The 50,223-nt window shown below is 41.3% G+C and carries 61 protein-coding genes and 1 pseudogene; 34 read left to right on the top strand and 28 right to left on the bottom strand.

Going from position 1 to position 50,223, the window contains the following annotated elements:
- Nucleotides 1-159: 159 nt before the first annotated feature.
- Complete coding sequence (locus tag HWQ38_RS00845) at nucleotides 160-699, bottom strand: hypothetical protein (protein ID WP_292789218.1); 540 nt, start codon at nucleotides 697-699, stop codon at nucleotides 160-162.
- Nucleotides 644-820, bottom strand: a complete 177-nt coding sequence (locus HWQ38_RS00840; protein ID WP_292789215.1) for a hypothetical protein — start codon at nucleotides 818-820, stop codon at nucleotides 644-646. Before HWQ38_RS00840 ends, HWQ38_RS00845 begins: the two co-directional genes overlap by 56 nt.
- A gap of 8 nt (nucleotides 821-828) precedes the next feature.
- Between HWQ38_RS00840 and HWQ38_RS00835 the strand changes: the two genes are divergently transcribed.
- The 3 genes from HWQ38_RS00835 to HWQ38_RS00825 are packed head-to-tail and all read left to right on the top strand — an operon-like array spanning nucleotide 829 to nucleotide 2,466.
- Entirely contained in the window at nucleotides 829-957 is a 129-nt protein-coding gene (locus HWQ38_RS00835) for a hypothetical protein (protein ID WP_292789212.1), read from the top strand.
- Entirely contained in the window at nucleotides 953-1,297 is a 345-nt protein-coding gene (locus HWQ38_RS00830) for a glycerophosphodiester phosphodiesterase family protein (RefSeq protein ID WP_366933201.1), read from the top strand. The genes HWQ38_RS00835 and HWQ38_RS00830 overlap by 5 nt, the downstream gene beginning before the upstream one ends.
- 35 nt (nucleotides 1,298-1,332) lie before the next feature.
- Entirely contained in the window at nucleotides 1,333-2,466 is a 1,134-nt protein-coding gene (locus HWQ38_RS00825; protein ID WP_292789206.1) for a DUF3466 family protein, read from the top strand.
- 74 nt (nucleotides 2,467-2,540) lie between these two features.
- Here the strand turns inward: HWQ38_RS00825 and HWQ38_RS00820 are convergent.
- The 3 genes and pseudogenes from HWQ38_RS00820 to HWQ38_RS00810 form a co-directional block, all read right to left on the bottom strand.
- Nucleotides 2,541-2,705, bottom strand: a pseudogene (locus tag HWQ38_RS00820) (transposase); the annotation flags it as partial.
- A 328-nt stretch (nucleotides 2,706-3,033) separates the two neighbouring features.
- Nucleotides 3,034-3,219, bottom strand: a complete 186-nt coding sequence (locus HWQ38_RS00815) for a hypothetical protein (protein ID WP_292789201.1) — start codon at nucleotides 3,217-3,219, stop codon at nucleotides 3,034-3,036.
- A gap of 72 nt (nucleotides 3,220-3,291) precedes the next feature.
- Nucleotides 3,292-3,675: a hypothetical protein gene (locus HWQ38_RS00810; RefSeq protein WP_292789198.1), complete on the bottom strand. Its 384-nt coding sequence runs from the start codon at nucleotides 3,673-3,675 to the stop codon at nucleotides 3,292-3,294.
- Between the two features lie 406 nt (nucleotides 3,676-4,081).
- On the opposite strand from HWQ38_RS00810, the gene HWQ38_RS00805 reads away from it, so the two are divergent.
- Both HWQ38_RS00805 and HWQ38_RS00800 read left to right on the top strand, forming a co-directional pair.
- Nucleotides 4,082-4,231, top strand: coding sequence for a hypothetical protein (locus tag HWQ38_RS00805; protein WP_292789195.1), 150 nt, complete (start codon nucleotides 4,082-4,084; stop codon nucleotides 4,229-4,231).
- A 147-nt stretch (nucleotides 4,232-4,378) separates the two neighbouring features.
- Nucleotides 4,379-4,639 (top strand): hypothetical protein, encoded by a 261-nt coding sequence (locus tag HWQ38_RS00800; protein WP_292789194.1) that lies wholly within the window; start codon nucleotides 4,379-4,381, stop codon nucleotides 4,637-4,639.
- 515 nt (nucleotides 4,640-5,154) lie between these two features.
- On the opposite strand, the gene HWQ38_RS00795 is transcribed toward HWQ38_RS00800, so the two are convergent.
- The 3 genes from HWQ38_RS00795 to HWQ38_RS00785 all read right to left on the bottom strand — a co-directional run bounded on the left by HWQ38_RS00795 (nucleotide 5,155) and on the right by HWQ38_RS00785 (nucleotide 10,692).
- Nucleotides 5,155-8,775, bottom strand: a complete 3,621-nt coding sequence (locus HWQ38_RS00795) for a plasmid replication protein, CyRepA1 family (RefSeq protein ID WP_292789193.1) — start codon at nucleotides 8,773-8,775, stop codon at nucleotides 5,155-5,157.
- Entirely contained in the window at nucleotides 8,772-9,077 is a 306-nt protein-coding gene (locus tag HWQ38_RS00790; RefSeq protein ID WP_292789191.1) for a hypothetical protein, read from the bottom strand. Before HWQ38_RS00790 ends, HWQ38_RS00795 begins: the two co-directional genes overlap by 4 nt.
- Before the next feature lie 1,336 nt (nucleotides 9,078-10,413).
- Nucleotides 10,414-10,692: a hypothetical protein gene (locus HWQ38_RS00785; RefSeq protein ID WP_292789188.1), complete on the bottom strand. Its 279-nt coding sequence runs from the start codon at nucleotides 10,690-10,692 to the stop codon at nucleotides 10,414-10,416.
- Between the two features lie 439 nt (nucleotides 10,693-11,131).
- Here HWQ38_RS00785 and HWQ38_RS00780 point away from each other — a divergent pair, with 439 nt between their 5' ends.
- From HWQ38_RS00780 to HWQ38_RS00735, 10 genes are all read left to right on the top strand, one after another.
- Complete coding sequence (locus HWQ38_RS00780; protein ID WP_292789186.1) at nucleotides 11,132-11,500, top strand: hypothetical protein; 369 nt, start codon at nucleotides 11,132-11,134, stop codon at nucleotides 11,498-11,500.
- A 3-nt stretch (nucleotides 11,501-11,503) separates the two neighbouring features.
- The gene (locus HWQ38_RS00775) at nucleotides 11,504-12,181 is read left to right on the top strand and encodes a hypothetical protein (protein WP_292789184.1); all 678 of its coding nucleotides are present in this window, start codon (nucleotides 11,504-11,506) and stop codon (nucleotides 12,179-12,181) included.
- A gap of 67 nt (nucleotides 12,182-12,248) precedes the next feature.
- Nucleotides 12,249-12,479, top strand: coding sequence for a hypothetical protein (locus tag HWQ38_RS00770; protein WP_292789182.1), 231 nt, complete (start codon nucleotides 12,249-12,251; stop codon nucleotides 12,477-12,479).
- A gap of 31 nt (nucleotides 12,480-12,510) precedes the next feature.
- Complete coding sequence (locus HWQ38_RS00765) at nucleotides 12,511-12,678, top strand: hypothetical protein (RefSeq protein WP_292789179.1); 168 nt, start codon at nucleotides 12,511-12,513, stop codon at nucleotides 12,676-12,678.
- Between the two features lie 11 nt (nucleotides 12,679-12,689).
- A complete protein-coding gene (locus HWQ38_RS00760) occupies nucleotides 12,690-12,935 on the top strand; it encodes a hypothetical protein (RefSeq protein WP_292789177.1) in 246 nt (81 codons plus the stop codon).
- On the top strand, nucleotides 12,928-13,602 hold the full coding sequence (locus tag HWQ38_RS00755; protein WP_292789175.1) for a hypothetical protein: 675 nt from the start codon (nucleotides 12,928-12,930) through the stop codon (nucleotides 13,600-13,602). The genes HWQ38_RS00760 and HWQ38_RS00755 overlap by 8 nt, the downstream gene beginning before the upstream one ends.
- On the top strand, nucleotides 13,599-15,698 hold the full coding sequence (locus HWQ38_RS00750) for a hypothetical protein (RefSeq protein ID WP_292789172.1): 2,100 nt from the start codon (nucleotides 13,599-13,601) through the stop codon (nucleotides 15,696-15,698). Before HWQ38_RS00755 ends, HWQ38_RS00750 begins: the two co-directional genes overlap by 4 nt.
- A 65-nt stretch (nucleotides 15,699-15,763) precedes the next feature.
- Entirely contained in the window at nucleotides 15,764-16,585 is an 822-nt protein-coding gene (locus tag HWQ38_RS00745) for a hypothetical protein (RefSeq protein ID WP_292789171.1), read from the top strand.
- Nucleotides 16,585-16,896 (top strand): hypothetical protein, encoded by a 312-nt coding sequence (locus tag HWQ38_RS00740; RefSeq protein WP_292789169.1) that lies wholly within the window; start codon nucleotides 16,585-16,587, stop codon nucleotides 16,894-16,896. Before HWQ38_RS00745 ends, HWQ38_RS00740 begins: the two co-directional genes overlap by 1 nt.
- Nucleotides 16,897-17,020: 124 nt before the next feature.
- Nucleotides 17,021-17,857, top strand: coding sequence for a hypothetical protein (locus tag HWQ38_RS00735; RefSeq protein WP_292789167.1), 837 nt, complete (start codon nucleotides 17,021-17,023; stop codon nucleotides 17,855-17,857).
- A 160-nt stretch (nucleotides 17,858-18,017) separates the two neighbouring features.
- Here the strand turns inward: HWQ38_RS00735 and HWQ38_RS00730 are convergent, their stop codons facing one another.
- Together HWQ38_RS00730 and HWQ38_RS00725 are read right to left on the bottom strand one after the other, a co-directional pair.
- A complete protein-coding gene (locus tag HWQ38_RS00730) occupies nucleotides 18,018-18,296 on the bottom strand; it encodes a hypothetical protein (RefSeq protein WP_292789164.1) in 279 nt (92 codons plus the stop codon).
- A gap of 330 nt (nucleotides 18,297-18,626) precedes the next feature.
- Nucleotides 18,627-18,782 (bottom strand): hypothetical protein, encoded by a 156-nt coding sequence (locus tag HWQ38_RS00725; RefSeq protein ID WP_292789161.1) that lies wholly within the window; start codon nucleotides 18,780-18,782, stop codon nucleotides 18,627-18,629.
- 336 nt (nucleotides 18,783-19,118) lie between these two features.
- Here HWQ38_RS00725 and HWQ38_RS00720 point away from each other — a divergent pair, with 336 nt between their 5' ends.
- Both HWQ38_RS00720 and HWQ38_RS00715 read left to right on the top strand, forming a co-directional pair.
- Entirely contained in the window at nucleotides 19,119-19,445 is a 327-nt protein-coding gene (locus HWQ38_RS00720) for a hypothetical protein (protein WP_292789159.1), read from the top strand.
- A 14-nt stretch (nucleotides 19,446-19,459) separates the two neighbouring features.
- Nucleotides 19,460-19,705, top strand: coding sequence for a hypothetical protein (locus HWQ38_RS00715; RefSeq protein WP_292789158.1), 246 nt, complete (start codon nucleotides 19,460-19,462; stop codon nucleotides 19,703-19,705).
- Between the two features lie 139 nt (nucleotides 19,706-19,844).
- On the opposite strand, the gene HWQ38_RS00710 is transcribed toward HWQ38_RS00715, so the two are convergent.
- The gene (locus HWQ38_RS00710; protein WP_292789156.1) at nucleotides 19,845-20,594 is read right to left on the bottom strand and encodes an SDR family NAD(P)-dependent oxidoreductase; all 750 of its coding nucleotides are present in this window, start codon (nucleotides 20,592-20,594) and stop codon (nucleotides 19,845-19,847) included.
- A gap of 451 nt (nucleotides 20,595-21,045) precedes the next feature.
- On the opposite strand from HWQ38_RS00710, the gene HWQ38_RS00705 reads away from it, so the two are divergent.
- Nucleotides 21,046-21,573, top strand: a complete 528-nt coding sequence (locus tag HWQ38_RS00705; RefSeq protein WP_292789154.1) for a DEAD/DEAH box helicase family protein — start codon at nucleotides 21,046-21,048, stop codon at nucleotides 21,571-21,573.
- A 34-nt stretch (nucleotides 21,574-21,607) separates the two neighbouring features.
- Here the strand turns inward: HWQ38_RS00705 and HWQ38_RS00700 are convergent, their stop codons facing one another.
- Nucleotides 21,608-21,919, bottom strand: coding sequence for a hypothetical protein (locus HWQ38_RS00700; protein ID WP_292789151.1), 312 nt, complete (start codon nucleotides 21,917-21,919; stop codon nucleotides 21,608-21,610).
- Nucleotides 21,920-22,693: 774 nt separating this feature from the next.
- Between HWQ38_RS00700 and HWQ38_RS00695 the strand changes: the two genes are divergently transcribed.
- On the top strand, nucleotides 22,694-23,194 hold the full coding sequence (locus HWQ38_RS00695) for a hypothetical protein (protein WP_292789148.1): 501 nt from the start codon (nucleotides 22,694-22,696) through the stop codon (nucleotides 23,192-23,194).
- A 104-nt stretch (nucleotides 23,195-23,298) separates the two neighbouring features.
- Here HWQ38_RS00695 and HWQ38_RS00690 read toward each other — a convergent pair whose 3' ends face one another.
- The 5 genes from HWQ38_RS00690 to HWQ38_RS00670 all read right to left on the bottom strand — a co-directional run bounded on the left by HWQ38_RS00690 (nucleotide 23,299) and on the right by HWQ38_RS00670 (nucleotide 27,793).
- Entirely contained in the window at nucleotides 23,299-23,487 is a 189-nt protein-coding gene (locus tag HWQ38_RS00690) for a transposase (RefSeq protein ID WP_292789146.1), read from the bottom strand.
- 59 nt (nucleotides 23,488-23,546) lie between these two features.
- A complete protein-coding gene (locus HWQ38_RS00685) occupies nucleotides 23,547-24,245 on the bottom strand; it encodes an HAD-IB family hydrolase (protein WP_292789143.1) in 699 nt (232 codons plus the stop codon).
- 16 nt (nucleotides 24,246-24,261) lie between these two features.
- On the bottom strand, nucleotides 24,262-25,854 hold the full coding sequence (locus HWQ38_RS00680; protein ID WP_292789140.1) for a prenyltransferase/squalene oxidase repeat-containing protein: 1,593 nt from the start codon (nucleotides 25,852-25,854) through the stop codon (nucleotides 24,262-24,264).
- A gap of 687 nt (nucleotides 25,855-26,541) precedes the next feature.
- On the bottom strand, nucleotides 26,542-27,012 hold the full coding sequence (locus HWQ38_RS00675) for a hypothetical protein (RefSeq protein ID WP_292789137.1): 471 nt from the start codon (nucleotides 27,010-27,012) through the stop codon (nucleotides 26,542-26,544).
- Nucleotide 27,013: 1 nt separating this feature from the next.
- Nucleotides 27,014-27,793 carry a ParA family protein gene (locus HWQ38_RS00670; RefSeq protein WP_292789134.1) on the bottom strand — a complete coding sequence of 260 codons (780 nt, stop codon included), beginning with the start codon at nucleotides 27,791-27,793 and terminating at the stop codon, nucleotides 27,014-27,016.
- A gap of 223 nt (nucleotides 27,794-28,016) precedes the next feature.
- On the opposite strand from HWQ38_RS00670, the gene HWQ38_RS00665 reads away from it, so the two are divergent.
- Nucleotides 28,017-28,421: a hypothetical protein gene (locus HWQ38_RS00665; protein WP_292789131.1), complete on the top strand. Its 405-nt coding sequence runs from the start codon at nucleotides 28,017-28,019 to the stop codon at nucleotides 28,419-28,421.
- 317 nt (nucleotides 28,422-28,738) lie between these two features.
- Here the strand turns inward: HWQ38_RS00665 and HWQ38_RS00660 are convergent, their stop codons facing one another.
- On the bottom strand, nucleotides 28,739-29,626 hold the full coding sequence (locus HWQ38_RS00660; RefSeq protein ID WP_292789128.1) for a 4a-hydroxytetrahydrobiopterin dehydratase: 888 nt from the start codon (nucleotides 29,624-29,626) through the stop codon (nucleotides 28,739-28,741).
- Nucleotides 29,627-30,171: 545 nt separating this feature from the next.
- Between HWQ38_RS00660 and HWQ38_RS00655 the strand changes: the two genes are divergently transcribed.
- Nucleotides 30,172-31,101 (top strand): tyrosine-type recombinase/integrase, encoded by a 930-nt coding sequence (locus tag HWQ38_RS00655; protein ID WP_292789126.1) that lies wholly within the window; start codon nucleotides 30,172-30,174, stop codon nucleotides 31,099-31,101.
- A 44-nt stretch (nucleotides 31,102-31,145) separates the two neighbouring features.
- Here the strand turns inward: HWQ38_RS00655 and HWQ38_RS00650 are convergent, their stop codons facing one another.
- The 4 genes from HWQ38_RS00650 to HWQ38_RS00635 all read right to left on the bottom strand — a co-directional run bounded on the left by HWQ38_RS00650 (nucleotide 31,146) and on the right by HWQ38_RS00635 (nucleotide 33,812).
- Nucleotides 31,146-31,715, bottom strand: coding sequence for a hypothetical protein (locus HWQ38_RS00650; RefSeq protein ID WP_292789124.1), 570 nt, complete (start codon nucleotides 31,713-31,715; stop codon nucleotides 31,146-31,148).
- Nucleotides 31,716-32,007: 292 nt separating this feature from the next.
- Nucleotides 32,008-32,262, bottom strand: a complete 255-nt coding sequence (locus tag HWQ38_RS00645) for a hypothetical protein (RefSeq protein WP_292789121.1) — start codon at nucleotides 32,260-32,262, stop codon at nucleotides 32,008-32,010.
- 106 nt (nucleotides 32,263-32,368) lie between these two features.
- Nucleotides 32,369-33,484, bottom strand: a complete 1,116-nt coding sequence (locus tag HWQ38_RS00640; RefSeq protein ID WP_292789118.1) for a HigA family addiction module antitoxin — start codon at nucleotides 33,482-33,484, stop codon at nucleotides 32,369-32,371.
- The gene (locus HWQ38_RS00635; RefSeq protein ID WP_229501455.1) at nucleotides 33,477-33,812 is read right to left on the bottom strand and encodes a type II toxin-antitoxin system RelE/ParE family toxin; all 336 of its coding nucleotides are present in this window, start codon (nucleotides 33,810-33,812) and stop codon (nucleotides 33,477-33,479) included. Before HWQ38_RS00635 ends, HWQ38_RS00640 begins: the two co-directional genes overlap by 8 nt.
- A gap of 736 nt (nucleotides 33,813-34,548) precedes the next feature.
- Here HWQ38_RS00635 and HWQ38_RS00630 point away from each other — a divergent pair.
- From HWQ38_RS00630 to HWQ38_RS40305, 6 genes are all read left to right on the top strand, one after another.
- A complete protein-coding gene (locus tag HWQ38_RS00630) occupies nucleotides 34,549-36,144 on the top strand; it encodes a DEAD/DEAH box helicase family protein (RefSeq protein WP_292789111.1) in 1,596 nt (531 codons plus the stop codon).
- Nucleotides 36,104-36,556, top strand: a complete 453-nt coding sequence (locus HWQ38_RS00625) for a type I restriction-modification enzyme R subunit C-terminal domain-containing protein (protein WP_366933200.1) — start codon at nucleotides 36,104-36,106, stop codon at nucleotides 36,554-36,556. The genes HWQ38_RS00630 and HWQ38_RS00625 overlap by 41 nt, the downstream gene beginning before the upstream one ends.
- Nucleotides 36,556-37,386, top strand: a complete 831-nt coding sequence (locus HWQ38_RS00620) for a restriction endonuclease subunit S (RefSeq protein ID WP_292789110.1) — start codon at nucleotides 36,556-36,558, stop codon at nucleotides 37,384-37,386. Before HWQ38_RS00625 ends, HWQ38_RS00620 begins: the two co-directional genes overlap by 1 nt.
- Nucleotides 37,387-37,417: 31 nt before the next feature.
- Nucleotides 37,418-38,173 (top strand): N-6 DNA methylase, encoded by a 756-nt coding sequence (locus HWQ38_RS00615; RefSeq protein WP_292789108.1) that lies wholly within the window; start codon nucleotides 37,418-37,420, stop codon nucleotides 38,171-38,173.
- A 158-nt stretch (nucleotides 38,174-38,331) separates the two neighbouring features.
- Nucleotides 38,332-40,200 carry a protelomerase family protein gene (locus HWQ38_RS00610; RefSeq protein ID WP_292789106.1) on the top strand — a complete coding sequence of 623 codons (1,869 nt, stop codon included), beginning with the start codon at nucleotides 38,332-38,334 and terminating at the stop codon, nucleotides 40,198-40,200.
- 46 nt (nucleotides 40,201-40,246) lie between these two features.
- Nucleotides 40,247-40,393, top strand: a complete 147-nt coding sequence (locus tag HWQ38_RS40305; RefSeq protein WP_366933197.1) for a DUF1902 domain-containing protein — start codon at nucleotides 40,247-40,249, stop codon at nucleotides 40,391-40,393.
- 31 nt (nucleotides 40,394-40,424) lie between these two features.
- Here HWQ38_RS40305 and HWQ38_RS00605 read toward each other — a convergent pair whose 3' ends face one another.
- The gene (locus HWQ38_RS00605; protein ID WP_292789104.1) at nucleotides 40,425-40,577 is read right to left on the bottom strand and encodes a hypothetical protein; all 153 of its coding nucleotides are present in this window, start codon (nucleotides 40,575-40,577) and stop codon (nucleotides 40,425-40,427) included.
- A 216-nt stretch (nucleotides 40,578-40,793) separates the two neighbouring features.
- Complete coding sequence (locus HWQ38_RS00600) at nucleotides 40,794-41,990, bottom strand: hypothetical protein (RefSeq protein ID WP_292789102.1); 1,197 nt, start codon at nucleotides 41,988-41,990, stop codon at nucleotides 40,794-40,796.
- A 338-nt stretch (nucleotides 41,991-42,328) separates the two neighbouring features.
- Here HWQ38_RS00600 and HWQ38_RS00595 point away from each other — a divergent pair, with 338 nt between their 5' ends.
- From HWQ38_RS00595 to HWQ38_RS00585, 3 genes are all read left to right on the top strand, one after another.
- Complete coding sequence (locus HWQ38_RS00595; protein WP_292789100.1) at nucleotides 42,329-42,529, top strand: DUF3850 domain-containing protein; 201 nt, start codon at nucleotides 42,329-42,331, stop codon at nucleotides 42,527-42,529.
- A gap of 396 nt (nucleotides 42,530-42,925) precedes the next feature.
- A complete protein-coding gene (locus HWQ38_RS00590; protein ID WP_292789098.1) occupies nucleotides 42,926-43,240 on the top strand; it encodes a hypothetical protein in 315 nt (104 codons plus the stop codon).
- 227 nt (nucleotides 43,241-43,467) lie between these two features.
- Nucleotides 43,468-43,611 (top strand): hypothetical protein, encoded by a 144-nt coding sequence (locus HWQ38_RS00585; protein WP_292789096.1) that lies wholly within the window; start codon nucleotides 43,468-43,470, stop codon nucleotides 43,609-43,611.
- A gap of 26 nt (nucleotides 43,612-43,637) precedes the next feature.
- On the opposite strand, the gene HWQ38_RS00580 is transcribed toward HWQ38_RS00585, so the two are convergent.
- Nucleotides 43,638-43,763, bottom strand: a complete 126-nt coding sequence (locus tag HWQ38_RS00580) for a hypothetical protein (RefSeq protein WP_292789094.1) — start codon at nucleotides 43,761-43,763, stop codon at nucleotides 43,638-43,640.
- 41 nt (nucleotides 43,764-43,804) lie between these two features.
- On the opposite strand from HWQ38_RS00580, the gene HWQ38_RS00575 reads away from it, so the two are divergent.
- On the top strand, nucleotides 43,805-43,993 hold the full coding sequence (locus tag HWQ38_RS00575) for a DUF3850 domain-containing protein (protein ID WP_292789092.1): 189 nt from the start codon (nucleotides 43,805-43,807) through the stop codon (nucleotides 43,991-43,993).
- 48 nt (nucleotides 43,994-44,041) lie between these two features.
- Nucleotides 44,042-44,755, top strand: a complete 714-nt coding sequence (locus tag HWQ38_RS00570; RefSeq protein WP_292789090.1) for a PEP-CTERM sorting domain-containing protein — start codon at nucleotides 44,042-44,044, stop codon at nucleotides 44,753-44,755.
- A 439-nt stretch (nucleotides 44,756-45,194) separates the two neighbouring features.
- Here the strand turns inward: HWQ38_RS00570 and HWQ38_RS00565 are convergent, their stop codons facing one another.
- A complete protein-coding gene (locus tag HWQ38_RS00565) occupies nucleotides 45,195-45,539 on the bottom strand; it encodes a hypothetical protein (RefSeq protein WP_292789088.1) in 345 nt (114 codons plus the stop codon).
- Nucleotides 45,540-45,707: 168 nt separating this feature from the next.
- The gene (locus HWQ38_RS00560) at nucleotides 45,708-45,851 is read right to left on the bottom strand and encodes a hypothetical protein (RefSeq protein ID WP_292789086.1); all 144 of its coding nucleotides are present in this window, start codon (nucleotides 45,849-45,851) and stop codon (nucleotides 45,708-45,710) included.
- Between the two features lie 834 nt (nucleotides 45,852-46,685).
- Here HWQ38_RS00560 and HWQ38_RS00555 point away from each other — a divergent pair.
- Together HWQ38_RS00555 and HWQ38_RS00550 are read left to right on the top strand one after the other, a co-directional pair.
- Nucleotides 46,686-48,113, top strand: coding sequence for a hypothetical protein (locus HWQ38_RS00555; RefSeq protein ID WP_292789083.1), 1,428 nt, complete (start codon nucleotides 46,686-46,688; stop codon nucleotides 48,111-48,113).
- A gap of 110 nt (nucleotides 48,114-48,223) precedes the next feature.
- The gene (locus HWQ38_RS00550) at nucleotides 48,224-49,555 is read left to right on the top strand and encodes a transposase (protein WP_292789081.1); all 1,332 of its coding nucleotides are present in this window, start codon (nucleotides 48,224-48,226) and stop codon (nucleotides 49,553-49,555) included.
- A 321-nt stretch (nucleotides 49,556-49,876) separates the two neighbouring features.
- Here the strand turns inward: HWQ38_RS00550 and HWQ38_RS00545 are convergent, their stop codons facing one another.
- Nucleotides 49,877-50,080 (bottom strand): hypothetical protein, encoded by a 204-nt coding sequence (locus HWQ38_RS00545; protein WP_292789079.1) that lies wholly within the window; start codon nucleotides 50,078-50,080, stop codon nucleotides 49,877-49,879.
- Nucleotides 50,081-50,223 lie beyond the last annotated feature (143 nt).

Below are 50,223 nucleotides of genomic sequence, written 5' to 3'. Positions count from 1 at the left end.
TTGGGCAATTGCAAAATAGTGTATTTTTGAGGTATGAAGTAAAGCCCCAAACCCTGATTTGAAGCTTTCTAAACTAAATACGTAGACAATCAGGATTTTATGCAACCACGATCAAATATTTAGATTTCTTTATATGATTAATGGTTATGCCTTATTCGTTTATTTTGGCATAACTCCGATGAGCGCGGATTCTATCTGTTCCAAGGCTTTATCAACCGCGTCTAACTGCTTGCGATTTTCCCACTCTTGATAAGCTTTAGTAACCTGTGGTTCAGTTCCTAATCCCGTGCTACTGTTCACCCTACCTATATGTTCGTGACAGGTCATTTTAGGGTTTTTACCTCGTTTAACGATACTTTTTAAACGAGGCTTTGGATTACGGTTAAAAATTGGTTCTACTGACTGCCATTTTGCATAAGTGTAGGTGTAAATATCGCCACCTTTTTTGTAACGCTTGCGTACCTCATACTGATGAATCCATACCCCAAGTGGCGACATGGATTCATTGACTAACTGCTGTCTAATTTCCTTGAGTTCGTGAAGTTTCTCTATGATTTGGTCAATGCGATGGCTGCGCCCGCCGAAGGTATCGCTCATGGCAGCTACAACAGTTATGCTTATTAAAAATTTTAGGGCATAACTCCTATGCCCCGCCGCCGCGTCTCCTAAGCAAGCGATGCCTTCGGCGGGCGCAGCCATCGCTCATAATTGACAGCGCGGTTATTGGGCGTGGTGGGCTGGACTGGCAACTGCGTTGCCTGACGACGGCGGCGTTGCCGCGTCTCCTCTGAGCGATCGCACTTCTTACCCCACTCCCCATTAGCGCGATTGCCTCCGGCACTGCGCTTCGCGCAATCGCTCCCAAATCATCAGCGAGGCTTTGAGCGACGGCGGCGTTGCCGCGTCTCCTGTGGGCGATCGCTCAATACTTCTCGGTTAAGAATTAAGCAGTATTGAGAATAAAAAAAGTGAGTGGTTGACGTTTAGTACCCACTCCTCTGTGGATTGGAATTCTCGCTGGAAACTTAGAACGAGGTTTTTTGACTTTGATAAAAATTTACTGGTTCCTAGAGATAGCAATGGTAAATTGCGATCGCCCACATCTTTAGTCACAGATGCTCACGCGGCTGGTTTGCTGGTTCATGTCTGGACTTTCCGCAATGAAAACTGCTTTTTGCCACTGGACTTTCAAGGAAATCCCCAAGGCGAATATGAACTATTTTTCAGCTTAGGTGTTGATGGCGTATTTAGCGATTACCCAGATACAGCAAGTTATCACTCTACTATTCAGTGGTAATTTGGTAGGGGAATAGAAAATCACGGAAAACTAATATGCTTTTACTTAAGTGGAAATCATGTATAACAGCAATAACCTTGACCGCAATCAGTCTGAGTGTATCCAAGTCCGCATTAGCGGTATCTCTATACTCACTAACTGACTTAGGCAGTCTTACAGGAGAAGCCAACAGTTATGCAACAGACATCAATGACTCAGGTGAGGTAACCATTAATTCTTTGGACGGCTCTGATTCTTTTTTTTACAGCAATGGTTCGCTCCAAAAAATTAGTCCGTTGCCTGGCGATAATCAACTTACAGTGACTGGTATCAATAACTTGGGGCAAGTAGTTGGTAATTCGGTTGGTAATAACTCTACTGGAAATAACCCTTTTCTGTACAGCAATGGCATCACCCAACCCCTCCCTATCCAAAATGCTATTCCTTATGCCATTAACGATCGCACCCAAGTAGTAGGTGGAGCAAGCAAACTTGGGTCTTTCTTGTACACCGATGGTATAGCAACCAGCATAGGAGGAACTCCTGGTACTGTTGCCTACGGTTTAAATAACTTGGGACAAGTAGTGGGCATTCTCAATTCAAACACAGCTTTTCTGTACAAAAACGGCCAAACTATTAACTTGGGAACTTTGCCAAGTGACACCTACAGTTCAGCATCTGATATTAATGACTCAGGACAAGTAGTTGGTACTTCGGGACTCACTGGAGTAGATGATGGTCGTGCTTTTCTGTACACATCCAGCACGGGACTCCAAGACCTCGGTAGATTACGTCCTACAGATTTGTTTAGTTTTGCTGACGGGATCAATAATTTGGGTCAAGTAGTCGGGTTTTCTGGCACTAACTATAACTTTTATACAGCAGATGGCAATGCTTTGCAGGCTTTTCTTTATAGTGATAACACTCTGTACGACCTGAATGACCTGATTGCTCCTGGTTCCGAGCCTGGCTTTACCTTAACAGCCGCATCTGCCATTAATAATAATGGACAAATTGTCGGTCGTGGTGCAGTGAATGGTGAATTACACGCCTTCCTTTTGACGCCAATTTCATCTGTCTCTGTAGCTGAACCAACTTCAGGCGTTCCTATTTTGTCGTTCGGTGCTGTTCTAATTTTATTTGCAGCACTCAAGCGCAAAGCTGACTCTAGCAGTGCAACTGGAGTTTAGACTAAGCTATGCAAAACGACCCAGCAGGGCTGAGTTAATCAAAGACTTATCGAAATTATGAATAATCTTTAGTATTAAACCGCAACTGATGGCTCTTTACGTGGTCGTGTTACGGTTTTTTTTACAATCGGGCATCGGTTTTTCCGGTGACGTTTTTTTCCGGCTTCCCAACCAGGGGACTTTCCGCGAGTTTTGGGTGGAAGGGCTGGAGTACCAATGGCCGCGAAAACTCCACCCAGTTTCCAGCGAGAATTCCAATCCACAGAGGAGTGGGTACTAAACGTCAACCACTCACTTTTTTTATTCTCAATACTGCTTAATTCTTAACCGAGAAGTATTGGGCGATCGCTCCCAATTGCCAGTATTTATTATCAATGTATTAATACATATAAATAAGTAGATTATCTAAGTAGTTTTTAAAGTACAGACGATTTTATATTTATAACAGAATGAAATCGTGTGTACTGGCGAAACGATTGCTGTATATACTGCCTAGAAAACTTTTTGAAAAAATATTTTTTTTCAAACTCTATTTTTGGCTATAACCAAGCAATGTATTAAATAATGCTAAGGCTTGACTAGAATCGCAAAATTAAACCCACTCACAGCACGAGTGGGCGTTGGGCATTGGGCATTGGGCATTGGGCATTGGGCATTGGCAACGCGGCTGCTGTGGCGTGGTGGCGTTGCCGCGTCTCCTATGCCCTCAAAATCGCTTAAGTGCTTACCCTCACTAAGCTTTTGGCTAGTCACACACACACCCTATTTTATATATAGATAGGGTGTGTGCGGGACTAAACTATTCTCTGGCTTTTAAAACACTCTCTAGTGCTTGATATAAATTCTCAGGCGTACCCTTCCTGATACTCCAGACTGGGCTCTAATTGATAGCTGAACTGCATTACCAGCAGGTCTAACATCAATCGTACTAAATGCTTTAATATCTGGGATGTTATCGTAGGGGGTGTACCATGCTTCGGTAACATTAGAAGAAACAGGAATAGTATAGGTATAAGTTTGTGGATATACTGGAGCAAAGTATTCGTCTGGCCCTCCACCATTCCCAGAAGTATAAATAACGGGAGTTATAGTCTCGATATCTGATGATGTTGATTGTGACAGAGCAGGAGGTGAACTAACAAAGATACTTGCTGCTGGAATCGATAAGGTGATACTTGCAACTGTTAAAACAATAAATTTTTTTAACATTGGTTTTTTCCTTAGCTTACAATTGTGCCCACAATATTTTGAGTGATGGCTAACAACACTTTTACCTGACTGCCTGACAAAAGTAACTGAACCCAAGGCGGGACAAAGTTTTACTAGAAAAAAGGCAGATTCAAATAATTAAGCTAGAGTTACCATACCATAGCCCTAAAAGTTTGACATAGCAAGTTAGCAGCTAATACCTACCTATCCGCGCTTTTTTACTGAAATGTCGGGAAATACTCCTCTCCCTGACTGGGTTCTAACATCTAGTTATTTGATAGCGTACCTGTTATAATGCTATACCTGCGTAACTGGTATTAATATAATAACTGGTTAATTATTTGTATAACTGGTAATAATTTATAATAACAGCTTCCACTTCTAACATATTGCTCAGTGTTTCCAGGTGCGTAAGCATAGCCCAATCGTAGATATCGCTTGTCGTAGCATGGGATTTTGGACTGGCAACCGCGTTGCCGAGCGACGGCGGCTGTCGCCGCGTCTCCTTGGTTATTCTTCGGTGAACGATCGCAATCTCTGGGTTAATCTCTGGTGAAAGTTCCTCATCTTGTTATTCTAATTTTCTTAGAGGATGTAACAGGTTGTGGGTTTAGAATAGCTTGTTCATCTTCCCAAAAGCTAATGCCTGATTTTAATCCATTGATTTTTGAGAGAAATTTGCTTGAATCCCCTGAGTATTTCTATGGTAAGAAATATTAATTCCGCGCGATCGCATCTCCACTGGTTTACTACTTTTCAGCGTTGGCTTAACTTTTCGCAGATGACTGACAATTCTCCACGGGCATGCGGAACTGGACTGGCAACTGCGTTGCCCAACGACGACGGCTCCGCCGCGTCTCCTAATTTGCCATCGCTCCCAATTGCCAGCGCGGTTATCCGACGTGGTGGACTTGACTGGCAACTACGTTGCCTGACGACGGCGGCGTTGCCGCGTCTCCTGTGAGCGATCGCTTACCGCCTTCGGCATCGCCTACTTATCCGCCGCCGCTAGCTTTTATACAACTTTGGTAGTCACCACTGAAAATAACCGCATTTTGTATCAAATTCTGATACCGTAGTCACGCCCTCTATATAAATAGATATTAATCATCATGACTACCAAAATCATCGTAACTACCAAACCATGACTACCAAACCCCAAAACCTCCAATTACTAATCAGAAGATAACGATATATCGGTAGTCACGCGCTCTAATAAATAGATATTAATCATCATGACTACGCACTAACTAACCGTGACTACCAAATCCAGAAACTAAATTCTCATCCTTAAATTAATTTGGTAGTCACGGTGAATCTAGCACTGATAAAATCGGCTACAGACTGCCTATCTGTACTTCGTGATGATTGAGGCATTGTTACAGCCAAAATCCCCTCCAAGTTCATACTGAAGGGGTGTGGATGCGAAAGAATAGAGAATGGTAATGGTCGGGGATTTCTGGACTAGCTATTTCGAGATTAGGCGATCGCTTCCAACCAATCACAGGCAACGGATTTACACCCACAGGCAAAGTTAACAGCAACCTGCCAGCGATTTAAGTAGCCATTCCAAAACGGCTCACTATCAGCTATCCCAATGGCCTCCCCAATTTCTGAGACTGTTTCTTTATAAAACCTGCCAGCATCCTGTAATCCCTGCTGCAATTTCAACTTTAACCCAGCCCATAGGGGTAAATGGTTATCTGTTTGTTCCCTGACTTGCGACTCGCAAGCTTTGATTTCATCTAACTTGATTTGTTGGACAGCAGACAATGTTGACTGTTCCACAACTGCTCCGGCATAGTCCACCGCAGGCATCACTTGCTCAACTGTTAAGTCCTGCCCAACTTCCACAGATGTGACTTCCTCAACTTTTAACGCTTCTGGAATAATTGCCTTTTGTGCTTCCAACTTATCGGCGGCTGCTTTCTCCCTGGCTAGGGTATCGCGTTCTACCCATGCTGTGAAAATTTCATCACGGCGATCGCTAATGGGTATAGCCTGCCCATTAACCAAAACCAAATTCCCTTCATCATCTTTTTTGAAGTTTGGAGCGGGAGTACCGTAAATTCTTACTTGCTCTCCTCGCTTGCCTTCTCTCCTCAACATTGGAAACTTATGCCCAATCATCGCGGCCAGTCGTTGACAGGCTTCAATCGGTGTTTTTACTTTTGAGAAATTCACCCCTAGCAGCAGATTTAAATCGTAAGAATACTTTTTAATGATTGCCAATAATTCAAGAGCTAACTTGTGATTATTGCTAATCTCTTTAACTTGCATAAGTTCATTAAATTTGAGGAAGTCCAAAGCATCAATTTTCTTACCAATAAGGCTTTTATTAGTATCGGGGATGAAATAATCTCCATCGCCATTTTTCAAAGCAGTAGACATTACATTTTTTTCCCGATCCGATAGAAACTGCCTGCCTTCCCCAAGATAGTAATGTAGTCGAATTAGCGAATACCAGTTTTTATCGTCTTTCTCTACTAATTCCGAACTCACAATAATCTTATAACGCCTTTCAAGTTCACCTTTTCTGTGTTCTAGCTGCTCTACTTCAGTTTTAGAGTTTTGCTTATCTAGCCTCAAAAACTGCTCATCTGTAATTGTTTTAGAATCCGCTACATTCTCACAGTGTCCAGCATATTCTTTCTTACAGGTAGCGTAAATTTCTTGCTTGGTAATTTCTACTTCTGCTGGTTCTGGCAATTCATCTTCATTTATTTCACAGATGATATGCCCCTCATCTTTTAAATCAGCAATAATTTGCTTAGAATACTTGTTCATACCATCGTTGATGATTGCTCCCAACTTAGCCCAAGTATATATGCAGATGCTCTCATAATTTCCTTCTATTGTTTCCTCAAATCCGAATTCAATTAGTTTTTTGATATTAGCTTTATTTTTTCTATGCTCACCTGATAGCAATCCCCTTATACTATTTGAGCCACTGCCTACCCTGTTAATTCCTACTGGACAAAGCCAGATATAACGAGGGACTGGAGGGCGATAACGTGATAAGTGCTGTCTTACACCATCGGGAGTTTGTACACCTTGAAAAATCCCAAAAACATAATCAAAATGTTCCTCTTCAATTGATACCCCAGTCTCAATCGTCGAAGTGGTTAAAACTAAATCATAATCTTTAATTACCTCATTTAAATCGCTTGTACATCCAAAAGCTGAATGATGAGGGTCAGCTATAGTTTTAGAATCAATTCGTAAAATTCTTAGGTGTGGTAGGACATTTCTATAGTATGCCTCCAAGTTACGAGAACCCCACTTAGAATTAGCCCGTTGACCTGATAAAGCAACAAAACACTTCTTCCCATTTTCTAGTTTTTGGGTAAGGAGTTTTACTAATTGTGCTGGATTTTTACCTGTGACTACATTTATCTCCCAAGGTTCGTTAAATGTAAATGTGTTTTCAACGATAAAAGTGTCAATCTCTTGTCCTAACAATCCTTTGATAAAGTCAATACCAATATCGTTTAAGTCAGCGTCGGCAATGAATATTTTACCACCATAATTAACAACATTAAGTAGTAGCTGCTTGAAGTTTTTTATTATGGCTACTCTACTGCTCTGACAAGTCGAACTGTTCAATAAATGCCAGATTAACTGCATAATTTCATCCAGAATTAACCAGCACCCTTGCCACTCATCAGGGTTAAATTTGGCTTGGCTTTTCGGATGCAAAGAATCAATTACTAATCCCATACCGAAGTATGAGCCTTCCGCAGTTTCTCTAAGCTCGGTAACAAAAGGTAATCCCAATTTTTTTACAAGCTGGACTCCCAATTGCACCCGATGGGTAATTACTAGCACTCTCCTCTCACCAGCGCGAATTATCGGGTCAGTTATCCACTGGAGCGAGTGAGTCTTGCCTGTATTTTTTGGCGATTTAAGGGCGATTAGCTGCTTACCTGATGGAATTGCCAACTCACCCAAATAACGTTGATTTAAGCTCAAGTCTGGAATATACGTGAGCCGCCTTGACTGTTTGGTGTTCCACCCATCCAATTTCAGGGCATCGCAGTAAATGGTATCGAATTGCTCACGACCGTAAGCGGCTATGAGATCATCAACTCCTTTACCTAATGCTGAATGCCAGCCCATTACTTTAATTTCACAGCCACGCAAAGATAAAAGCTTGGCAGTTTTAGCGATCGCATTATTCACGGCTCGAATTGTCGTGCGTTTCACATCGGCATCGAAGCAAAAGTAAATTCGCCTCTCTGGTTGTGCAAATACTGCTAACTGTGGAGTGAGGTATGGGTCGCCGTCATTTTCGTTGTATTCATCCTTTGGTTGACGACGGCCTCCCCAAATTCCGGGTACGCCGATCGCAACGTAACCACAAGATAAGATTGCAGCTGCTTTTTTAGCACCCTCGCAGATGATAACGGGAATTTGGATATTTTCTCTCACCCATCGCCAAAAAGCACCATAAGGTAAACTTTGATAATTTTCTGGTAGCGCCACATCGTAGCGGCGGCCAATTAATTCCCAAATCCGGGGGGGGATTCGTAGGGCAAAAATTTCTGTGCTAACTTTTGGGGGTTGCTCATACTTAATTTCCTTGCCATCCTGACCTGTCCTTGGACTGTTGGGCTTTGAGCATCCCCAAAGGGAATCTTCCCCAGTGAGAACATCAACACCACTGCACCACCAACCACCGTCAGCCAAGTGAGCATACTTCCTCATATCCCCATCGCGTAGCCGTCCATCATTACGGCGGCTGATTTTATCGGAGTAGAGAAGATATTCAAATGCTTCATTGGCTGAGAGCGATTTGAAATTAAGCCCCACTATTTCCGGGTCAATTGCACTTTGACCCCACTCTTGCCAGTGGCTTGGTTCAAAATTTTCTCTGACTGGCAAAGTATAATGTGCGAATAGCAGTACTTGAATTTCGCTATTATGTCCATCGCCTTGCGTCTTGTCATTCTGGCTGGACTCTAGTGTTGAGATTTCCTCCAAAACCCTTGGGGCATTTCTCTGATTACCTTGCCTGTTGACTATTCTAAAAACCTGCCTTAGTTCTTGGCGTAGCGATTTTTTCGGTGAGGCTATTTTGCCGAATCTTTTGTGATTCATGCTTCTACCCCCACGTTTACCTTAGCAATTCCCAATTTTGGAAAATCCTTGGTTAGCGATCGCTTTAATTTATCTAGTTTTTGCAGGGCAAGGATGAGACTATAAAACCTCCTCCAAACTACTATCCAGTAAGCATTCTGAGGGTTTAGTGGGTTTAGAGAAAGTTCTGAAAGCCTTTCCGTTTGGTTCCAGTAGAAATAATTTTGTGCTATCGGATCTTGATTGGTTAATTCGGTGCGATCTGTCTTGGATAAATTCTGAGTTTCTGAGACGTTGAAATGATTACTGGTGTTGGCTTGCATTGTTTTGGCGCTTGGGTTTGATTCCCTAAATTAATGAAGTGAAGGGGGAAGCAAACAGCACACTGACCCTAAAAATTCTCTAATTCTAATCTTTGCCACAAAGAAGCAAAATTAGTTTATAGTAAGAGATGTGGTTTGGTGGTATTTAATTCCCCCAATGCAGAGCGCTCTGGTAATCCCCTTTTTGAATTTTTTAGATGAATCCGCCGGCAAGCAAACGCATCTTTAAATTCTTCTGGAACCAGTCGCTCCAAGTTTTGAAACAATTGAACTACGGGCACTTCAGTTAAAATCAGTTAAACCGAAGAATCTTTACTTACACACCTCCTCAGTAGTGGTTTGATGGGACAAAGCCACTATCAGTATAGTATCTAATTTGCCTTGCTGGATCACTGGCGAGATATTTTGTTTTGCAAATTTCTGCATGGCTTTTAGAATTTCATCCCCATCATTAGTCCTGTTTACAATTCTTTTTTCGGGGTAGGTTTTGTAAATAGTTATAAGACCTAATAGATGGCTTAACAGGTTTTGGATTGATTTTATCACCGCTTTAGTCTTAATCTCTAGTGTGAACTTTTTTGTCGTTATGCACGTACAAAATTTGTATTTTACTCAGGTAATTACGAGCGATTGTGATTTTCTATTCAAAATACTCAGGTAATTTCTGTTCTTTTGTAATTATTTTAAGCATTTGTCATTCAACTTCTAATTCCCTGAAAACCCTTGTGTGACTGAGTTGCAGTCCGCCATTAAATCGAGAAAAGTACATATAGAATAATATATTTTGGACATTATAAAAATACAAGTCAAGTTTCTCCGATGACACAAGCGCTTGTGATTCTCCATTTAAAATAGCTAGTAATTTTTTAATCATTATTTCAATTCCTCAAGTATTTACAGTTAAACTCTTTAATTAGTCGAACCATACGTACATCTGGGTTTAAGCCTAATCTCAAATCAAGAAAAGTCAGACTTCGGTAATATCGTTTAAGTCTCCAAAAGTCCAATCTAAGTTTCTAAGAATGCACAAGCGCTTGTGCATTCTTTATTGAGAATAGTGAACAAATTTGTTCCAACAATTGCATATAGGGGGTATGCAACCTTTATTGACAATAGCCAGTAATTTTCTAGTCATTTTTTGGATTTCTCAAGTATTTGCACCTGACCTTTTAAAACACTAAAGTCCTTGCTACTACTGGGTTAAAGCCTACTTAAAAGTCGATAAAAGTTAGATTCTGGCAGCATTGTTTGGAGTTCTCAATAGTCAGATTTAAGTTTTTAACTATGCACATAGGGGGTGTGCAACCTTTATTGAGAATGGTGAGCAAGTTTTTATTCACAATCCACTTCCGCCATTGCGATCGCGCAGTATCCGCAAAATCTCCGCTAATTGTTGGGATTGTTGGGCTTGCACAGTTTCAACACGGTCAAAACGCTGGCTAATTTGTGCAAAATTGCTGTTGGTGGTTTCCGCGAAGATATCCAGCCTGCTATAGATTTGAGCGATCGCTGCTTGGCTCGTGCCAATTGTCCCAGTAAGCAATTTGAGTGAGTTGACCTCAGATGTAAGACTGTCTAAGCGTGAGTAAATATCTTGGATTTGTGCTTCTGTCATGTTTATTTGTCTTTTTTACGAGTTTTTACCCATTCACTAATCAATTCTCTAGATTTTTGGCTCATAGTTGTTTTCTCCTCGGCACAGGCAACTTTAAATAATGTCCTTTCCGAGTCGTCCAGGAAAACTCTAAAACTTACGGTTTTGTCTTCTGACATAAATATCGCATATAGGACAGTAACGCTAGCTAACCTATTTTGGCTTACTTTGTGTTATCTGAAAAACCCTACCTGACCGTGTTGACATAACCGACCTATATAGCCTAACATACCTTATAGTTAGCAATCGATCAACAAGAAGCCACTGAATAGCGTCCCACAAGTACCCCAACGACTTACAGAGTCAGGGGTTTAGCATTTGGGTGCTACATCCTGATGTGTACTTATTGTGATTGTTAGCTAGTTAATATTTCATTCAAATTGATTATTGTAGTAAACCCATGAAACCTAGACGGAGCAAACATTCCACAGACTTAGATTTATTCCTTGACTTTCCAGCTACAAAGACACATTTGGCTGAAGTTTTAGGAGTTGCCCGTTCTACCCTTGTGATTTGGGAAAACATAGCATTTTGGCGAATAGAGTCTTTTCGGAATGCTTACCCCAAAGCCCACGATGGAAGCGTTGACCGTGAATCGCCCTTGTCACCCTATCAAGGATGGGTTTTAAGTCGTGTAGGTCGGCTGATGGCACAGTTGCGGCGTGGCGATCGTGTGAAAGGTTATATCGCCAAAAACCCGAATGATTTTTCTAGATACCGCTATGAACAATCATTCCAGCAAATCCAAAAAATACAAAAGGGAGCGTAAATCATGGCATTACGGAAAAAAAGCACAGCAGCAACGGCAGATACAATCACCATTAACGAAGCTTTGCTTGAATCTGGACAGAACGAAACAGCCTTTAGGTTGGCTCTCTCTTATGTCCGCCCAGATGACTTTGATACTGTAAAAGCTATTCCTATGCTTGATTACCAAGCGACAATTAAGCAGTTGCAAGGCACACAGTCACAGTTACCCGACACAGGATCACAGTTGCCGGATGAAGCTAGCAGTACCTCAGAATTGCCCGAAAATACCGAAACTCTCACAGAACAAGTATCTAACCTAGCCACAGAACAGCCAGAAAGTACCCTCTCTGTCAGCCAACAACAGCAACATTTAGCGCAACCTATCCAATCTCCCGCATCCAACGCCCAACTCACCCTAATTGACCAACTAGCGAGGCAAGCGGGGCAAGAAGTTGAATTAGTAGATGCTATCGCCCAAGTTAAAAATCAACTGATCCTAAATAACCTAGCGGCGCGAGATGCGGAATTAGTAGAGAGCATTAACCAGCGCTGGCAGTACCAAAAGCAAGGATATTTGGGAGCGATTAGGGATTTAACGAGTTTGGCTAAAGAACCTGTGCAGATTACCTCAGATGAAAGTGATCTCACTCTAGAGATTGAGGGAATTATCAGCGATCTGGGAAAAAAGCTGATCGTGTGAGAGCGATCAACATTCTGTTATCCCCTTTGGACTTCACTAACTGGTTACTAGAAAAATTATTCAGCTTATGACAAGTATAATTCTCGGAATTCAACCAGAGATAAATAGTCATTCCTTGCCAGAGTTAGTTTCTCAAGCGCAAGAATTACTCGTACAAATCCGCCAACATCCAGAGTTTAAAGGTTTGCGCTTTGATTGTGACGTTGCGATCGGTGACGTTAAGCAATATTTTAATTATCTGCAATGGGCTGCTACTGCTGACTTAGAAGTGTCTGAGTTTGAAGGTTTCGCAGAATGATTATTGCGAAAAATACAAAGGAGTTGGGATCGTGAAAATCGATTTTTCTGGCGATAGACAACAATTGGCAAATCTATCAAAACTATTGATGATAGCAGGACTGGCGATATTATGCGCTACAGCGTTTGGTGCATTTGGGACAACTTCTCGTAATCCTCAGCCACAGCCGACATCACAGAATAGAACCGCTAACAAGTAAAGCGAGAATTGATGCTCTCAAAATCAATGAGAGCTTTTAAGCATCAGATACCCGTCAATACTACCATGCAGGATGACTTAAATAGCCAAATTCAGGATGCCAAGACGGATCAGGCGGAGTTACAACAAGTCCTAAAAAAATATGACTTAGATGAGCAACTGGTGCTGGAGTTTAGCGAAATCGATAAAGCATTTCAGCAGTTGCAAATTCAATACCAATCCCTACTAAATACCAGAAAGTTCTTCAACAATGGCTAAAATCGACACGACAAAATTAGCTGCCGAAACTGTAGCGCAAAAATTAGCAGGAGGCAAGAGAAACGGGTCATCTAGCAATAACTCCATGTCTCCCGCTTCTGCCACATCTAGCACAATTCCCATAGATACTCGCATTCCTGGTTTGCTGACAGTCACGCCGGATTTAATACCGGGAATGATGCCACCATTCCAGCCTAATCAGTATCATATTTCAGATCCCCTTAATCCTCCTGATAATCTCCCACAAGCAACTCAAAGCCAGCTTGACAAAGGGATGAAAATCTATGAAGGTGCAACGCGATCGCTGAAATTGACGGGAGCCGCGCTAGACCTGACACGCGAGAAATTTACTGTAATTGCTAAACACTCACGGGCTTTTGGCAGTGGTGTTCAGGCTGCTACCGAAATTGAGAAAGTCAAAGGTAATTATTTGGATTACCTCAATCAAAAAGAAGTAACTACCCAGAAGTCAGTTTCCTTGGATGTCAGCCAAGTTAAAACGATCTCCGACACGAATATCTCTGTTTACAGCAAAGATGAGCTAAATCAAAAGCTGTTGCAAGCACAAATAAAAGCTGAGGAATTAAGGCTAAAGACTGTTGAATCACAAGGAAACTTGGCAAACTTTAAAGCACAGTTAGGCGATTATCTGGAGGTGAAAGAATGAAATTATCTCACAGCTTAGGGCTAAGTGCTTTTGGCTTGTGCGCTGGCTTGGCGTTGGCGCAGCCTGCCGCAGGCATCGCTTCTGGAGGTTTCGCCAACGATACAGCCAAAATAATATCTATGCTTGGTGTGGGAGCATTACCAGCGAGTTTTATTAGTTATCTTGTTGCGGATACTAAATCACAGAGGCTATTGAACGATGCCGAAAGTAAGAACGAACAAGCAGGTCAAACACTGCATAAAGTAATTAGGGAATTTGACAACTGTAAATCCAGACTAGTTAATGTGAATAGCCAATTGGAATCCCTGAAGGATGAGCTTAAGTCAGCAAGAAATACCATAAACTCGTTAGGTCACAACAAACTAGAAAATACAGGTTTAATTGCCCAATTACAGGGAAAATTAAATGAATTATCTACAAGGACTCAAAAAGATGCCCAACGCATTGAATATCTGGAAAGTGAAACTGAGCAATGGGAGTTTAACTTTAAAAGTCAAGTAGAAACCGAGGCTAATCAACGTTTCCAGGTTGCTAAATCTCAAGAATTGGAAAAGATTTATCAAGAGCATGACGCGATAACCAGTGAAACTATGCAGCTATTCAGACGACTGCAAAACTGGGGTGAGAAAGTCGCGCACGGACACCAGAGCAAAGCTGAAATTATCAAGAGTTTAGCGAGTAGTTACAACGATAATTTGGATGAAGTCAGTAAGGCAATCTCCGAAGAACAACAAAATTATCTTAGTCAAATAGAATTACTCAATGAGCGTGTAGCACAACTACAGCAGCAATTGCAGGGTGATTTAGCAGAACCTCTGTATGGGGAATTTGGTTTTGATATCAATGGGAAAATTGCCAATGAAATAGCGCGTACTTTATTTAGTGATATTCGGTTAGCTTTAAGTGTTAAAGGTTTTCAAGTAAAAGGTGATGGTGCTGTAGATGTCGGCTATGGTTATTCATGCTCTGTTGACTCTCAAGCTATTGTGGAGGCCATTAAGAAGGAATCTCAGGCAATCGCTAAAAAGCTGGGAATATTCAAAATTACATCAGTTCGGAAGCTAGAAATAACTGATTGTATTGTGGTTAGTTACCGCCGGGAGCCAGCCTTCAAAGAAGATGAAATTAATAGATTGTGGATTCCCGCCAGCAAGTTTGAGTCTTTTGTTAAAAAATGGGAACGAGTTAGAATCACTGCTGGCACTACTGGTGGAAAGTCGCCAACTGCCAAGAATCTAGCACTAGCAATATTTAATTCACGTCGGGGCAATGGTGAGATTCGCCTCTACGATCCTCAGCATGGTTCAAAAAAAGACTACTGGGATATGCCTAAACAAGGTACTTCCCATAAAGACAACCTAGTGGGAATGCGTGAACTGTGCCAGTTAATTGATGAGCGCCGGAATAGTAAAAACCATCGCTTCGTTCTCTACATTTTTGATGAACTGGACAATACTATTTCTAGTCTCAAAGGCAATGAATTCAAGGACTTGATTAAATTTTCTTTGAAAGAAGGTAGCCATGCTGATATAGGCGTTATCTACATTGGCCAGTCCTCAGATGCCAATGAAATACCTGGCTTTACTCATTCCAACTGGAATAATGCCGTACAACTGCACATTGGCTCAAATGCTGGTGGGGTTATAGAAAAACTCAAAACTGTAACTACTGAAGATAAATCCAGATTACTTGAGCAATACAAAAAGATTCAAGAGTACTGTGATTATAAAAATCATGAGTTAGGTTTGGATGTTTTTACAGACGCTTCAGCTTATCGATTCGCCTTAGTTATTCCCCTCAGTGGGCTACCCCAGTTTATTCAGCTACCCAACTTTGACAGCTACAATTACCACACAATTTTAAGCAATGCACCGGAGGTAGCCGAGAATGATATCCGCGTGGATAACCATCAACAGAAATCAACAGATAGTTCTAAAAGCCTTGCAAATAAAGGTGGTGATGTCAACGTTGATTTAACTATAGGGGGTGTCTGCCCTAAATGTGGATCTATCCACAAGGTCAAAAATGGCAAGACAAAAAGCACACAAAAATTTAAGTGCAAGGACTGCGGGAATACTTACTCTTTAGCACTTTAGTTTGATGACCTGAATAAGTCTCTAAACTGTTCTTCACTACAGAATTAAAACCAGGGAGTTAAATCATGGTAGACGAAGAAATAAACAGTTATAAAGACCCACAGAGAATAAAAATAAGAGCTTATGTTCATTTTACTCAGGATAAATTAAATATAAGCAGCGTCTTAGATGGAGAGGATATCATAGAAACTATTTTTGGTGAGCAGATGCGTGAGAGTGAAGACCACGCTTTTATTGAAGTTGAAACTCTACCTTGTCGTGGCGACACTGTGATCCAGCCACAAGAAAAATTAACAAATTTTGCAACAGTCGCGGTAACTATCTATGTGCGTTCGCATTCAAATAACAAGATGACTAAAACACCAAGTCCTACTTCAACTGTAAGTGAGTTGGCTTATCAAAAAGGTTATTCTCAAGCGCTGGAGGATTTTGCGCTCACCAATTTATTAGAAACAGTAAAACAGATATATCCTATCCTCACTGAATCCGAGTCTAGTTTAATTGCTGCCTTACTGATAAAACAGTCACTACAAGCGATTAACTTTGAACTTGTCAGCAATTATCTTCATAGTATTCGTACCGCACATTCAGTTGATGCTTTTACCGCGCCCATCACATTGGAATATCCTCAATCCTTGCACCTTCCTAATCTATCAGAAACCCCATCACCGTACTATGCTATTGGAGATAGAGTTCGCCTAACTCCCATTGATGGCGCTAGTGAATGGGGGATATTAATTGGCTATTACCTCTGCTACGCTGCTCATCGCTGCCAATGGGTGTACCGCTATATTCTTTTTTTAGATGAAAGCTCAACTAGTGCTGCTTGGGTAAAAGCAACTTTTGCTTGGGAAGATGAAGTCGAATGCCTGTTGGGTAAGGTTTAATGAGTAGTCCTAAATCACCTCGACCTTTAACTACCCTTCAATTGAAACGGTTGAAAGCATATATTTATGCTGAACCAATCTTGGATCTTCAGGAATTTGTTGCTACTTGGGATCTTAATCGGCAATTGATCGCTCAAGTTTGCCGGGTTGATCTGAGAACTGTCAACACCTGGTTTTCTCAAGGGCGTACTCATCAAAATCCCCAAACCTACCATTTATGGTATTTGACTACAGCCGATATTATTTTACAGCAGTATGAATACCTGCCAGAGTTCTTGCAAGCTCTACTGTGTACCCTTGATGATTATTAGATGCCGATAATCTATATCGTTGTCAAAAAGTCAATGAGAATTCATCATATATTTCCCTAGCCAATTTAATTAGGCTGGTTTTGATTTATCCGTTTTGTCATTGATTTAAAGCACTTTTTGATTTATGAGCCTTAGTGACTTTATTGAATTACCAGATGTTAAGGCAAGATTTAAAGCAGAATTCCTGAAGCCCAAACTGGATCTAAAACAAGAAATATTGGCTGCTGCACCGAATGGTAGTGATGTTCGTCTTGTGGGAACCGCATTCGATTATTTACTGCGGTTCTATATTAAGTATCAAAATCCTCACGCTCAGGAATTAGAATGGATTGCTGAGTATGCCTTGCGTCATTTTAACCGTAGGGGTCAAAATGATTTGTTTAACCAAGCGAAAAATGTTATAGATCAAGCCCGTAACAATTACCAAGAATTCTTGACCAATGGACAATTCACAAATGAATTGCTCCAATCAGCCCTATTGCTAGGAAGGCTAGATGCAGTTATGAGGGCGGGTTATATTCATGATGGCTGGTCAGCAATTAATCAGCAAGATGTTCAGGATTTGCGAAATTTAGTTTCGTTATTAAAGCCTGATCTTTTTAAGTCTTCGGAGAAGACAATTCTGAATCCTACTTGGACGGAAGCTGCCCAATTAGTTCGTGCCGCCGATGGCGATTTAATCCTTGATGATTTGCTCGTGGATTTTAAAACCGTTAAAGAACTTAAGCTGGAACTCAGAGGCTTTCATCAGTTGATGGGATACTATACTTTGTCGGTTATTCAGAGAAAGCAGGAAGAGGATGCCATTGAGTTAAAGCGTCTAGGGATATTTTTTTCACGCTTTGGGATGCTTTATGAATTCAATGTCCGAGATGTAGTTAATTTTGATACTTTCCCCAATTTCCTGGATTGGTTTATAGCACGAGCGCAACAATATAGTGGTTATACGTTAATTAACTAAATTGTTGGCGGGGGTTGAAAGCCCTTCAATATGAAGCAAATGCCCAAGGTGTAATCCGAGGGCTTTTGGCTGTTGGGGATAAACGTATCTAATCACAAAAAAAACCTTTTTTTTTTGCAAAGTAACAGCGATCGCTTCTGCTGATATTACCTATTTGGTACTATATATTTACTCTATTAGGGTCATAGGGAGTCCCATCTTCATAGTAAAAATCGCTGTCCATGTCAATTTCGTGTGTACGACAATTTACCGTAAAATAATCAACAGCGTATATATCACCTTCTCCATCATTGCTGCCGCGAGAAGGAAATCCAGAAGTAAATTTCCACCAACGAGAGAACTTTTCTATTTCATCTAAATCTTCAAAATATTCAGCTTTAACAATATTCAACCCTTTGAAGTTTGATTCTAGTATTTCTATCGCTTCTTTAATATTCATAATTGATTCTAATTTGCCGATAGGTTATTCCTAGTTTAAAGTCATGAATAAGGGATTGCAACTAAGAAACTACAGCATTGTTTATCTATAAAGCTTTAAGTCTCTAAAGCCCAGATGGGGCAGGAAGCCTCTATTTTATAGGATAATCCAAGTTAACTTTTGTAATCAGATGTGGCATCATCTTTAGTAGGTTGAGTGCAGGAGTGGAATGCAGTTTTCTTGCTTTAGTACGAAGTTTCGTACTATTTAAAATAGCTACACCATCATTGATAAAATCCGTTTCGCAATTTGGTAAATTTAGATGAATAGAGGCTTTGGCATGAAAGCGCTTCAATAGGAACCAAATGCCCAAGGTTGAGTCCGAGGGCGTTTGGTTTTTGAGGAATTAATTGTGGTAAGAGCAGGAAATCGATTATCGGTGCTTCCCATATCTAAAGCGGTGGCGAAGGTTATTCTGGCGATCGCTCTTAGAGGCGCGTAGCCCATCACGATAGTCGCAGTCTGGGTATTACACTGTCATGCTGATTCTGTCGTTGATTAATAAGTTGCACTTAACTATTTCCAGATATACACATATTTGGGCAACAGATGGTTGATATCTGGGCTGGGATTTATTCTTGCCCCCCAAAAATATTGAGAGTTGCTAAATGTTGAGCAATTCCCTAATTCCAAAAATATACACTTATGGAATTACTCTAATATTGCCAAAGCTTCCCTGATTACAATGGATAGATAGATATGGCGCATACTTTGTGCGTTGGCTTCCATCGCTTGATAAAATCAGGATGGGAAATCTGATTTTCTGATTCTTTGGGGTAAGCAATGGAAGCGAAGAGCGAGGTCATAATTAAATTTAGTGGTTCACTACCAACAGCCACACCAGCCGAAAACAAAAAAGTTGAAATCTCACTGACTGACCAGAATGGCATAGTCTTCACCGCTCAAATTAACGCCAAAAGCTGGCGGAAAGCTGAAAGCAACACGGCTGAGTTTGCAGACTGGGCTGGTACTGTGTCAGGTAAGCTTGGTCGTGCAGCAGACGGTAGTTTCCTGGTAATTGATGCTGGGATTCAAATTTTTGAGAAGAAGCCGAAAGAAGTGAAACTAGAGGTAGGTGCTGCTGTATCTGAGGCTGGCGCAAGTTCATAGACCCGTTCAAAACTATGGTTAAGAAAAAAGATTTAGAAAAAATTGGTTTGTCACCACAGCCACTCAAGTTTGATGATTTCGTTGCCCGTTGCCCTGAAAAATTAGAACTCAGAGATGGATACATGGGACAGTCTAAGCAAGATGCCAAGCAACTACTAGCCATGTCGCTCCAGTCCTTTGGGTTGGTTGAAGCAGTCAAATTAGTGCCGAAAGAATTGTGGTTGGAGGCTATTAAGCAAGTTTACGGCGATATTCTTTGATGGGAAACTGAAACCAATCACCAATAAGGCTTCTCTAATATTGGCTGACTCCCACATCGGATGTGATCACCTACGGTGGGAGAAACAGCGCCATCGCCAACTTTTCAAAAGCCAAATGATTTGGATATCTCGCCGCAGACTACCGTTCTTGTTCAGTCGGGCGGATCAAGATTTCGTTGACGTTAACATGTTCTGGCTGTGTGACGGCATAGACGATCGCATTGGCAATGTCTTCACTCTCCAAATTTTTGACCGAACCGTAAAAGTTTTTCGCCTGCTCTTTTGCGGCGGGATGCGTAATGTGCTGCGGTAGCTCTGTTGCCACTAACCCTGGTTCAATAATCGTGACGCGGATGTTATTTTGATAGACCTCTTTGCGAAGTGCTTCCGAAAACGCACCAACCGCCCATTTGCTGGCGTTGTAGACACCGCTTCCAGCGTTAGCAACTCGACCTGCAACCGATGAAATGTTAACGATATGCCCAGCACTTTGTGCCTTCATCAACGGTAAAACTTTGTGAGTGGCATACATCAATCCCAATACGTTGAGATTGATCATGCGTCGCCAGTCTTCTGTATCTGCACCGTCAATCAGACCTAACAGCATCACCCCTGCATTATTGATGAGAATATCAACTCTGCCAAACTTTACTTGAGTAAAGTTCACCAATGCTTCTACCTGCGCCTCATCTGAAACATCAGCCGTAATGGATAAGGCTTTTCCACCAGTGCCAGTAATACGGGCTTCTAGGGTTTGCAGGCGATCGCTCCGACGGGCAGCAATCACTACTGTAGCGCCCTCGACTGCCAGCGCCAGTGCTGTAGCCTCGCCAATACCAGACGATGCCCCTGTTACAATTGCCACTTTGTCAGTTAACTTACCAGCCATTGTTAGCTTCTCCACAGTCTTTAGTCTGGCTAGATGCCTCGATCATTGAAATTGCCCCAATTTATATTTACATTAGCTGAGGTATTCATCACTGCGACCGGAAAACAGATAAGTCTCTCCTGCGAGTGAGTAATATTCACCCAATAACTGCCGCAGGTATTAAATCACAGGTATAGCCCTGGCAACAAGTTTTCCCTTGGTGTTTAATTTTCTGATGACAAACTGCTTAGTTTGTGGACGAGCTACGCTAACGCATCCGGTATTATTTTTCCGGTTTTAAGAAGCGCTACATCAGGGGTTTTTGGCTGATGGTAAAGGATATTGGATTTAAGCTTGTCATTCATGACATCGCATGAATGCAGAACAGTCAGAAAAATTGTTATGTACCCGATGGGTATTATAAAGAAAGCAGGACATTTGCAATTAGAACAAGGGGTGACATACAAAAGAAATGTTGATTCTGCGCGATTACCAACAAGATTTAGTTTCAAAAACTTTTACTGCTTGGTCTTTTGGAATTAGAAAAGTATTATTGCAACTGAGTACGGGTGGCGGCAAGACTATTATCTTTGCTGCAATCGCATCTGAATTTGTAGCCCAAGGTGAAGGTGTGTTGGTAGTGGCGCACAGGGAAGAATTAATTCTCCAGGCGAGCGAGAAAGTGACGGCAGTCACAAGAGTACAACCAGGAATCATCAAAGCCGGATACAAGCCAACTGATTCCTTAATTCAAGTAGCCAGTATCCAAACTCTTTTTCATCGCCAAACTTACCCAATAGCGAAGCTTGTGATTATTGATGAAGCTCACCATTGTTCAGCCAATAGTTACCGTAAATTGTTGGATGCTTATCCAGATGCACTCATTTTGGGATTGACAGCGACACCAAGACGTGAAGATGGTTACGGACTGCGAGATATTTTCGACCACCTGATTTGCTCAATTAAGACCAAAGAATTAATATCCAGTTTAAAGAATTAATGCCCGTTCCCCTAACGGGGAATTTATGCAATCATCACGAGTCATGACTTGGCTCATCTCTACCAATACCTAATTCTCGTAACTTTGACTTGACATCGGACAAAGCCCGACCGCAGTAATAATATCTCTTATTCCTAAGATCAGCTAGATAATAACCAGCTTTGCCACCATTAATGCGGAACATGGACACTAGCACTTTTATCTTAGTCAGGTCATGCATAGCCAAAATTGACTCAAAATCCGTTTTTATCCCTCGCGGATTGTAAAATGTCTTTCCGCCGTGGAAAAACCATTCCGCTCCTTCGCGCTCATAAATTTGTAGATAAATCGGAGCATGAATTTTCATAACAGACTTGTCAAATTAGCTGCAAAAAAATTTTCTCCCTCATTCACCAAAAGTGCGATCGCCCCTGGCGGCATCCTATAGAACTAAAATTCGTCTGTTCATAATTATATATTGACAACCAACAGTCATTGGAGGTATAAGCAAAGCCTGGAAGTCTTCATTAATCCAGGCTTCGGTTATGGATTGCGATCGCTGCTACTCATACACCCTTCAAAGCAAGATTTTAACTACTGCAAGAAAAACCGTCTAAAACTCTGCGGTATTTACCTGATATTTCAGTACACAATCTCTTGAATCGAGGATAATGATTTTTAAAGGCGAGGAATATAATTTATCTGTAACCTGAAGGATTAATGCAAGTGAGAATTTATCAAATTATCTTCTCACTACAAGTTTCCCAAATGGAGAAGCATTTATATCAGTCTCTAAGCCCTCGTTTCAATCCTCAATCACCTTATTAGGTAATTGTCACGGCGGGGTGGATGGAGATAAAGGAGATAAGAGAGAGTTGCAAAAGCCAAAGCCTGAAAACGACTGATGATTAAACGCATAAATTTTAGAAAAAGATTGCAAATTAAATTAATCATCACCATTTTTGAGGGGATGTCTAGTTTTTCAATACAAGAGCGATTGCTCCCCCCTGAAGCTCAAGTTTCCTCTCTACGAGACGCGCTACTCGCGTTCGCTTGTAAATCTGCCAATGAGCGATGCCTAACGCCAGCAAGCAACACTTTCACTCTACAATCAGTTCATTGCTATCAAAACTGATATCAAATGGCTGACGACAAGACCCCACCAAGCGAAATGATTCGCGTCCCGACTGCCTTAATTCCAGTAGTCAGAGAACTATCCAAACTGCACAGAGAGGGACATACAATTGCCTTGCTGCAAGGCTTAGAGGAATTAATATCTGGGTTTGATAGCAATATTGATATCGATACCCCAAGCAGTAAATCGGTTTTGCAGCTAGAGAAGAAGCTCGACGTAATGACCAAAAAACTAGAACTCATCGAACGGGCTATTTCATCAACTCGATACAATAGTCAACCCAAACAAAGAAGACAAGCGTACCCATACCAACAGCCCCAAGTTGAACTCCTTGCATTACCTGCCCAAAACCTAGCACCGCGACTAGGTTTAACACCGTCGAGCCTCGCAACTGAGCGAGAAAACAAGAGCGATAAAGAATTTCTCCGCTGGACTCGTAATCGTGACCCAAGGGGCATAGCTTGGGAATGGAATGCAAAAGATGGGCTGTACCATCCGGTGAAATAAATGCTAATTCCCCAATCGGGAAAATATTACTGCAAATTGTTACTGCATTTTCTAGTGTATTTTATCTCGAGTTAGAGTAGATGCAGGAAATTTTGCAGCGATCGCTAATTGGTGCTGGTTGCTCCTTGCCAATTGCACCCATTTTTCAGTTGATAGAGAATTCCATTGAATATCTCTCGCTTTGTCCAGTTGGTCGGTCGAGTCTGCTTCTTAGTCGGTAATATCTCTTGCAATAAGGGTTCAAAAATTTCCCATTCTGTATCAGTGAGGTCGCTGGAATACGCCATTAGCATTGGATTTTAGATGCTGAGGAGTACCTTAATTCAAAACCTCATAAGATGTCAAATGGGTTCTATAAAGGGTTTTCTAACTCGATTATATCTTTGACAATATCATTCCGGTTGGTAACAAGCCAATCTTTCTCTTGTGCAATCAACATTAATGATGGATGAGGTTCAAACACTACAGGTTTACCGACGATCTGAAGCAGCGCCGTATCAGTTATTGAATCACCTATGGCAAGGGATTCCTCCAAATTTACCCTCCAATCCTTAATCATCTGTAAAAAAATAGAGTACTTCTTGCCGAGAGATCCTGACAAGAGATTTACTTTTCCAGTGTACTTACCTTGGTGAGTGGCGAAAATTGAGCCTTGGTATTTTGAAATCCCAAACTCCTCAGCTAGGCAACACACGATTTCATCCGGGCTACCTGAAATTAATACAAGGGAATATCCCTGGCTGTTGAGAATGTCGATGAGTTTCGGAACGAAAGGGAATAGTTTGGTTCGTTCTTGTTGCCATACTTGCCTCGCAATACACTGCATTACAGCTTGTGAGATACCTGCAATAGCCTCTGCAAAGAGAGTATAAGCGCTAGTTGCCATCGTCTGGAAGTCAATTTCATTGAAGTGATATTTTTCAACTACTTTAAAAACATCCTCGCTCTTTGACTTATCACTAATACCATTTGCCGTTAGTGCTTGTAGTAACTGAAGCCCTAAAGCACCAGGATACAGAGTTCCATCAATATCTAAGGCAGCAACTTTCATATCGTTCCTTCGCATATTATTCTGTGATAACGGCAGCAGTGTACTTAAGAGCAAGTAGCGCGAAGATACTAGTGAGAATAGGGACATCATAAGCTATAGGCCGGGGAGCTGCTTGATCTGGTATGGAGACGAATTTCCCTTCTTCATCCTGCTGTAGCATCAGGTAATGTGTACCTCGCCTTAATGTTTCGGCATCACCAAGACTGCTTAGGGCAATTAGGGTATATGAGGTACTGATAACATCGCTCGCGTCACCTAATTGATGACCCCAACCGCCATCGCTGTTTTGAGATTTACGCAGGTAGTCTAATGCTTTCGCTTCTGCTGTATAAATACTTTCTAAAAGCTGCGCTGATCGAACAACTTTACAGGTACGCATTGCTAACACTGAACGGAAAATCGCCTGTGCTTCGCTCAGACTCCAGCTCCTTTCAAAAGAACCGTCGAACTTTTGTTGGCTGGTGATGTAGCGCAGTCCAAACTCGAAGACGTTTGTATACTCAGCAGATCGAGGAGCTAATGCGTTAAGAGCTGCTGCTGTCATGGTAATTTCAGAGGGATTACCACGTGCAAAGGTAGGAAATCCACCATCTTCATTCTGAATAGCGAGAAGGTACGCCTCTGCTTTTGAAATGTATTCTTTATATTTTTCCGGGTTAACTGCCCGTAAAAACTCTACACAGAAAGAAGTATCATCTACATCAGTCTGACGTACACCCTCTGCATACGCCCATCCGCCATCTGACTGTTGTTGTCCTGCTATATACTCAGCCATTTGTAATAGAGTGTCAACGTCAACTCCAGTATCAGTTAACGCTACTCCAGCAGTTGCTGTACAGAAAATCTCAAAACTAGCAATAAAAGGGAAACCGCCGTCTGAGTTTTGACAACTTAGCAAATTGTTAATTCCCTTTAAAACTACATGGTCGTGTTCTGGAAACTTCTGAAGTGCCAATAAGATAATAATATTGGCTAGAACATGTTTTTCCCAAATGGAGTTATTGTTCTGCGTTGCCAGCAGAAATTCTACGTCATCATGGTTGACCCACTTTTGGTGGTTTAAACCAAAAGCGTATAGAACTTTGAGAGCGCATATTTCAGCTGCAACCCAACTTTGATAACTACGATAACAGAAGTGTTCTATCTGATATTGGCTGTCATACGGTATTACCCGTAGTTCTGCTAGGATTGCACGGAACAGCACGCGCTTACGGCTTGCTGTAAAATGCTGAAAGCCTGTCATATAATCTTCAACAACTTGTGCATCTTCAGATGTACTTTTACGCAATACTCCAAGAATTAGAGCCTTGTGGAACTTGTTATTATGCTCTTTGTCAAGTTGAGTAGTTAAGTAGTGAGTGAGTTGATACTGATAATTTGGATATATTTCTTGTATAGTAAGCAAGTGGAGCATCAACGAGGATTCAAGCACACGGCTCTTGCAAACATCTCTAACAGATCCGTCTGTTTTCACTTGGTCTTTTAGATAGCGTGTAAGTTTCTTCTGGCAGTCTATAACTTTACCATGCAGTTCTGGCTCACCCAGCATTAAAGGTTGCGAAACAGAAGAGGTGACTATAGAGTCAGAGAAGTTTTTAAAAGTTTCCATAGATATATACCGTGAATTAGAGCGTTTGTAAGCCTTGTAATTCGTAATTATGAAGTTTAATCACGAATTACAAGGCTTACAATTACGAGTTGTATTGATAATGGTTTTTTAATGTCAGCTAGTCAACGGATTTGACTTTGTAAGCAAAAATTACCTTGAGAACCGTTAAATCACTTACAATACTCTGATGAATAACTAACCATTGTCAATAGGTTGGGTGTAATTCTGATCACAGGCATCCCCCTTACGTATTGAGCCGAGATACGTGTAATTTCCTGCAAGATGGTCTGGAAACCTTTGCTATATCTACGTTTCAAAGATTTATGGTGAGAGATTAATAGCAGCTTCTAATGGTTGAGGAGAATCTGCTTATCATTGAAGACTTGTAGTATTTGTAATTAAGACTTGTATCAATAATACAGATGTAGTATGCGTTTGTCTACTGCACAATTCTGGGGTGATCGCAACGTAGCACTGTATCTGACCCATCTTGTGGTACTGGTACTATGGCGATCGCTTCCCTCACTCTCCTTGTAGTGCTGATGGAATTATTCTATGCAGCCTCACATAAATTTGGTATTAGAGATAATCCCTATAGTTAAAATGCCCAATTAAACCGATAAAATTAATCTACTCTTTAAGCCGAACCAGCACTTGATTAGCGATCGCTGATTTTATTCCTCTTTTTCACTGGGACGATACGTTATCTTTTTTGGAGGAGTTGCTCAACATTGTAATTAACCGTTTAATTTGACCAACTCGCTTGCGTTGGTCATAGCGGCGCTTGGCTTCCGTGGTGATTTCTTCTACGAGCGCATTATCGGCACTAGCAAAAGTCCAGGCAGCTTCTAGAAATACCTCAACTGTGATTCCCCTGTCTTTACAAAATCGTGTTAATTCTTGGTCGAGGTCTTTTTCTAAAACGATCGCTGAATGTCGTCGAGTTTCGGGATATTTTTCGAGTTCGGCTTGGAGTTCGGTAAGTGTGTCAGATGATGCAGCAGTTGGGTTCACAAGTTTTGTAACGGAGGTGATTTGTTGTGGTGCGTTTTGTTCTTTTGTTTGGGGTTGTAGTTTAGGAACAAGTGCATCCTGGCGTGGCTCAACTGTCGGGCGATTACGTTTATTGCGTAGTTGATTGAGTACGTTATCTGACATTTTATTTACCCCCAAGTGAAGTGCGAATTTTTTCAACTAAAATTTCAAATGGATATTCCAAGTCGTTATATCCCAACTGCGAGAGGGTTGTACGTTTGTTGATAGCTTGTTTATAGCGTTCTGACTCGCGGATTGAAGGTAAAACCAACCCCTCGCCCACTTCGTCACGCATACCATCTACAGCAGCCCGACTTTCTTGCGCTTGCGTTTTACCAAACCAGCGATCGCGGAACGGTAAAACACCTAATACTTGGGCATCCGTTGCACCAACATCTTGCAAGCCGTTCAATAAGTCGAGCGTCCGCACGAGGGAACCGTAACCTTTAACTGATGCCTCTGCGGGGATAATCAAAAAATCTGCTGCGCCGATCACTGTTAAACAAATTTGCGATCGCTGAGGTGGGGCATCAATTATGCACACTTTGAATATTTTGCTGATGGCTTCCAATCGCCGCTTGAGTAAGGTTGCACCAACTCCACTGTTAGATAAATAATCTTGTACGGTATCGAGTTGGTCGTCGGACGGGATTAAAAATAAATTGTCGCTGTCTTGAGTCGGGTAAATGCAATCTTCGGGTGCGACTGTTTTTTTGAGAAATTCCAATAGGGTTGGTTGGTTGGGTTCTAACTCGAAACCTAGATAGGTGGTGAGATTGTGTTGGGGGTCGGAGTCTAGCATCAAGGTAGGTAAACCCTGGCGCGATAGCAACCGCCCCAGGAACAGGGATGTCGTCGTCTTGCCCTGACCGCCACTCAAGGAGCTTACGGTTATTGTCAGCATAAATATATTTATTAAATTAGCTATTTAACTTAGAGTCATTTGATTATTTTGTCAAATACTAAATTTAGCTAATTAGCTTTTTACAAAATTAGCTTTTTAGCTTTAGCCTGCCCTCAGCCCTCAATTTTCTTGTAAACGCTTATCCAGTTATACACACTTTTAGATAACAGATATTTGAAACTACGCTAAAATGGACTTATCCAAATATACACACTAATGGAACATGAGCAAACTAAAGCGTGGAACTATTGGCAAGGAGAAAAGGACTCTACACCCAAATTCCAAGGAGAATTTAAGGTTGGGGCCTTCTTCGCTTATGCAGGGGAAGAAACCAAAAGTCCGGCACAACTTTACCTTATTTGAGGAAACCGTAAAATGGCTCCAAAAGCATAAGAGTGCCAGCGCTAAAATTGATGAAGTGGTACGCCAGATTAGAGAGGGTCATCTGGTAGCAGTTCAAGAAGTTCCTAACACGTTTGAGAAGATTGCAGATTTACAGAAAGAACTTAAGCAGATACGGGGCAAACTAAAAAAGGTTGTTAAGCTACTTGATGAGGCGTTACCACTACCCGCTAAGGGTGGAGTTATTAAAGATAAAATCAAGGAAGCCCTGGCAGTATTAAACTAATTCCATAAGTGTGTATTTTTGGAATAGCTATAGAGATTATTCTCTGATCGCGGGTTACTGATGATTTTGGTGGAGGGTAATAAAAGCTCTGCCATAGGTAGTGGCTGTTACTCTAGGCTTGAACTTGGGCAATTTATATATAGGGTTGGACAAATACAGTTTTTGCTAACTCACTATCATCAGGCACACCTTATTTGGCTATAAATCTGTGAATATCTCTGACTCCGCCCGCCGCAGGCATCGCATATTTTTTCTTCTTTTACATACTGCACTTGTTGTCTAATTTGTCAATGCGTAAGTTCTGTTTTGGTCGTGCCCTAGCTATCTAGCTTTGCTCCAGGAAAATCAGAAAAAGCTTTATCAAAATATTTTGCTAACTGAATATCTCGATCAGAGATTTGATGACCAATATCCCAAGTTGTTAGATAGACTCTAACTGTTTGCCAAACATTTTCCCATCGAGGATGGTGGAGTGCAATATCACATCCAGGTGCAACCTGATTCATAAATTCGATGGCATGGCGGAAAGTTTTAAAGTTGTACTGGCGAAAAATTTCAACACGCACTTTAGTTGGATCTTCAGGGAGCGGACTAACTACTTTTTCCCACTTCGATAAGTTACTACTGAGTGCAATCTGAAGTTTATCGTTACTAATTGGTTCTGGTTGTTCTGGATCAGGAGTGGGATAGATTCCCCAAAGATTCTTGCCTGTAAGGGAACGTTTACTCTTCTTATTTTGATCAGTAACTAATCTTAATTGCTCAAGTACAAGCTTGATGTCATGATCCCAATATGCATCCCGAATATCTACTGCCTGCCTTCGAGTTAAGGCGCTAATTGATGTAGGCAACTTATTAGAGGGAGGCATTTTGGCATCTCTAACCAACAACGGTAGTAATTTTTTATCCTCACGAAGTGCAAACTCAATCTCACGACGAACCCAATCATCTTCTTGATCTATACGACGGAACCCAAATTCATCACTAATCCGAATCCATTCAGTACCTATGACTACTATGACAATTTGAGCTTTTTGCAAAGCCTCTTCCAACTCTTTTGACCATTCTGTTCCAGGTTCAATAGAAGACGTATCCATAAATACGGTATCTCTTCCCAGTTCCCGAAGAATACTACTGTGCAAACGTCCAGTTTCGGCAGCACTATCTGCTCTTCGGTAACTGACAAAAATTGGTGCATTAAGCATAAGAAATAGAAACTTACTGTTCTTGTCGATGGCTGGTTAACTTAAAGGTGATCAGCTAATTAGTATTGAACTTGCATAGCATGGTGGGTGTCTTGTCCGCACCACAAAACTTTCATTTCAATAAAATTTCTGACACTATGATACCCATTAAATTAAAAATGATCACCATATCTTGCTAAAGACTGACACAAAGAGAATATTAGCCTTTGCGTCTTCGTACCTTAATAATGGTAGGACTTACGCACTATACAAATTAACCATAATGTAAATTATGATATTTGGTCATTTCAGGCGCTTAACATAACGCTGATTTACAGTCCGAAGTGGACATTGGCTAAGGCTTGGGAGAGATACTTAATACACCCAAGTCCAGCAATAAAAATACTTAAATATGGGTTGTGGTTGTAGAAAAAGCAGTTTTGGGGAATTGATATCAGGGGAATGGTAAAGAAATTAGTAGAAATGCTTTTGGTTGTTACCGAACAGCTGTATGTGTATGAAGGAGACAAAATTAGTCTTTTGTCTGTTTCAGATCCGCGAGAATTATGACACCAGTAGTCGTAGTTAAACCCAGAGGGAAGCAATTATCCCATTTAGCGCCGGTTGATGCCCAACAGCGCTTAGTTCAACTGTGGCTGCACGATAAGCCGCAAAGTACCCAAAAATGTTATCTGCGCTATGCGGTGCAGTTCACAGGATTTTTGGCAGGGGTGGGGAAGGCGATCGCTCACACGACTGTTGAAGATATGGTGGAGTTTTCTGAACATTTGCATAACCGGGGATTGGCAGCGCCTACTATCAAAACTTATATGGCGGCGGTCAAAAGTCTGCTTTCCTTTGCTTACAAAACTGGTTACATCAAGGTAAACCCCGGTGCTGCGATTAAGTTAAAAAAACTTGACCAGCGATTGCACTCTAAAGTTCTGACTTTAACTGATATCGCTTTGATGATTCGCCTCACCGAACGAGCCAAGTATCGTTATAAAGGTCAACAGATTAGGGATTTGTTGATATTGAAGCTTTTATACGTGGCTGGGTTGCGGGTGTCGGAGTTGGTAGGTTTGAGATGGAAGGACTTTACACCACGCGATCTGACCGGACAAATTACCGTTGTGGGTAAAGGCGACAAGTCCCGTCATATTTTACTGCCGGAATATCTGTGGCAGGAATTGATAAATTACAGAGGAGACGCGCCGAAAGATGCCTATGTCTTCAAGAGCCGCAACGGGAAAAATAAGCCGCTCCATCGTCAAAATGTTGATCCTATTATTAAAGATGCAGCAGAACGGGCGGGGCTGATGGAGAAAGTTAGTTGTCATTGGCTCAGGCACAGCCATGCGACGCACAATGCTGAGATGCGTACTCCAGTTCCGTTAATCCAGCAAACAATGGGCCACGCTGATATTTCCACAACGGCAGGTTATATTCACATACGCCCCGGTGACAGTAGTGCTTTGCATTTGCCACGAGTTTAACATCACTGCCTAATATACAGATTCATCATTCTCTGCAATTTGGCTTAAATTACCGTTCCATAGATAGCTAAAGGGTCAACCATAAAATCTACCTGTCCTAAAAAAATCTGAAAAAATTCTTGTAGGTTAAACTGTCCAACAATGCCAGGAAAGCTATTTGATTGCAATGGTCGTTTGGGAGTAAAACCTACTATAGTGAGTTCAACATCACCTGATAGTACATATCCTGCTCTTAGCTGATTAAGCGTCATACAAAGATGGCTTGGCTCAAGAGATGCACATAAGTTTAAACCATCGATTTGCATACTAATAGTCAATGGGCCCATGTAAAAGGTTCGAGTTAACTGAGCAAAAACCTTAAGCTTATTTTTATCATTTCCCCAGACTTGACGCCCTTGCTGATCAAGAACGCTCCATAAAAAGTCAGGTTGTTCCAACATTTGGATTACCGATTCCCAGTCAAAGAAGCGTGCTACTCCTGTGATTTTGATTAGAGGGGGGCAAGGATTTGGAAATGGGCTTCCTTTGACAACTTCGTGTAATAAACCAGCATCGACTAAATCTTTTTCTAAAACTAAGTAAAGGTTATCGTGTTCAGCTTTATCCTGAGACAAGGTTTGCAGAGACTCGAACTTGGCAGTAGATCCTCCTTGTTTAAGGCTTTTCTTTTGGATATTTTTGTTGTTTCTTTTACCACCTACAGAACCTCCGAATCCTTTTGCTCCTAAACTACCTTCTGCTTCATTTGAAAGTTATTTAACGCCTTCGGTATAATGCTCAACTGGATTATCTATATTACTCTGGCTAACACTTTCTAGAAAATGTCGTAATTGTGGTAATCCATCTGACAGTTGAGCAGTGTAAGAAAAAAGACGGTTACGATCTAAATAAATGAAGTGTCTTGGATTAGTAACGTTTCCACTTTCGAGCAAGTTGTTGCCGTTTTCGTTCATTTTCTGCCTCTAAAGCTTTTCTTCGTTCTACTTGATCTTTCTCAGCTTGCTGAATTTCAGAATCTAGGTTATTAAATTCGGATTTTTCAAAATCTGTACTGTTGCTGAGGACGTTCAAAACCTTATTAGTGACATCAGCAATTTGATAGATTGCTTCGTCAATTTTTTGTTCGGAATTGTTTGAATCTGGAGACTGAGAGTGAGCCACGGAAGTTACTTAGTCGATAACCTACTCTCAGTCTATACTTGCTTCTTACATAATTTGCTTACTGTTATAACTTAGACATAGATTAACTCTGCTGACAATCGAATGATTAGCTTTCCGGCTCATCTAAAACCCACTCAAATCGGCGCTTTAGGTCGTTGCAGTGACTAGGCAGTAAAATTCCATCATGCTGGAGTCTGCCAACTACAATCCCTGGTGCAATGCCAATTTCAGCAGCAAACTGCTCAATGCACACTTTAGTGCGTTGTTGACCTGAAGCTAGAAATCGCTTCAACTCAATAGGGGGGATAAGTATGTCCGCAGCGAATTTGTTTGCTTCTTCCTCCTTCGCTAAATCCTCAACAGCAGCAACACCTTTCCCTTCCAGGAAGACATCACGCTTACCATGCAGCAGAATATGACCAGATTCATGGAAGAAAGCAAACCATAAATGGTCATCAGTTTTATGCCGCAGGCTGAGTTGAATCAGCGCTTTCTGAGGATTTAACCAGCGTGTTGCTCCACAGGCTCTTGTCTTGGGAAGTTCCGGTATAAAAACCACAGCCACACCTGTTTCAGCACACAGTCGCACTAATTCTGGTTGAAAAACCTGTGGTGATTTCATCGTGAGAGCGCGGACTTGTAGCAGTGCCTCCCTAAACTTATTTGCATCATAGGTAGCACAAGAAATCTCAGCAGCTTCAATTTCTCCTTGACGCAGCCAAGCGGCCATTGCACCAGGCTGACTTTGAAAAGCCTGGGATTTCCGAAAATCCACATGAGTACTACACCATATTCCCTCCCATTGTTCAGGGGAGGCGACGGCGAAAAAATTTAGCACTTCCCGCAATTGTTCAACTTTGTCCTGATAGTGCCGAATCCAGCCAGACTTAATCATGGCTGTAACAGGAATTCCTTTAAGCCATGCTACTTGCTTTTCTAAGCGATCAAATTCATCCTGTTGCGCTAAAAATTCTCGGTATCGTCGTTCGCGGTTGTTCCAAAAACTAGCTGGGATATTAAATACACGCTCTAACTGCAATGCTGTTTCCGGAGTAATAGCTGCTTTGGCATTGATGATTTCGTTAATTGTTTTTTTAGGTCTTCCTGTACGTTCCGCCAGTTCAGCTTGGGACATACCCCGCTCTTCAAGGATTTCTTGAAGAGTCTCCCCAGGAGGAGAAACGTAATCTGGCGTGTATTGATTTTGGATTGCATTACTCATGAGTATTGTCCACGCCCAGTATTCTAACGGCAGTTACTTTATTCCAGTCGATGCCACCATCTGGTTTGGTAGGAATTGGTTCATCTGCTGGCTCAAATATTAGCCGATATGGATGATCCAAATCTAGTGATAACTGACCTGCGCGGTCTTGAAGCAATTCGTGACATCTTCCTGGAAGATTTCGCATATCTTCAAGTACGTTGGCATCACGTAAATTATCTAGTCGTCTTCGGATGCGTTTTGCTCTATCTGCACCATGATTTTTCTCTAGAAGCCTTTGGTTATTGCACTCTTTTTCAAATTTACGATTATTAAATACAATATCCATTGTAGCAAACTTCTACTAATATTGTTAACCCTTAAGGTTAATAACATTCTATGCGCTTGAACTAAAAATGACAGCAATTACCCAAAAATTACCGTAAAGCTACTTCCTGCTAGTACATTTGTTCTAAATCGGCTTCATGCTCAAAATTTCAGCTTTTTCATCTGATACCAGCTTCAGCATTGGCAGACATGATTAGACTTCTGCTCATTCAATACCGCATTACTCCTGATTTAAGCGCAATTGTCAAAAGAGGTGCTAGTTGATGATAGACCTTTGTTTTGGCTGATTATACCTACCCTATTCCAGATCCGGGAATATAATTTTCGGTTAAGTTGCATGAGTTTACTCATGCTTTAGTCCATCTAGTAAGAAAGAACCATCTCCTGATTAGCGATCGCTAATTACTAGCGGGACTTAATTAAACCCTATTGCGGAGACAGTTGAAATTATTTCACCGGATGGTAAAGTCAGCCGTTTGATATCAATTTTGATAGCAATAAACTGATGATAGAGGAAAAGCTATGTCTATTTACAAGCGAACGCGAGTAGCGTATCTCGTAGAGAGGAAACTTGAGCAATAAGGGGTGCTGGTTGCATCAGTACCCAATTAGCGATCGCTGATCTTATTCCTCTTTTTTACAAGCACAGCAATTCTGTAACTATACTGTATTTAATGTCACTTGCATTTTTTATTCAAAATACATGACAATTTAAATACCCGTATACTAAATACTTCATGACCCCAGAGGAACAAGCCAGACTCAAAATTGACGAATTGCTAACCGATGCAGGTTGGATTATTCAAGACTACAAACAAATTAATCTAAGTGCTTCTTTGGGGATTGCTGTGCGGGAATATTCCCTCAAGTCTGGTTTTGCTGATTACCTACTCATGATTAACCGCAAAGCTGCGGGTGTAATTGAAGCTAAAAAAGTAGGTATGCCCCTCAGTGGAGTTGAAACTCAATCTGATAAATATTCATTCCGGCTCCCCCCGACATTAAACTGTCACCGCAAACCTTTACCCTTCCTCTACGAAACCACGGGCGTAGAAACCTATTTTACAGATAACCGTGACCCTGATTTTTGCTCTCGAAAGGTGTTTAGTTTCCACAAACCAGAAACATTACAGGAATGGTTAGGACAATCTGACACCCTCAGAAGACGTTTGCAACTGTTAACGGAAATTGACACTGAAGATTTACGAGAATGTCAAAAAGAAGCCATTGCTGGTTTATTTAATTCCCTAAAACAAAATCGTCCCAAAGCCTTGATACAGATGGCGACAGGTGTTGGTAAAACATATACTGCCGTTAGTTTTATTTACTGGTTGATTAAAATAGCTGGGGCGAAACGGGTTTTGTTTTTGGTAGATAGGAAGAATTTAGGAGAACAAACCCAAAAAGAATTTCAGCAGTATGTCACTCCTGATGATGGGCGCAAATTCACAGAACTCTATAATGTGCAGTTATTGACTTCCAACACCATCGACCCAGTGAATAAAGTTTGTATGACCACAATTCAACGGCTTTATTCGATGTTGCGGGGAGAAGCTGAATTTGAAGCAGAAAATGAGGAAGCATCCCAGTTTGATGCAGAACAGGAAAACCAACAGCCCAAGGATGTAGTTTACAATTCCAAAATTCCCATTGAAACTTTTGATTTTATCATTACCGATGAATGTCACCGTTCAGTTTACAATGTGTGGCGGCAAGTATTAGAATATTTTGATGCTTTTATTATTGGCTTGACTGCTACACCATCTCTGCAAACCTTTGGTTTTTTTAATCAAAACTTGGTGATGGAATATCCCCACGAACGGGCGGTAGCTGATGGGGTAAATGTGGGGTATGAGGTTTATCGCATCCGCACTCAAATTACCGAACAGGGTAGCACTGTTCAATCTGGGTTTTATGTTGATACGCGAAATCGTCAAACCCGTGCTGTGCGTTGGCAGCAGTTGGATGAAGAATTAAGCTATGCCGGGAGGCAATTAGACCGTTCTGTTGTAGCAATTGACCAAATCCGCACGGTGATTCGGACTTTTAAACAGCGATTATTTACCGAGATATTCCCAGATAGAACGGAAGTTCCGAAAACTTTGATTTTTGCTAAAGATGATTCTCACGCCGAAGATATTGTGCGAATTGTGCGGGAAGAATTTGGTAAGGGAAATGAGTTTTGTAAAAAGATTACCTACCGCACCACGGGGGAGAAAACAGAACATTTAATTGCCAGTTTCCGCAATTCTTTTAACCCCCGCATTGCTGTGACTGTAGATATAATTTCCACTGGGACGGATATTAAACCTCCAGCGACAGTTTACTTATGAGCAGATTAAGCAGTTAGGAAATGCGCTGTCACGTCCCCCCCGAAATTTGACCCCTGAGAGGTTATGGGATGCTTACGCCCAACTAGAAACGGATAAGGTGCGAGGTGCGGGGGTACAAAAGTTGTTGACTGATATCATTTCTCTGGTACGCTTTGCGATGGGGGAAACGGAGGTTTTAGAACCTTACTCGGTATCGGTTGAGGAGAAGTTTCAGCAGTGGGTAGGGGGTAAGGGGTTTAGTTCTCAGCAGGTGATGTGGTTGGAGAAGATTAAGGAGTATATTATTACCAGTGTAAGAATTGAGGCGGAGGATTTACAAGAAATGCCTCAAGAAGCGTTTCAGGGTAATCAGTTATTTGGGAATGATTTGATAGGTATTTTGGATGAGTTGAATGAGGTTTTAGCTGCGTAATGGGTGAGGATTTGTATGAGTTACCAAAAGGTTGGGTGTGGGCGAAGCTGGAAGATGTTGTAGAAAAAATAGAGAATATTAATCCATCAATAAATCCTGAACAAGAATTTGTTTACCTAGACATTGCATCTATTGATAATTCTGTGCAAAAAATCACACAGCCTAAAACTTATCTAGGAGAAAATGCACCGTCACGGGCTAGACAGATTGTTAAGGCAGGAGATATTTTATTTTCTACTGTAAGGACGTACCTTAAAAATATTGCTGTCGTTCCTAATATTTATCATAATCAGATAGCCTCTACAGGATTTTGTGTTATAAGACCCTCTAAAGAAATTTCTCAAAATTTTATTTTTTTAATTACACAAAATGATAATTTTCTGGAACCACTTAATCAACTACAAAGGGGAACCAGTTATCCAGCAGTTAGAGATTCTGATGTTTTTGCTCAAAATATCCCCCTTCCCCCACTCCCCGAACAATATCGCATCGTTGCCAAAATTGAGGAACTATTCACCCAACTTGATGCAGGGGTAGAGTTACTCAAAAAGGTAAAAGCAAAGTTAAAACGCTACCGTCAGGCGGTGCTAAAAGCCGCAGTTGAAGGAAATTTAACCGCATATTGGCGCACAGCATATCAAGGGGAATTAGAACCCGCATCAGTGTTACTTGAACGCATCCTCAAGCAGCGCCGGGAGAAGTGGGAAGCTGAACAATTGGCGAAAATGCAAGCACAGGGTAAAACTCCCAAGGATGATAGTTGGAAACTGAAATATAAAGAACCCGTCGCACCAGAGACTCCTGAATTACCAACACGGGATTGCGGGTGATGATAGTCCGGTTGAAGCCAAAGATAGCTTGATGGCAGATTCAGGCGATCGCTTTGAATTAATATTGACTAATCCGCCCTTTGGTAAAAAAAGCAGCATCACTGTTTTCAAAGATGACGGGAAAGCAGATAAAGAAAAAGTCGTTTATCGCCGGGATGATTTTTGGGCAACCACTTCTAACAAACAGCTAAATTTTCTCCAGCACGTTAAAACTCTGCTACAAATTAACGGAAAAGCTGCGGTTGTTGTCCCTGATAATGTCCTTTTTGAAGGCGGTGCAGGGGAAACCATTCGCAAAAAGTTACTGCATGAATGTGATGTTCACACTCTGCTGAGATTACCAACAGGCATATTTTACGCCCAAGGAGTAAAAGCTAACGTTTTATTTTTTGACCGCAAACCCGCTAGCGCTACGCATTGGACAGAGAAGCTTTGGATTTACGATTTCAGGACTAACCAACATTTCACGCTAAAAACTAACACCCTGCGTTACGAAAATCTGCAAGACTTTATTCAGTCATTTAATGCTGACAATCGTCATGAACGTCAGGAAAATGAGCGATTTAGAGCATTTACCTATGAGGAATTAACACAACGGGATAAGGTTAGTTTAGATATTTTCTGGCTAAGGGATGAGAGTTTAGAGGATTCTGATAATTTACCTGCACCGGATGTTTTAGCTTTGGAAATTGCAGAGGACTTAGGAGCAGCCTTGGAACTGTTCCAAGGGATCACTGAAAATTTGGAAGTGAAATTAGAAGTTTACAGACATCTAAATTATTTTTAAGATGCTCACTTTGTAGCCCGCTTTTCTATTGGTTTTATCTACCTGTTAAGAAAAACTTCAGGAATCGACATATATTAAACAAGTTATATAACTATCTTGACGTTAAATAACAAGTTAGTTATAGTTATAACAACTTGGAAATACAAGGGAGGAGTGAAATGTCAAAGGTAGTTCAGGATCGGGTCGAGCAACTATTTCAAGCCACCAAGGATTTGCAAAGCCTCGAAGAAATCAAGCCATGCTGTGAGCAGTTCAACCAGTGGATAAAGGACAATACCAGCTACAGTGTCGATAGTTTAGGCACTGTGTTGAGTCGGGCCGGCTTCTATAAGAAATTTAAGTCGCTGCCATTAGAACAAGGTAAAAACGCTGAACTAGTACCTAAACATGATGCTGAGGGCAATGTTACCGGGAACCAGCTAAAGCACTATGTCTTATTACTCTGTGGGCTGAATGAGAAGCAGTGGGAAGAACGTAACGAAACCACGAGGGTAAGCGATCGCCTAACCAGTGCTGATGAAGATGGCAATAAAGGGGTTGAGATTGATCCAGATAGGTATTTAGAAGTCACAGAGAAACTGCTAGCCAGCGAAGATATTCACGAGTTAGCTGTGGGCTTGATAGCTGCTACTGGCCGCCGTCCTCATGAGATTCTAGCCAGAGGAAAATTTACCGAAGTAGATGGTGAATCTTATCAAGCATGGTTTGAAGGACAAGGTAAAAAACGTGCTGAGAAGCCAGTTTTTAAAATTTCTACTCTGTTCGCTGCTTCATACATCATTGAGTGCTTGGCTTACTTACGGAAAGATGCCAGCCTTAAGGAATTAATCAAAGAAGTCTCTAGCCAGTTTCCCGGTGATGTAGCAGCACAAAATAAGGCTATTGAAGACAAACGCGGTAATTTATTGCGTCGGGTAGTTCAAAAGTATTTTGGAAGCAAGGACACTAAAGAACCGCTTTTAAACTTCCGTCACGGTCAAGAGCAGAATGACTGTACAGCATTACGGGCTGCTTGTGCAAGTCTAGTCACCGAGCGGGATTGCAGGGGTTCAGTCGGGGCAAAAATGTACTTCGCTGCTTCCTTTCTCGGTCATGTTACCCCAGGCGAAAAAATCAGCGATAGAGATTTAAAACACATTATCACTACGCTTGGTTATTCAGATTATTACACCACCAAACCTGTACCCTTCCCCGGTGATCTGCCAAGGGAAAAACTCGCCAATGTTCGGGTTAATTCTTCGGATTTAGCAGCTATTCGCTACGTGCAAGAGCAATTAGAATTACCTAACCATCAGTCAGTAGTCAGCGAGTTGATTCAGTCGTATAACAACCGTTTAGACGCTGCCACAGAACTAGAGACGGCACAACAGGAAATTGCGGAATTGTCGGCACAAGTCAAGCAGTTACAAGAAATAAATAACAAGTTACAAGAAAGCCATGACCAATTGGAAGAGGAGAATAAAATCATAAATGCAACCAAGCTGGTCAAGGCAGATAATTTAATAGTCGAAGATAGTCAGTCCGTTGTTAATTTAGATAATCTACACGACATGATTCAAAAGATGGTAGACGAGGCAGTAGAGAAAGCCTTGCAGAATAGAGCAACAACACCTGTCAATACTGCCAAATTAGTAGCACCAAAAGAAGAGATTGACTGGGAAACCAAGACCGATGCCGAAGTGTGGAGAAGTAAAGCACCGTTGGCAGCTTTAGAAAAAATTCGTAGGTCTTATCAAGCGATCGCTCTGTACAATGACACTGTGGCGACTGGAGACTCAGATCGTCTTGCAATTACCAACCAAGCACTCAGGGAGTTATCGGGCTGTAATGGTTTGCTAGTGCGCGATTGGATTGAGCAGCACAAGGATGAAATAATCAGCCATAATGCTAAGTTCGGCATGGAGAACAAGAAAGACCCCAGTAACCCTGCCAGCTATGCCAACAAGGGCAAGGACACAGATAAAATTCTGTTGCTGATAAACGATGAGTTCCTTAGTGGTGAAGGCTTTAAGGCAGGGAGAAACTAAAGCCAATTAGCGGGTTGGATGGTCTGTGTTAGCTGTTTGTAGGGGGATGTCGTCAAAGGTAACAGAAGCCGACACTCAAGAAGAACTCACTGAAAAGCTAAAAATCATAATTCCCGAATTAATTGAATTAAATCATCACTTAAGTTTCTTTTACTTACCCTCTCTACTTAGAGTTAACAACGTACTCAAGTGAGACTGAAATAGAAAGAGAAATTTCTAAAGAGTTAATAAGCTTTTAGGTCGTTGCGTTTAACTCGCCAACCCTTACCAATCACTTGGGCTTTTAATTCCCCAGAAGCGATCGCACTTTTCAGCACTTCCCTAAATAACCCCGTCAAAGCTTGTGCTTCTGAAATCGAATTTTTGACACTCCCCACCGAGAAAAATAAATCAAGACCATTTCATCACAGCTACTGCAACCCTCACTAAAATCCTTATGCAATAAAACTTTTAAGTTTAATGCGGTTTTCTCTTTCAATGATACTTGTACCCGGAAATCAGGAGTTTCGATGATTTCGCATGGGAGGAGTGAATAATTATATTATCTTTAGTTTTCGATTAAAGATAATTAGGAAGTGACAAAAAATGTGGTTTTAAACTCTCACTAATGAGCCAATATTTATGAATTTACCTACGAGATTATGGAGCTTGATAAACTTAGTTGAATCCTCTTGTGGAGTGTCAAAGTTAGAAGCAACAGTGCTGTAGTCTAGTGTGGCACTGGCATATTTAGTAGAGTTATTATAAATGCCACCACCTTCCCCAGACTCTTTTTGACCAGTAATGAATTCGATCCCGAAAGCTCTATTCTGCTTGATAGTGCTGTTGCCTACTGTGAGGGCACCATCGTTGTAGATGCCACCGCCAAAGTGTGCCTGATTGCCACTAATAGTGCTATGGCTTATGGTACTAATGACTCCTTGTCCTTCGTCAAATTCGTCAACCACTACCGCGTTTGACGCGTTAAAAATCCCGCCGCCGACTCGCGCCGAATTTCCAATCATCTTGCTATCATTAAGTGTGAGAATGCTATCGTTCGCAATCCCGCCACCGTCGTATAACGCAGTATTACCAGTGATGATGCTGTTGTTTACTACAAGTCTAGGAGATAGACTATATGAACCGTCAATCCCGCCGCCACTGTTGTCAATCCCGCCGCCACTGAAGTAAAGGTTACCGCCACTGTTGTCAGGATTAGTACCTGCTTTATTGTTACTAATAGTACTGTAGTTCACCGTAAGCGTGCCATTGTTGTAAATGCCGCCGCCACCGTAGTAAATCGGGGGGACACCACCTCCCTCGCTATTGGCAAAAAAATTGTAGTCACTGGATTCCGCAGTATTGTTAGTAAGAGTACTGTAGTTCACCGTAAGCGTGCCATTGTTGAAAATGCCGCCGCCAAGGGCTTCCGCAGTATTGCCAGTGATAATGCTATTGTTCAAGGTAAAAACGCCTTCATTGGAGATAGCACCACCCCCTCCCGTGCCTTTGTAGCTATTGGTAATAGTCAGCCCGTTGATTGCAGCAGTTACACCACTAGCAATATCAAAAACTCGTGTTGCGCTATCATCCTTAACAGTTAATAAGTTCGGATTTGTCCCTTGAATGGTCAAGTTATCTGTGATACTCAGACCACTGCTAGTTAAACTGATGGTATGAGCAAGTCCATCATTAAACAGTCCGCTGAAATTGATGATGTTTTTTCCTGTCAGGGCATTAGCATCTAGAATTTCTTGCCGCAGTGAACCTGCACCACTATTGTTGGTATTAGTAACGGTAAATGTAGCCATTAATACGACTCCGATTGTGGGTAAGTTTATAAAAATTGCGTTAAAGGATCGTTTTGATATTACTACGGCTTGTGAACATCACACTGATAAAAAGCTAGAAATTGATGCAAATAATCCCTCTTCCAGATGGTTGAGGGATTTTTGATGGCTATTCGCAATTTGGGAAAAATATTTCTGGTGTCTTGTCGTGAAATTCTGAATTAATCTCCATTGGGTTTTGGAAATTCAAGGCTGAATTTAGCTTTAACATCTGCTATTTCCAAAAAAGAAGTGAGGGACATGAGACATTTCCCGACATTTTCCCCAAAAATAACAAATCCCAAACAACTACAAAACCAATGTCCACACATAATTTAAAAACTTGGATGCCCTTTTATCAAGATGTGATAGACGGTCGCAAGACTTTTGAACTACGCAAAAACGATCGCAATTATCAAGTAGGCGATATCCTGAATTTGATTGAAGTTGATCCTAGCAACAAACTAACACCCACTGGTAGGCAAGCCAATAAGGAAGTAATTTATCTGCTTACAGATTGAGGTTTAGAGTCCGGTTATGTGGTGCTAGCGATTAAATAATTTAACTACGGCGTAGCGCGTCTCTAGCTGTGGGATTTTGTTTTTGGTGAGGTGCGATCGCACTACATCCTCTATTTAATTTTTTGTTTAAGTGCATAAATCAAAAAATGCGTCGTAATGAGAGTTAGTAACAGACTTTTGTCACAATGATTCGCTCTTATTTATTCTTAATGGAGGAATAAAAACTGGGATGCTCCCTGTAATATATCTACTTATTGACATGATGCAGCCTAGAAAAATAAAAAATTAACAGCACTTAGTAGAGTATTATAAGTTTAAAAGCATTGCTTACACTGGTTTAACAATTGCAAACTACTGCAATTGTAAATCGCTTCTCAAAAATTAAGGAGCATAGATATGAGTAACATATTGTCTGATTTATCTAATCTTAAAGAACTCGAATTGCAAGAACTGTCTGAGGAAGAATCTCAACTTGTAGTTGGAGGTAATTTATTTGGAAGTATTGTTGGTGCTGTTGCTGGTAGTTATATCGGCTCTAAAGCAGGACTAGCTGGTATCATTGCAGGAGGATTAGTTGGAGGTGCAGTAGGGTCTGTAGCGGAAGACTTCATTAACGATCTATCCCGCCGGAAGCAAGTCCTAATCCCATTAACAACTTCATCAACTAATGGGAAGACAACAACAACTACAACGTCAATACTGTCAATATAGATACAACGAATGGCAGAGCGAGCTTTTCAGGCGAAGGATGTTGAAAAAACCAACTTTGAGAGATTAAATGCTGTTCTTTACCAATACCTTTGCCAAAATAAGAGCCTAGAAAATTTTGGCAAAACTGGCAAAATTATCTTAACTTTTTCAAAAATTAGCCTTCCTATAATTCGTTAGAGAACTCCACAGAATGATTGATCCTATGATTAGAGAAAGATAATTTCAGTGTGCAGCCTACCTCATGTGTCCAAAATCCTGTAGAAGGTAAAGAGCAACCAAAAAATATTTCACTATCTCACCCGTCCTTACCCACCTACCGTAAGCTACAGGACACGCTAAAAGAGGCAGAATTGCCTGACGACTTCGATTAATGCCCCATTCCTCATAACCCCAATTCTCACCCCGTAGCACGTAGCACGTCTTGTCGCTGTGGGGTTTTGCTTTGGTGGTGTGTTCCAGATATTAATGCCACCAACGGGATAATTCCATTTCCCGACATCTCACCCAAAAATAACAAGTCCAAATAACAAGTCCAAATAACAAGTCCAAACAACTACAAAACCAATGGCCACACATAATTTAAAAACTTGGATGCCCTTTTACCAAGATGTCATTGACGGTCGCAAGACTTTTTACCAAGATGTCATTGACGGTCGCAAGACTTTTGAACTACGTAAAAACGACCGCTATTATCAAATAACTAAAGGTTTTAAGTGCTGTACTTTGAACGCCTTTCATGTCTATAATATTTAATCTTTCAGTGTTTTTATAGCAGTTGTCTCATTATTCAGGATTACGAATATGAAATTAGTCCAAATGTTAGCGTCCATTGTTACTGGTTTTGCAATGCTTGCAACTGTTGGAAGCGGTTCTGCTAGTGCTTTGGAATTCAACCTTTTTGGTAGATTTGCGCCAGCAGACGCATTCGGTACAACAGGAGTGGCAAACGGTTCTTTTAATGGGACTTTCTCCTATTCAGGAGGAGCCGTTCCTACTAACGGTATTAACTATCTTTCGAGTTTTTCAATTAATATACTGAACGCAAGTAATATGGTTGTCGATACATTCAATTCCAATTCTAATGTTGGGATAATTTTTGGTAATCCAATTAACTCAGGCTCTGATATCTTGAACTTTAATTTTTATGAGAAGGGTACATACTTACAATTAGCATTTCCTAAAGGTTTTGAGGGAACAGGAAACCTCACGAAGAATAACCATTATGCTAGTTATTTTGGGGGTTTTGAGGCTGGTATTGGGGGTTTTGATGCTGGTCTTCCTGTTATCTATGTCGCTTCTGCTAGCTCTACACCTATCCCTCAAGCCGTGCCTGAACCCTTGACGATCGCTCGCTCTACATCTGTCCCTCAAGCCGTTCCTGAACCCTTGACGATCGCTCGCTCTACATCTGTCCCTCAAACCGTTCCTGAACCCTCGACGATCGCTGGTACTGTTTTAGGTAGTGTAGGTCTAATGGCAGCACGATTTAAATATAAGAAGCAAAGAGCTTTTTAAGCAGCATAAGCTACAGGAGACGCTAAAAGAGGCGGGAATACCTGACGACTTCGATTAATGCCTCATTCCCCATATTTCCCGACATTTTTAGAGATAAAACTCTATTGGAAATTTAAAACTAGTCGAGTGTTATTTAATGCATACTGATGGGTAAACTAAGCGCAGGTATGTATCAAAGTAAATATCGTAGGTTTTTTAATATGACTTTTTCCGAAGAACCAACAGTTGAAAATATTCGCATTTATATTAAAAAAGAGCTTAAGGGTGAGAAAGTACCACATATAAAAACTATTGAAAAATGGCTAAAAGACTATGGAACAGTAGGAGTCAAAACATTTCAAATAAAAATTAGTAAGAGTCTGACTACCTATAGAACCCATTTGATATCTATACAGGAGGGCAATCGAATTTGGCTGAACTACGAGCTAAGTTACAAATTTTATAGATTGATCGTCAGGATTTTTTTCTTGCTTTTTTTGTCGCTCAACACGACTGTATTGTAGGGTAATGTATCCGTTAAGAGCGGAATTGGCAGCCTAAAACTGGGGCTTTTATGATCGAGTTCGCCTAAATCAATGCTTTTCGTTATATCGCCATCTGTTGCAAGATTTGCGGTAAGTTCGCCTTTATAATCTTCAATTAAAAAGTCTCTAAAGAAAACGACTTCCCCACCATCAGGATCTATACCAAGGATGACCGTACCTCTGAAAGTTGCGCCTTTTCGTTCTTCATCAACCGTTGCCATTGTGATTTCCGAGGGGTTTTGACCGGACATATCTGCCATAAACTTTTTCCTGAGCGAATTCTCAACAATTGAAAATGATTTTACAAGAGCGCTATGGGCGATCGCAAAACTCTCAGGACGTATTTCTGCATCGGTCTTGCAAATGTATAGCCAAGTTACTTCTGGTTATACGCCTAATTGGAAGATTGAGTAGGGCTGTATACTGCCTTAGCTGTGGGATGTTACCCGAAATTGGGTGTAGACGATTGTGGCAGGGGTGAAGAGGTGCGATCGTGCAACACCCAATGCCTTAAAAATATATTGGAGGTTTTGGTAGTCACGTCTGATAGTCACGATGATTTTGGTAGTCACGAGGATTAATATCTATTTATATAGAGGTCGTGACTACGGTATCAAATTCTGATACAAAACTTGGGTATATTCAGTGGTGACTACCATGTTTTGTATAAAAATATATTACGACTAAACTGGTACAGCGATGCCGGAGGGGGTGCGGTCATACAATGGGTAAAAATGGGGAATTAGCTAGGAGTTAGTGATCACGCTGTGAAAAATTGAGAAGCGAAAAAATCTTTGGTGGCAGTGGACAGCAATCGCAGTTTTAGTAGACTGGTACGCGATCGCAGACTGGACTACATCTGACAGCAGCTTTTCTGTGTGCGATGGCTGCGGTATTCTCGTTGGCATCGCGCTGAGTCAACCCATTTATTTATGAGAATTCCGCCTTTGGGAGGGATACGTTTGTCCTGCACACCACCCTCCCAATTTGGCTGCCGGACAGGTGAATTTTCACGTATGATGGCGCGTTGCGAAATGGTTGCTCAAGTATAGACAAAAGTATAATAGTTGACATAAGTCATTTGTGAAACAATAGAATATAATGGTTACTTTGTGTATTCCGGCGCATTTCAAACCTCTCAAAACCGACTGCGAAAGTTATTCGATATGTCAAAGAAACTGCGTATATACCAGAAGAATGAAACTAATAAACCAAAAATAAAAGTAGCTCAAACCCCAGCAGAGGCAATGTTTGAACCACGATATTTTGGAATGGAATCACAACAGGCGCCAACGAAGCCCGTGAACTTAAATACCAAGTTGATGCGCGCGCAACGTTATGGTCATAATTTGACTCAGATACCGAGGAGTGAGCCAGCTCATACCACCCCAGTCCAGCATAAAAATATGAGGGGACAACCTCTGCCTTCTCAACAGGAGAGCGAACCTCTACTACAGGCTAAGTCTACTATAGGTGAGCTAGGAGAGAAGTCCGAACAAGAGATGGAACAACACCGCGTGGATCGACATAGACCTCTCCTTAAATCTAATACAAATACTATTAACGCAGTTCAATGCATGATGGATTCCGATTCCTCCTCCGAGCCGCAGGAGCAGGAAGAATTGTCGCCTGAGGAAAAGAGACAAAAGAAACTAGGGATTAAATATGGCTCCCGCTTCCCGTTAGTGCGGCGGAAGGCTAACGCCCTAGGCGAAGCCGTTCGGGAGCAGGTAAGAGTGCAGAGCGTGGCTCCGGGTATTATCCATACTCGTATACATAGACCAGTGGCTGACAACCCATCATTAACAGAAGACGATAGGAACGCGATTAATAATCAAAGACCAGGCGAGATTATGGAACATATGGGAGTCGGCGACACGTATGATCGGCTTCGCGTGCATCAAGGTGCTGGGAAGGGAGGCGTTATAGGTCAACCACAGCCAGCAGATCCAAGACATTTGGCCCATAGTCATTTGAGACCTGGTACGGGTACGGCGGTAATTAATGGGGGGTATTTCTCACCTAAATCCAATAGACCTGCTAACGTAGGAATGCCAGTAGGACCAACTGGGTATAGAGATGATAACAAACACAGACCAATCCCAGAGGCATACCGTGGTGACTATGGCGCCTTGAACGTTAATAGCAGCATGGGAATTAGCGCAGGTCCGGTGCTGGAGCCGGGTAAAGGCGATAATCAGTTTGAAGATGATAGGTTCAAATTCAAATTGCCCGACCCCGCAAACCCAAAACCTGGTAACGAGCAGACGAGGGATGAGAAGATAGATAACCCACTAAATAGCACATGGGGGGCACTCACTCATGCGAGTGATAAAAATCCTCGGTCAGCAATATCAACGTTTCCTCCAACAAACGTGGAATCTGGGGATGTTATTATGCATACAATAACCAGTGGGGGTAAGAGGCGCGACCCCAAAAACCGTGGTGCGACGATGAAAGAATGGCAAGAAATAGTGACTCAGGGGAGTTATCAATACGGTGAGAACGAAGGCAGTAATAAAAAACGGGCTATCAAGGAAACACAAACCCGACCAAATACTCTTAATCTGGATGGCGGAGGGTCGGTCTATATGGGAATTAAAAAAGGCAGTGGGATGCACACGACGATAGCGAGTGGAGCTCAAACTGGGGAGGCTCAACGGAAAATCCCTAATATAGTCTTTGCGGGAGGTAAAAACGACAACGGCGGAGAAGTCACCATCGTACCTAACCAAGGTTCACAGCCACAGCCTAACCAAAGCCCGCTTCCTAAGCGTCCTAAAGATGACGATAAGGAACAGTCTTCCTCTGGAAAACGACAACGACAACGATAAAGGCTTTTAATGGTTCAATACCTTAGCCAAAAAAAGAGTATGAAGAGAGAGGGCTGATGTAGTAGAGTTATTGTCTTCCACAACGACAACTCAAAAGCCACATACAGCCCATGTTCGACATCCTAACACTGTTGCAATGCCTGCTACCAGAAATAAAAGTGACGACAATGCGTCAGTTGAGTCAGATCATCATGGCCATGTTAGCCATGAGCGGACGAGTCACAATGTTGGGAATATCTCGTTGGGCAGGCATTGGTGGTAGTTATCGGACGGTGATAAGATTCTTTCAGACAGTTATACCGTGGGGGACATTATTCTGGGTATTTTTTCGTCGGCATTTGTTTTGTCCAAATGATGTTTATCTGTTGGCAGGAGATGAGGTAGTAATAAGCAAAGCCGGGAAAAAAACATATGGATTAGATAGGTTTTTTTCCAGTCTAATGAGTAAACCGATATCGGGACTATCTTTCTTTACATTATCATTAGTAAGTGTCAAACAAAGGCACTCATTTCCGATTCAGATAGAACAGGTTATAAAGAGTGATGTAGAAAAAAGTAGTGTATCGCCAAACTCAGAAATAAAAACTCAAGAAAAACGTGGGCGTGGACGACCAAAAGGGAGTAAAAATAAAAACAAAACGGAAGTAATTTTCACATCTGAATTACTACGAATTAAAGCGATGATTAATAAGCTATTTGAGTTAATAGCTAACTTTATCCCTCTCACTTACTTAGTCCTAGATGGTCATTTCGGCAACAATAATGCCTTGCAAATGGCGAACCAGGTAAAGTTGCACATAATATCCAAGTTACGCCACGATTCGGCATTATATATACCTTCCCAAAATCGTGACCCTAATCATCGTTCACGTCGTAAATACGGAGATAAGCTAGACTGGCGTAATATTTCTCAGGCATATTTGCGTCAAAGTAGTATTGAAGAAGATATCAAAACCGATATTTATCAATCTACTCTACTTCATAAAGAATTTGCCCAGCCACTCAATGTAGTTATTTTGGTGAAAACCAATCTGAAAACTAATGCTTGCAGTCACGTAATTCTGTTTTCTAGTGACTTAAGTTTATCATATGAGAAAATAATCGACTACTATAAACTGCGCTTCCAAATCGAATTTAATTTTCATGATGCTAAACAGTTTTGGGGATTGGAGGATTTTATGAACAGGGGTCAAACTGCGGTGACTAATGCTGTCAACCTTTCATTTTTTATGGTCAATTTGTCTCATTATCTTCTAGCTCAGTTCCGTCAAGATAATCCTGGCTCTGGCATTGTTGATCTTCAGGCTTATTGTCGTGGTTTTCGATATGTTCGTGAAATGTTAAAAATGCTTCCTGAACCACAAGAGCCTATTTTATTATCCCAGATTTTTGCCAAGCTTACCTCTCTTGGTCGTATTCACAATGCTTCTACAGCCGTTTAACCCTCGTAATTTGGCTACAGTATTGATGGTTAAATCAGAGTTATAAAGTTTGTTAAATTTTTGGCATTAGCTGTGGCGAAAATAAGCAAACTATACAAATATCAAGTTGTTGTAGCTTATTTTCTAATCAGCATAACAGTATGATGAAAGAAGTTTTTGCTGGGGGATTGACCTAGATAGGGAGACGCGGCAGAGCCGCCTTCGCTAGCCGTCTCAGGCATAGTCAACGCCAGGGTGAGCAGTTAAACAAGTGATCTGCGATCGCCACGGGTTAGTCCCAATTAATCATAGAAACTATCAAATAAATTTAGCAAGTTCCCACTAAAAAATCAATGGATGAAAATTAGCGATCGCAGGATCAGGAGCGGGGGCAGGAGAGTTTAGTTGGTTAGCAAGATAAGCGTGGACAGTATTAAGCAGAATAGAAGAAGCATTATCGCCATTGCTGCGGGCTTTAGCAACAAAGTCTTTCCAAGTATTTTCAGGGATACGAAAAGTCTCCAAGCGAATTTTAGAGTCAGTCATATAGATTCAGTATGTATATACTTATGAGTTAAGTATATATCATTTTTGCTTATTTGTATATATTTAATTTATCTGATATATATATTTTTTATTGTATAGATAAGGCTTAAAGAATATTTTGATAAAAAAGCATAGTTAATAAC

The organism is Nostoc sp. NMS7, from assembly GCF_017115085.1.
In the GTDB taxonomy this organism is placed as follows: Bacteria; Cyanobacteriota; Cyanobacteriia; order Cyanobacteriales; family Nostocaceae; genus Nostoc.
The sequence above is the reverse complement of the archived record's forward strand: the minus strand, read 5'-3'. Positions and strand labels throughout refer to the sequence as shown.

What these genes read in the sequence shown, in the direction of transcription:
- HWQ38_RS00845 (WP_292789218.1), bottom strand. Translation starts at nt 699, where the DNA reads ATGGCTGCGCCCGCCGAAGGCATCGCTTGCTTAGGAGACGCGGCGGCG.
- HWQ38_RS00840 (WP_292789215.1), bottom strand. Translation starts at nt 820, where the DNA reads ATGGGGAGTGGGGTAAGAAGTGCGATCGCTCAGAGGAGACGCGGCAAC.
- HWQ38_RS00825 (WP_292789206.1), top strand. Translation starts at nt 1,333, where the DNA reads ATGCTTTTACTTAAGTGGAAATCATGTATAACAGCAATAACCTTGACC.
- HWQ38_RS00810 (WP_292789198.1), bottom strand. Translation starts at nt 3,675, where the DNA reads ATGTTAAAAAAATTTATTGTTTTAACAGTTGCAAGTATCACCTTATCG.
- HWQ38_RS00800 (WP_292789194.1), top strand. Translation starts at nt 4,379, where the DNA reads ATGGTAAGAAATATTAATTCCGCGCGATCGCATCTCCACTGGTTTACT.
- HWQ38_RS00795 (WP_292789193.1), bottom strand. Translation starts at nt 8,775, where the DNA reads ATGAATCACAAAAGATTCGGCAAAATAGCCTCACCGAAAAAATCGCTA.
- HWQ38_RS00790 (WP_292789191.1), bottom strand. Translation starts at nt 9,077, where the DNA reads ATGCAAGCCAACACCAGTAATCATTTCAACGTCTCAGAAACTCAGAAT.
- HWQ38_RS00785 (WP_292789188.1), bottom strand. Translation starts at nt 10,692, where the DNA reads ATGACAGAAGCACAAATCCAAGATATTTACTCACGCTTAGACAGTCTT.
- HWQ38_RS00780 (WP_292789186.1), top strand. Translation starts at nt 11,132, where the DNA reads ATGAAACCTAGACGGAGCAAACATTCCACAGACTTAGATTTATTCCTT.
- HWQ38_RS00775 (WP_292789184.1), top strand. Translation starts at nt 11,504, where the DNA reads ATGGCATTACGGAAAAAAAGCACAGCAGCAACGGCAGATACAATCACC.
- HWQ38_RS00770 (WP_292789182.1), top strand. Translation starts at nt 12,249, where the DNA reads ATGACAAGTATAATTCTCGGAATTCAACCAGAGATAAATAGTCATTCC.
- HWQ38_RS00760 (WP_292789177.1), top strand. Translation starts at nt 12,690, where the DNA reads ATGCTCTCAAAATCAATGAGAGCTTTTAAGCATCAGATACCCGTCAAT.
- HWQ38_RS00755 (WP_292789175.1), top strand. Translation starts at nt 12,928, where the DNA reads ATGGCTAAAATCGACACGACAAAATTAGCTGCCGAAACTGTAGCGCAA.
- HWQ38_RS00750 (WP_292789172.1), top strand. Translation starts at nt 13,599, where the DNA reads ATGAAATTATCTCACAGCTTAGGGCTAAGTGCTTTTGGCTTGTGCGCT.
- HWQ38_RS00745 (WP_292789171.1), top strand. Translation starts at nt 15,764, where the DNA reads ATGGTAGACGAAGAAATAAACAGTTATAAAGACCCACAGAGAATAAAA.
- HWQ38_RS00740 (WP_292789169.1), top strand. Translation starts at nt 16,585, where the DNA reads ATGAGTAGTCCTAAATCACCTCGACCTTTAACTACCCTTCAATTGAAA.
- HWQ38_RS00735 (WP_292789167.1), top strand. Translation starts at nt 17,021, where the DNA reads ATGAGCCTTAGTGACTTTATTGAATTACCAGATGTTAAGGCAAGATTT.
- HWQ38_RS00730 (WP_292789164.1), bottom strand. Translation starts at nt 18,296, where the DNA reads ATGAATATTAAAGAAGCGATAGAAATACTAGAATCAAACTTCAAAGGG.
- HWQ38_RS00725 (WP_292789161.1), bottom strand. Translation starts at nt 18,782, where the DNA reads ATGGGCTACGCGCCTCTAAGAGCGATCGCCAGAATAACCTTCGCCACC.
- HWQ38_RS00720 (WP_292789159.1), top strand. Translation starts at nt 19,119, where the DNA reads ATGGAAGCGAAGAGCGAGGTCATAATTAAATTTAGTGGTTCACTACCA.
- HWQ38_RS00715 (WP_292789158.1), top strand. Translation starts at nt 19,460, where the DNA reads ATGGTTAAGAAAAAAGATTTAGAAAAAATTGGTTTGTCACCACAGCCA.
- HWQ38_RS00710 (WP_292789156.1), bottom strand. Translation starts at nt 20,594, where the DNA reads ATGGCTGGTAAGTTAACTGACAAAGTGGCAATTGTAACAGGGGCATCG.
- HWQ38_RS00705 (WP_292789154.1), top strand. Translation starts at nt 21,046, where the DNA reads ATGTTGATTCTGCGCGATTACCAACAAGATTTAGTTTCAAAAACTTTT.
- HWQ38_RS00700 (WP_292789151.1), bottom strand. Translation starts at nt 21,919, where the DNA reads ATGAAAATTCATGCTCCGATTTATCTACAAATTTATGAGCGCGAAGGA.
- HWQ38_RS00695 (WP_292789148.1), top strand. Translation starts at nt 22,694, where the DNA reads ATGGCTGACGACAAGACCCCACCAAGCGAAATGATTCGCGTCCCGACT.
- HWQ38_RS00690 (WP_292789146.1), bottom strand. Translation starts at nt 23,487, where the DNA reads ATGCTAATGGCGTATTCCAGCGACCTCACTGATACAGAATGGGAAATT.
- HWQ38_RS00685 (WP_292789143.1), bottom strand. Translation starts at nt 24,245, where the DNA reads ATGAAAGTTGCTGCCTTAGATATTGATGGAACTCTGTATCCTGGTGCT.
- HWQ38_RS00680 (WP_292789140.1), bottom strand. Translation starts at nt 25,854, where the DNA reads ATGGAAACTTTTAAAAACTTCTCTGACTCTATAGTCACCTCTTCTGTT.
- HWQ38_RS00675 (WP_292789137.1), bottom strand. Translation starts at nt 27,012, where the DNA reads ATGTCAGATAACGTACTCAATCAACTACGCAATAAACGTAATCGCCCG.
- HWQ38_RS00670 (WP_292789134.1), bottom strand. Translation starts at nt 27,793, where the DNA reads ATGCTGACAATAACCGTAAGCTCCTTGAGTGGCGGTCAGGGCAAGACG.
- HWQ38_RS00665 (WP_292789131.1), top strand. Translation starts at nt 28,017, where the DNA reads ATGAGCAAACTAAAGCGTGGAACTATTGGCAAGGAGAAAAGGACTCTA.
- HWQ38_RS00660 (WP_292789128.1), bottom strand. Translation starts at nt 29,626, where the DNA reads ATGCTTAATGCACCAATTTTTGTCAGTTACCGAAGAGCAGATAGTGCT.
- HWQ38_RS00655 (WP_292789126.1), top strand. Translation starts at nt 30,172, where the DNA reads ATGACACCAGTAGTCGTAGTTAAACCCAGAGGGAAGCAATTATCCCAT.
- HWQ38_RS00640 (WP_292789118.1), bottom strand. Translation starts at nt 33,484, where the DNA reads ATGAGTAATGCAATCCAAAATCAATACACGCCAGATTACGTTTCTCCT.
- HWQ38_RS00635 (WP_229501455.1), bottom strand. Translation starts at nt 33,812, where the DNA reads ATGGATATTGTATTTAATAATCGTAAATTTGAAAAAGAGTGCAATAAC.
- HWQ38_RS00630 (WP_292789111.1), top strand. Translation starts at nt 34,549, where the DNA reads ATGACCCCAGAGGAACAAGCCAGACTCAAAATTGACGAATTGCTAACC.
- HWQ38_RS00620 (WP_292789110.1), top strand. Translation starts at nt 36,556, where the DNA reads ATGGGTGAGGATTTGTATGAGTTACCAAAAGGTTGGGTGTGGGCGAAG.
- HWQ38_RS00615 (WP_292789108.1), top strand. Translation starts at nt 37,418, where the DNA reads ATGGCAGATTCAGGCGATCGCTTTGAATTAATATTGACTAATCCGCCC.
- HWQ38_RS00610 (WP_292789106.1), top strand. Translation starts at nt 38,332, where the DNA reads ATGTCAAAGGTAGTTCAGGATCGGGTCGAGCAACTATTTCAAGCCACC.
- HWQ38_RS40305 (WP_366933197.1), top strand. Translation starts at nt 40,247, where the DNA reads ATGTCGTCAAAGGTAACAGAAGCCGACACTCAAGAAGAACTCACTGAA.
- HWQ38_RS00600 (WP_292789102.1), bottom strand. Translation starts at nt 41,990, where the DNA reads ATGGCTACATTTACCGTTACTAATACCAACAATAGTGGTGCAGGTTCA.
- HWQ38_RS00595 (WP_292789100.1), top strand. Translation starts at nt 42,329, where the DNA reads ATGTCCACACATAATTTAAAAACTTGGATGCCCTTTTATCAAGATGTG.
- HWQ38_RS00590 (WP_292789098.1), top strand. Translation starts at nt 42,926, where the DNA reads ATGAGTAACATATTGTCTGATTTATCTAATCTTAAAGAACTCGAATTG.
- HWQ38_RS00575 (WP_292789092.1), top strand. Translation starts at nt 43,805, where the DNA reads ATGGCCACACATAATTTAAAAACTTGGATGCCCTTTTACCAAGATGTC.
- HWQ38_RS00570 (WP_292789090.1), top strand. Translation starts at nt 44,042, where the DNA reads ATGAAATTAGTCCAAATGTTAGCGTCCATTGTTACTGGTTTTGCAATG.
- HWQ38_RS00565 (WP_292789088.1), bottom strand. Translation starts at nt 45,539, where the DNA reads ATGGCAGATATGTCCGGTCAAAACCCCTCGGAAATCACAATGGCAACG.
- HWQ38_RS00555 (WP_292789083.1), top strand. Translation starts at nt 46,686, where the DNA reads ATGAGGGGACAACCTCTGCCTTCTCAACAGGAGAGCGAACCTCTACTA.
- HWQ38_RS00550 (WP_292789081.1), top strand. Translation starts at nt 48,224, where the DNA reads ATGTTCGACATCCTAACACTGTTGCAATGCCTGCTACCAGAAATAAAA.
- HWQ38_RS00545 (WP_292789079.1), bottom strand. Translation starts at nt 50,080, where the DNA reads ATGACTGACTCTAAAATTCGCTTGGAGACTTTTCGTATCCCTGAAAAT.